Source organism: Streptomyces sp. NPDC047061, assembly GCF_040643955.1.
Lineage (GTDB): Bacteria > Actinomycetota > Actinomycetes > Streptomycetales > Streptomycetaceae > Streptomyces.
The window spans coordinates 1-55724 of record NZ_JBEYVI010000011.1 but is presented as its reverse complement, the minus strand read 5'-3'; the positions used below and the strand labels follow the sequence as shown (position 1 = coordinate 55724).

The 55724-nt window shown below is 70.4% G+C and carries 52 protein-coding genes, 2 tRNA genes, 2 pseudogenes and 1 riboswitch (1 of these 57 running past the window's edge); of the genes and pseudogenes, 24 read left to right on the top strand and 32 right to left on the bottom strand.

Going from position 1 to position 55724, the window contains the following annotated elements:
* Both ABZ887_RS18165 and ABZ887_RS18160 read left to right on the top strand, forming a co-directional pair.
* Positions 1-11 carry the final stretch of an N-acetylmuramoyl-L-alanine amidase gene (locus ABZ887_RS18165; protein WP_361290003.1) on the top strand. 580 nt of this gene lie to the left of the window's left edge, so 11 of the gene's 591 nt are visible here — the last part of the coding sequence; its start codon lies off the left edge, out of view; the stop codon is at positions 9-11.
* A 33-nt stretch (positions 12-44) separates the two neighbouring features.
* Complete coding sequence (locus ABZ887_RS18160; RefSeq protein ID WP_361290000.1) at positions 45-926, top strand: pyridoxal-phosphate dependent enzyme; 882 nt, start codon at positions 45-47, stop codon at positions 924-926.
* Here the strand turns inward: ABZ887_RS18160 and ABZ887_RS18155 are convergent, their stop codons facing one another.
* Entirely contained in the window at positions 927-1247 is a 321-nt protein-coding gene (locus ABZ887_RS18155; RefSeq protein ID WP_361289997.1) for a toll/interleukin-1 receptor domain-containing protein, read from the bottom strand.
* 63 nt (positions 1248-1310) lie between these two features.
* Entirely contained in the window at positions 1311-2906 is a 1596-nt protein-coding gene (locus ABZ887_RS18150) for a Na+/H+ antiporter (RefSeq protein ID WP_361289994.1), read from the bottom strand.
* Between the two features lie 61 nt (positions 2907-2967).
* Between ABZ887_RS18150 and ABZ887_RS18145 the strand changes: the two genes are divergently transcribed.
* The 3 genes from ABZ887_RS18145 to ABZ887_RS18135 all read left to right on the top strand — a co-directional run bounded on the left by ABZ887_RS18145 (position 2968) and on the right by ABZ887_RS18135 (position 5023).
* Positions 2968-3228: a UBP-type zinc finger domain-containing protein gene (locus ABZ887_RS18145; RefSeq protein WP_361290445.1), complete on the top strand. Its 261-nt coding sequence runs from the start codon at positions 2968-2970 to the stop codon at positions 3226-3228.
* 272 nt (positions 3229-3500) lie between these two features.
* On the top strand, positions 3501-3914 hold the full coding sequence (locus ABZ887_RS18140) for an anti-sigma regulatory factor (protein ID WP_004925829.1): 414 nt from the start codon (positions 3501-3503) through the stop codon (positions 3912-3914).
* Positions 3911-5023 (top strand): RNA polymerase sigma factor SigF, encoded by a 1113-nt coding sequence (locus tag ABZ887_RS18135; RefSeq protein WP_361289991.1) that lies wholly within the window; start codon positions 3911-3913, stop codon positions 5021-5023. Before ABZ887_RS18140 ends, ABZ887_RS18135 begins: the two co-directional genes overlap by 4 nt.
* 10 nt (positions 5024-5033) lie before the next feature.
* Here ABZ887_RS18135 and ABZ887_RS18130 read toward each other — a convergent pair whose 3' ends face one another.
* Positions 5034-5480, bottom strand: a complete 447-nt coding sequence (locus tag ABZ887_RS18130) for a hypothetical protein (RefSeq protein WP_361289988.1) — start codon at positions 5478-5480, stop codon at positions 5034-5036.
* Between the two features lie 137 nt (positions 5481-5617).
* Between ABZ887_RS18130 and ABZ887_RS18125 the strand changes: the two genes are divergently transcribed.
* Together ABZ887_RS18125 and ABZ887_RS18120 are read left to right on the top strand one after the other, a co-directional pair.
* The gene (locus ABZ887_RS18125) at positions 5618-6586 is read left to right on the top strand and encodes a diacylglycerol kinase family protein (RefSeq protein ID WP_361289985.1); all 969 of its coding nucleotides are present in this window, start codon (positions 5618-5620) and stop codon (positions 6584-6586) included.
* A 320-nt stretch (positions 6587-6906) separates the two neighbouring features.
* Positions 6907-7164: a WhiB family transcriptional regulator gene (locus tag ABZ887_RS18120; protein WP_010353616.1), complete on the top strand. Its 258-nt coding sequence runs from the start codon at positions 6907-6909 to the stop codon at positions 7162-7164.
* 202 nt (positions 7165-7366) lie between these two features.
* Here ABZ887_RS18120 and ABZ887_RS18115 read toward each other — a convergent pair whose 3' ends face one another.
* The gene (locus tag ABZ887_RS18115; protein ID WP_361289982.1) at positions 7367-8842 is read right to left on the bottom strand and encodes a PAS domain-containing sensor histidine kinase; all 1476 of its coding nucleotides are present in this window, start codon (positions 8840-8842) and stop codon (positions 7367-7369) included.
* 622 nt (positions 8843-9464) lie between these two features.
* Between ABZ887_RS18115 and nagB the strand changes: the two genes are divergently transcribed.
* The gene (gene nagB, locus ABZ887_RS18110) at positions 9465-10250 is read left to right on the top strand and encodes a glucosamine-6-phosphate deaminase (RefSeq protein WP_361289979.1); all 786 of its coding nucleotides are present in this window, start codon (positions 9465-9467) and stop codon (positions 10248-10250) included.
* Between the two features lie 109 nt (positions 10251-10359).
* Positions 10360-10896 (top strand): GNAT family N-acetyltransferase, encoded by a 537-nt coding sequence (locus tag ABZ887_RS18105; RefSeq protein WP_361289975.1) that lies wholly within the window; start codon positions 10360-10362, stop codon positions 10894-10896.
* 36 nt (positions 10897-10932) lie between these two features.
* On the opposite strand, the gene ABZ887_RS18100 is transcribed toward ABZ887_RS18105, so the two are convergent.
* The 4 genes from ABZ887_RS18100 to ABZ887_RS18085 all read right to left on the bottom strand — a co-directional run bounded on the left by ABZ887_RS18100 (position 10933) and on the right by ABZ887_RS18085 (position 15802).
* Positions 10933-12441 (bottom strand): glycoside hydrolase family 3 protein, encoded by a 1509-nt coding sequence (locus tag ABZ887_RS18100; protein WP_361289972.1) that lies wholly within the window; start codon positions 12439-12441, stop codon positions 10933-10935.
* A gap of 9 nt (positions 12442-12450) precedes the next feature.
* The gene (locus ABZ887_RS18095; RefSeq protein WP_361289969.1) at positions 12451-13293 is read right to left on the bottom strand and encodes a carbohydrate ABC transporter permease; all 843 of its coding nucleotides are present in this window, start codon (positions 13291-13293) and stop codon (positions 12451-12453) included.
* Entirely contained in the window at positions 13290-14264 is a 975-nt protein-coding gene (locus ABZ887_RS18090) for a sugar ABC transporter permease (protein ID WP_361289966.1), read from the bottom strand. Before ABZ887_RS18090 ends, ABZ887_RS18095 begins: the two co-directional genes overlap by 4 nt.
* Positions 14265-14515: 251 nt before the next feature.
* Positions 14516-15802: an extracellular solute-binding protein gene (locus tag ABZ887_RS18085; protein ID WP_361289963.1), complete on the bottom strand. Its 1287-nt coding sequence runs from the start codon at positions 15800-15802 to the stop codon at positions 14516-14518.
* Between the two features lie 359 nt (positions 15803-16161).
* Here ABZ887_RS18085 and ABZ887_RS18080 point away from each other — a divergent pair, with 359 nt between their 5' ends.
* The 3 genes from ABZ887_RS18080 (at position 16162) to mctP (ending at position 18983) form a co-directional block, all read left to right on the top strand.
* Positions 16162-16926, top strand: coding sequence for a GntR family transcriptional regulator (locus tag ABZ887_RS18080; protein ID WP_089098851.1), 765 nt, complete (start codon positions 16162-16164; stop codon positions 16924-16926).
* Positions 16927-17100: 174 nt separating this feature from the next.
* On the top strand, positions 17101-17376 hold the full coding sequence (locus ABZ887_RS18075; RefSeq protein ID WP_361289960.1) for a DUF3311 domain-containing protein: 276 nt from the start codon (positions 17101-17103) through the stop codon (positions 17374-17376).
* A complete protein-coding gene (mctP, locus tag ABZ887_RS18070; RefSeq protein ID WP_361289957.1) occupies positions 17373-18983 on the top strand; it encodes a monocarboxylate uptake permease MctP in 1611 nt (536 codons plus the stop codon). Before ABZ887_RS18075 ends, mctP begins: the two co-directional genes overlap by 4 nt.
* Before the next feature lie 30 nt (positions 18984-19013).
* Here mctP and ABZ887_RS18065 read toward each other — a convergent pair whose 3' ends face one another.
* On the bottom strand, positions 19014-22637 hold the full coding sequence (locus ABZ887_RS18065) for an ATP-binding protein (RefSeq protein WP_361289954.1): 3624 nt from the start codon (positions 22635-22637) through the stop codon (positions 19014-19016).
* A gap of 175 nt (positions 22638-22812) precedes the next feature.
* Between ABZ887_RS18065 and ABZ887_RS18060 the strand changes: the two genes are divergently transcribed.
* The 3 genes from ABZ887_RS18060 (at position 22813) to ABZ887_RS18050 (ending at position 27004) form a co-directional block, all read left to right on the top strand.
* Positions 22813-23319, top strand: a complete 507-nt coding sequence (locus tag ABZ887_RS18060; protein WP_361289951.1) for a GNAT family N-acetyltransferase — start codon at positions 22813-22815, stop codon at positions 23317-23319.
* 77 nt (positions 23320-23396) lie between these two features.
* Positions 23397-23475, top strand: a riboswitch (cobalamin riboswitch).
* A gap of 146 nt (positions 23476-23621) precedes the next feature.
* Positions 23622-25991 carry a ribonucleoside-diphosphate reductase subunit alpha gene (locus tag ABZ887_RS18055; protein WP_361289948.1) on the top strand — a complete coding sequence of 790 codons (2370 nt, stop codon included), beginning with the start codon at positions 23622-23624 and terminating at the stop codon, positions 25989-25991.
* Positions 25991-27004: a ribonucleotide-diphosphate reductase subunit beta gene (locus tag ABZ887_RS18050; protein WP_361289945.1), complete on the top strand. Its 1014-nt coding sequence runs from the start codon at positions 25991-25993 to the stop codon at positions 27002-27004. The genes ABZ887_RS18055 and ABZ887_RS18050 overlap by 1 nt, the downstream gene beginning before the upstream one ends.
* A gap of 154 nt (positions 27005-27158) precedes the next feature.
* Here the strand turns inward: ABZ887_RS18050 and ABZ887_RS18045 are convergent, their stop codons facing one another.
* On the bottom strand, positions 27159-27323 hold the full coding sequence (locus tag ABZ887_RS18045; RefSeq protein WP_361289942.1) for a hypothetical protein: 165 nt from the start codon (positions 27321-27323) through the stop codon (positions 27159-27161).
* Positions 27324-27357: 34 nt separating this feature from the next.
* Positions 27358-27552 (bottom strand): hypothetical protein, encoded by a 195-nt coding sequence (locus tag ABZ887_RS18040; protein ID WP_361289939.1) that lies wholly within the window; start codon positions 27550-27552, stop codon positions 27358-27360.
* 93 nt (positions 27553-27645) lie between these two features.
* Between ABZ887_RS18040 and ABZ887_RS18035 the strand changes: the two genes are divergently transcribed.
* The gene (locus ABZ887_RS18035) at positions 27646-28611 is read left to right on the top strand and encodes a helix-turn-helix domain-containing protein (RefSeq protein WP_361289936.1); all 966 of its coding nucleotides are present in this window, start codon (positions 27646-27648) and stop codon (positions 28609-28611) included.
* Between the two features lie 39 nt (positions 28612-28650).
* Here the strand turns inward: ABZ887_RS18035 and ABZ887_RS18030 are convergent, their stop codons facing one another.
* The 10 genes from ABZ887_RS18030 to ABZ887_RS17985 all read right to left on the bottom strand — a co-directional run bounded on the left by ABZ887_RS18030 (position 28651) and on the right by ABZ887_RS17985 (position 39013).
* Entirely contained in the window at positions 28651-30030 is a 1380-nt protein-coding gene (locus ABZ887_RS18030) for a cytochrome P450 (RefSeq protein ID WP_361289933.1), read from the bottom strand.
* Positions 30027-31112 (bottom strand): epi-isozizaene synthase, encoded by a 1086-nt coding sequence (gene cyc1 / locus ABZ887_RS18025; protein ID WP_361290442.1) that lies wholly within the window; start codon positions 31110-31112, stop codon positions 30027-30029. Before cyc1 ends, ABZ887_RS18030 begins: the two co-directional genes overlap by 4 nt.
* Positions 31113-31416: 304 nt before the next feature.
* The gene (def, locus tag ABZ887_RS18020; RefSeq protein WP_361289930.1) at positions 31417-32067 is read right to left on the bottom strand and encodes a peptide deformylase; all 651 of its coding nucleotides are present in this window, start codon (positions 32065-32067) and stop codon (positions 31417-31419) included.
* A 143-nt stretch (positions 32068-32210) separates the two neighbouring features.
* On the bottom strand, positions 32211-33191 hold the full coding sequence (locus tag ABZ887_RS18015; protein WP_361290439.1) for a hypothetical protein: 981 nt from the start codon (positions 33189-33191) through the stop codon (positions 32211-32213).
* A gap of 114 nt (positions 33192-33305) precedes the next feature.
* Positions 33306-34517 carry an HD domain-containing protein gene (locus ABZ887_RS18010; protein ID WP_361290436.1) on the bottom strand — a complete coding sequence of 404 codons (1212 nt, stop codon included), beginning with the start codon at positions 34515-34517 and terminating at the stop codon, positions 33306-33308.
* 164 nt (positions 34518-34681) lie between these two features.
* Complete coding sequence (locus tag ABZ887_RS18005) at positions 34682-36136, bottom strand: HD-GYP domain-containing protein (RefSeq protein WP_361289927.1); 1455 nt, start codon at positions 36134-36136, stop codon at positions 34682-34684.
* Positions 36137-36274: 138 nt separating this feature from the next.
* Complete coding sequence (gene rsrA / locus ABZ887_RS18000; RefSeq protein WP_361289924.1) at positions 36275-36619, bottom strand: mycothiol system anti-sigma-R factor; 345 nt, start codon at positions 36617-36619, stop codon at positions 36275-36277.
* Entirely contained in the window at positions 36616-37299 is a 684-nt protein-coding gene (gene sigR / locus ABZ887_RS17995) for an RNA polymerase sigma factor SigR (protein WP_189267612.1), read from the bottom strand. Before sigR ends, rsrA begins: the two co-directional genes overlap by 4 nt.
* A gap of 256 nt (positions 37300-37555) precedes the next feature.
* Entirely contained in the window at positions 37556-38188 is a 633-nt protein-coding gene (locus ABZ887_RS17990; protein ID WP_361289920.1) for an alpha/beta family hydrolase, read from the bottom strand.
* 9 nt (positions 38189-38197) lie between these two features.
* Positions 38198-39013, bottom strand: a complete 816-nt coding sequence (locus ABZ887_RS17985) for an SOS response-associated peptidase (RefSeq protein ID WP_361289917.1) — start codon at positions 39011-39013, stop codon at positions 38198-38200.
* Between the two features lie 51 nt (positions 39014-39064).
* Between ABZ887_RS17985 and ABZ887_RS17980 the strand changes: the two genes are divergently transcribed.
* From ABZ887_RS17980 to ABZ887_RS17965, 4 genes are all read left to right on the top strand, one after another.
* Positions 39065-39787, top strand: a complete 723-nt coding sequence (locus tag ABZ887_RS17980) for a M50 family metallopeptidase (protein WP_361289914.1) — start codon at positions 39065-39067, stop codon at positions 39785-39787.
* A 174-nt stretch (positions 39788-39961) separates the two neighbouring features.
* A complete protein-coding gene (aroA, locus tag ABZ887_RS17975; protein ID WP_361289911.1) occupies positions 39962-41290 on the top strand; it encodes a 3-phosphoshikimate 1-carboxyvinyltransferase in 1329 nt (442 codons plus the stop codon).
* 12 nt (positions 41291-41302) lie between these two features.
* Positions 41303-42313 carry a ribosome small subunit-dependent GTPase A gene (rsgA, locus tag ABZ887_RS17970; protein WP_361289908.1) on the top strand — a complete coding sequence of 337 codons (1011 nt, stop codon included), beginning with the start codon at positions 41303-41305 and terminating at the stop codon, positions 42311-42313.
* 76 nt (positions 42314-42389) lie between these two features.
* A complete protein-coding gene (locus tag ABZ887_RS17965; RefSeq protein ID WP_355715863.1) occupies positions 42390-42713 on the top strand; it encodes a multidrug efflux SMR transporter in 324 nt (107 codons plus the stop codon).
* A gap of 16 nt (positions 42714-42729) precedes the next feature.
* Here the strand turns inward: ABZ887_RS17965 and ABZ887_RS17960 are convergent.
* Positions 42730-42840, bottom strand: a pseudogene (locus tag ABZ887_RS17960) (ATP-binding cassette domain-containing protein); the annotation flags it as partial.
* Between the two features lie 84 nt (positions 42841-42924).
* Positions 42925-43545, bottom strand: coding sequence for a helix-turn-helix domain-containing protein (locus tag ABZ887_RS17955; RefSeq protein ID WP_361289904.1), 621 nt, complete (start codon positions 43543-43545; stop codon positions 42925-42927).
* Between the two features lie 239 nt (positions 43546-43784).
* On the opposite strand from ABZ887_RS17955, the gene hisN reads away from it, so the two are divergent.
* Together hisN and ABZ887_RS17945 are read left to right on the top strand one after the other, a co-directional pair.
* Positions 43785-44585 (top strand): histidinol-phosphatase, encoded by an 801-nt coding sequence (gene hisN / locus ABZ887_RS17950; RefSeq protein WP_361289901.1) that lies wholly within the window; start codon positions 43785-43787, stop codon positions 44583-44585.
* A 192-nt stretch (positions 44586-44777) separates the two neighbouring features.
* The gene (locus ABZ887_RS17945; RefSeq protein ID WP_361289898.1) at positions 44778-45170 is read left to right on the top strand and encodes a CBS domain-containing protein; all 393 of its coding nucleotides are present in this window, start codon (positions 44778-44780) and stop codon (positions 45168-45170) included.
* Positions 45171-45291: 121 nt separating this feature from the next.
* On the opposite strand, the gene ABZ887_RS17940 is transcribed toward ABZ887_RS17945, so the two are convergent.
* Entirely contained in the window at positions 45292-46764 is a 1473-nt protein-coding gene (locus ABZ887_RS17940; RefSeq protein WP_361289895.1) for a catalase, read from the bottom strand.
* Between the two features lie 126 nt (positions 46765-46890).
* On the opposite strand from ABZ887_RS17940, the gene ABZ887_RS17935 reads away from it, so the two are divergent.
* On the top strand, positions 46891-47310 hold the full coding sequence (locus ABZ887_RS17935) for a Fur family transcriptional regulator (RefSeq protein ID WP_361289892.1): 420 nt from the start codon (positions 46891-46893) through the stop codon (positions 47308-47310).
* A 133-nt stretch (positions 47311-47443) separates the two neighbouring features.
* On the opposite strand, the gene ABZ887_RS17930 is transcribed toward ABZ887_RS17935, so the two are convergent.
* The 4 genes from ABZ887_RS17930 to ABZ887_RS17915 all read right to left on the bottom strand — a co-directional run bounded on the left by ABZ887_RS17930 (position 47444) and on the right by ABZ887_RS17915 (position 52804).
* Positions 47444-47517 (bottom strand) — tRNA-Met (locus ABZ887_RS17930).
* An 85-nt stretch (positions 47518-47602) separates the two neighbouring features.
* Positions 47603-49444, bottom strand: coding sequence for a tetratricopeptide repeat protein (locus tag ABZ887_RS17925; RefSeq protein ID WP_361289889.1), 1842 nt, complete (start codon positions 49442-49444; stop codon positions 47603-47605).
* Positions 49445-49702: 258 nt separating this feature from the next.
* Positions 49703-49776: transfer RNA gene (locus ABZ887_RS17920), tRNA-Met, on the bottom strand.
* 55 nt (positions 49777-49831) lie between these two features.
* Positions 49832-52804, bottom strand: a complete 2973-nt coding sequence (locus ABZ887_RS17915; protein ID WP_361290433.1) for a UPF0182 family protein — start codon at positions 52802-52804, stop codon at positions 49832-49834.
* A 193-nt stretch (positions 52805-52997) separates the two neighbouring features.
* Between ABZ887_RS17915 and ABZ887_RS17910 the strand changes: the two genes are divergently transcribed.
* On the top strand, positions 52998-53540 hold the full coding sequence (locus ABZ887_RS17910) for a PPA1309 family protein (RefSeq protein WP_361289886.1): 543 nt from the start codon (positions 52998-53000) through the stop codon (positions 53538-53540).
* Positions 53541-53608: 68 nt separating this feature from the next.
* Here ABZ887_RS17910 and ABZ887_RS17905 read toward each other — a convergent pair whose 3' ends face one another.
* The 4 genes and pseudogenes from ABZ887_RS17905 to ABZ887_RS17890 form a co-directional block, all read right to left on the bottom strand.
* Positions 53609-54706 (bottom strand): PDZ domain-containing protein, encoded by a 1098-nt coding sequence (locus ABZ887_RS17905; RefSeq protein ID WP_361289883.1) that lies wholly within the window; start codon positions 54704-54706, stop codon positions 53609-53611.
* A gap of 60 nt (positions 54707-54766) precedes the next feature.
* Positions 54767-54931 (bottom strand): hypothetical protein, encoded by a 165-nt coding sequence (locus tag ABZ887_RS17900; RefSeq protein ID WP_181806927.1) that lies wholly within the window; start codon positions 54929-54931, stop codon positions 54767-54769.
* Positions 54932-55048: 117 nt separating this feature from the next.
* Positions 55049-55510 (bottom strand): molybdenum cofactor biosynthesis protein MoaE, encoded by a 462-nt coding sequence (locus tag ABZ887_RS17895; protein ID WP_361289879.1) that lies wholly within the window; start codon positions 55508-55510, stop codon positions 55049-55051.
* Positions 55511-55646: 136 nt separating this feature from the next.
* A pseudogene (locus ABZ887_RS17890) lies at positions 55647-55724 on the bottom strand (thiol reductase thioredoxin); the annotation flags it as partial.

Here is a 55724-nt window from a genome sequence, read left to right as displayed (position 1 = left end):
GGCTGAAGTGAGTCCGCGCGGCCGCCCCGGGCGACAATGACGACGTGACCAGCGCGGACATACTCACCCCCCGGCTCCCCTCCCCGCTGCAGGAGGCGACCGACGACCGTTTCGCCCGGCACGGCGTCCGTCTCCTGCTCAAGCGGGACGACCTGATCCACCCGGAGCTGATCGGCAACAAGTGGCGCAAGCTGGTCCCCAACATCGAGGCGGCGGCCGGCCGGCCGCTCGTCACGTTCGGCGGGGCGTACTCCAACCACCTGCGCGCCACGGCCGCCGCGGGCCGTCTGCTCGGCTTCCGGACGGTGGGCGTGGTGCGGGGCGAGGAGCTGGCCGGCCGGCCGCTGAATCCCTCGCTGGCGCGGTGTGCGGCCGACGGGATGCGGCTGCACTTCGTCGACAGGTCGACGTACCGACGCAAGGCCGAGCCGGACGTGCTGGCCGGTCTGCTGCGGGCGGCGGGGGCCGAGGACGCGTACGTGGTGCCGGAGGGCGGCAGCAACGCGGCCGCGGTACGAGGCTGCCGGGCCCTCGGCGCGGAGCTGCGGGGGCGGGCCGACGTGGTGGCGATCGCCTGCGGGACCGGGGGCACCCTGGCCGGACTGGCGGCCGGACTGGGGGCGGGACAGCGGGCGTTGGGCGTGCCGGTGCTGCGGGGCGGGTTCCTGGCGGCGGAGATACGGCGGTTGCAGGAGGAGGCGTTCGGGGGGCGGCGCGGGCAGTGGTCGCTCGACGAGCGGTTCCACTTCGGCGGGTACGGGCGTACGACACCGGAACTCGACGCCTTCGCGGCGGACTTCGAGGAGCGGCACGGGGTCCGCGTGGAGCGGCTCTATGTCGCCAAGTTGCTGTACGGACTGGTCGAGCTGGCGCGCGAGGGCGGCCTGGGACGGGACGTGGACGTGGTGGCGGTGCTGACGGCCTGATCAGGGGGCGGACTTCGGGGTGCGGAGTTTCTGGAGCAGGTCGGTCCGCATCTTCGACGCGAGCAGCGGGCCGGCGTCCGCGGCGGTCAGCGGCTCGGCGGCGAGCGGGATCATCCGGTCCCGCCGGGCCGGCGCGGCCGTCCGCTCGTCGTGCGACCGGCGGCCGTCCGCGAAGTAGGCCCGGGACAGCACCGCGACCACCGCGTCCGCCGAGGTCAGCGCCTCGACCATGCGCTGGACGAAGTCGTCGCCGGTGCGCCAGTCCCAGACGTCCGGGATCACGGTGTGCCCGGCCTGCTCCAGGTGCCACCCTGTCCCCACGTTCCGGCCGCGTCGGTCCAATGATCCCCCGCCGGACCGGCGGCAGGGGGTGAATACGCCGACTCACCCGGCCTCGCGGTACGCGGCAGCCTCCTCCAGGTCGAGCCGGCGCAGCAGGGTGCGCAGCATCTCGTCGTCGATGTAGCGGTGGTCGCGGAGGCGGACGAAGACCGTGCGTTCGGCGCTGATCATCTCGCGGGAGAGGCGGCGGTAGGTGTCGTCGACCGACTCGCCGGTGACGGGGTTGGTCTGGCCGAGGCGTTCCCAGACGGCGTTGCGGCGGCGCTCCAGGACCGTGCGGAGGCGGTCGGCGAGCGGGGGCGGGAGTTCGTTGCGGTCGTCGGAGAGGAGTTCGTCGAGCCGGGCCTCGGCCCTGCGGGAGGCCTGGGCCTGGGCGTTCGCCTCGGCGAGGGTCTCGGCCTGCGGGTCGCGGCCGGGGAAGTCCAGCCGGCGGATCAGCGGGGGCAGGGTCAGGCCCTGCACGACCAGCGTGCCGATGACGGTGGTGAAGGTCAGGAACAGGATCAGGTTGCGGTGCGGGAAGGCGCCGCCGCCGTGCACGGTGACCGGGATCGAGAAGGCGATGGCCAGGGAGACCACCCCGCGCATCCCCGCCCACGCCGTCACCATCGCGCCCTTCCAGGTGGGGTTCGCCTCCCGGTCGCGGATCCGCGAGGAGAGGATCCGGGGCAGGAAGGCCGCCGGGTAGACCCAGGCGAAGCGGGCCGCGACCACCACCAGGAAGACGGCCACCGCGTACCAGGCGGCCTGCGCGCCCGCGTACTGCCCGAGTCCCTTGAGGACGATCGGCAGCTGGAGGCCGATCAGGGCGAAGACGGCCGACTCCAGGATGAAGGCGACCATCTTCCACACCGCTTCCTCCTGGAGCCGGGTGGCGAAGTCGACCTCCCAGGCCCGGTGGCCGAGATAGAGGGCGACGACCACGACGGCGAGGACGCCGGAGGCGTGGAACTGCTCGGCGACGCCGTAGGCGACGAAGGGGATCAGCAGGGACAACGTGTTCTGGAGCAGCGGCTCCTTCAGGTGGGTGCGCAGCCAGTGCAGCGGCGCCATCAGGATCAGGCCGACGCCCACCCCGCCCACCGCCGCGAGCAGGAACTCCTCGATGCCGCCGACCCAGGTGGCGCCCTCGCCGACGGCCGCCGCGAGGGCGACCTTGTAGGCGGTGATCGCGGTGGCGTCGTTCAGCAGCGACTCGCCCTGAAGGATCGTCGTGATCCGGGACGGCAGACCCACCCGCCGCGCGACCGCCGTCGCCGCCACCGCGTCCGGCGGGGCCACCACCGCGCCCAGCACCAGGGCGGCCGGCAGCGGCATGCCCGGGACGAGCAGGTAGACCGCCCAGCCGACCACGAAGGTCGCGAAGAGCACGTATCCGACGGAGAGCAGCGCGACCGGCCGCAGCTGGGCACGCAGGTCGAGATAGGAACTGTCGGACGCCGAGGTGTAGAGGAGCGGGGGCAGCAGCAGCGGCAGGACGACCTCGGGGTCGAGGGTGTAGTCCGGGATGCCGGGGATGTACGACACCACCAGCCCGACGGCCACCAGGAGCAGGGGCGCAGGCACCGGAGTGCGCCGGGCCGCCGCCGCGATCGCAGCGCTCCCCGCCACCAGCAACAGCAGTGGCATCACATCCATGATCCTCGCCCGCCCTCGTTTTTCGCGCGGCCACCCGCACACCCGTCGTAATCTGGCAATCATGAAACAGTGCACGCACCGCGACGCGCTGCCGCACCCGGAGCCCGACCCGCTGAACGAGACGTGCCCGGAGTGTCTCGCCAAGGGGTGGCACCCGGTACAGCTGCGGCTCTGTCTGACCTGTGGCCACGTCGGCTGCTGCGACTCGTCGCCGGGAAGACATGCGACAGGCCACCACGAGACGTCGGGCCACCCCATAATGCGGACGTTCGAGCCCGGCGAGGACTGGCGCTGGTGCTTCGTCGACCACGTGCTCGTGTGACACTGCACTACGGCTGCTGAAGACCACAGCACCGAAGGTTCGACGGTTCGACACCGGGGTACGTCAACCCGGCGCGCGCTCTTCCCAATTGGGCAAGGCAGACCTCTAGACACGGAGCGTATCCACAGGTTTACTGTGAGTGACGCCAGGGGGTTGGGGTCCCGGGGACAGAAAAGTTCGGAGCGCGGTAGCGTCACCGCTGAACCACGTAGTGCGTTACCCCGGGGGGCGACCCTCGGCCCCGAAAAGCTTGTACCACCATGGAGGTGAGGGTGTCCCAGATCGCAGGCGAGCCCGCGACCCAGGACTTCGTGGAAGTCCGGCTGCCGGCTGCGGGTGCCTACCTGTCGGTGCTGCGCACGGCCACGGCCGGTCTCGCCGCCCGCTTGGACTTCACCCTGGACGAAATCGAGGATCTGCGCATCGCGGTCGACGAGGCCTGCGCGATCCTGCTCCAGCAGGCCGTTCCCGGCTCGGTGCTCAGCTGTGTCTTCCGCCTCGTCGACGACTCGCTGGAGGTCACGGTCTCCGCCCCGACCACGGACGGCCACGCCCCCTCGCGCGACACTTTCGCCTGGACCGTGCTCTCGGCCCTGGCGGGCAAGGTCTCGTCGGCCGTCGACGAGGACAAGACCGTGTCGATCAGCCTCTACAAACAGCGCGGCGCGGGACCCGGGCCGGCGTGAGGAACGGGGACGGGCCGGTGCGGGACGAAGAGCGCGGCACACGGGAGCTGCCGGCCGGGGGCGAAGGCCCCGAGGCCGGCTCCCGCCGCATGGCTGACGGCATCGACGGCATCCCGGAGCAGGCCAGGCCGCACCCGGAGGACCCCTCCGCGCAGGTCGGTCTGGAGGGTGCCGTGCAGAGCGCGCCCCCGGAAGGTCGGAACGGGGTCGCGGCCCCGCACCGAGCCGGGGCGAAGGCTCGTGGAAGGGCGACGGGCGGGACGATGAGCGAGCACGAGCGATACGCCGAGGACCAGGCGCTGGCCGCAGAGGTGGTGCAGGCGACCCAGCACGAACCTCAGGTCCGCAGCGAACCTCAGGACCGCAGCGGCGCGCGCGCCCTGTTCGTCGAGCTGCGCGGCCTGAAGGAGGGCAGCGCCGAGTACGCGGAGCTGCGCAACCGGCTGGTCCGCATGCATCTGCCGCTCGTGGAGCACCTCGCGCGCCGGTTCCGCAACCGCGGCGAGCCGCTGGACGACCTGACCCAGGTCGCCACCATCGGCCTGATCAAGTCGGTGGACCGGTTCGACCCGGACCGGGGCGTGGAGTTCTCGACGTACGCCACTCCCACCGTGGTCGGCGAGATCAAGCGCCACTTCCGCGACAAGGGCTGGGCGGTCCGCGTCCCGCGCCGTCTCCAGGAGCTGCGCCTCGCGCTCACCACCGCCACGGCGGAGCTGTCCCAGCAGCACGGCCGCTCCCCCACGGTCCACGAGCTGGCCGAGAAGCTCGCGATCTCGGAGGAGGAGGTCCTGGAGGGCCTGGAGTCGGCCAACGCCTACTCCACGCTGTCCCTGGACGTCCCCGACACCGACGACGAGTCCCCGGCGGTCGCCGACACCCTCGGCGCGGAGGACGAGGCCCTGGAGGGCGTCGAGTACCGCGAGTCCCTCAAGCCCCTGCTGGAGGACCTCCCGCCCCGAGAGAAGCGAATCCTTCTCCTCCGCTTCTTCGGCAACATGACCCAGTCCCAGATCGCCCAGGAGGTCGGCATCAGCCAGATGCACGTCTCCAGGCTGCTGGCGAGGACCCTGGCCCAGCTCCGGGAGAAGCTGCTGGTGGAGGAGTAGGTCCCGCAGATCAGCTACTGCGCCCGGGCCCCTTGATCCCAAGGGCCTGGGTGGTAGCCGAGTTCACCAGCAGCACCAGCGAAGCCACCGCCACCACCGCCAGCACGATCCCCACCGGAATCGCCACGCTGTCGGCCTGCAGCAGGTTGTACGCCACCGGCAGCGCCATGATCTGCGTGATCACCGCCGGCCCCCGGCTCCAGCCCTTCCGCAGCAGCAGCCCCCGCGCAGCGATCAGCGGCAGCAGCGCCAGCACGATGAGGGTGACACCCCCGGTGATCGCCTGCCCCCGGTCGTCCGGATCCCCGGTGGCCCCGAGCACGGCCAGCCACACCCCGCCCGCGACCAGCGCGAGCCCTTCCAGCCCGGCCAGCGCGGCGGCGTACGTCAGCCGTCGCGGACGGGGTCCGTCGATTCCGTCGGCCTTCTCGGCCGTAGGCACATGCTCACTGCTCACGCCCGAAAGCGTAGCCCTCGGCCCCGCGGCGGAACCCGCGCCCCTCGCACCCGAGTGTTGAGACTCACGCCCCTATCTCTTACCGGATCCCTAACTCGGTCTGGGCCCGGTACTTCCCAGTAGGTACGCTGCAATCCATGCGTGCACTTCTCGTGGTCAATCCGGCGGCAACCACCACAAGCGCACGTAGGCGCGACGTCCTCATCCACGCGCTCGCGAGCGAGGTGAAGCTGGAGGCGGTCACCACCGAGTACCGCGGCCACGCCCGCGACCTGGCCCGGCTCGCGGCGGAGAGCGACGACATCGACCTCGTCGTGGCGCTCGGCGGCGACGGCACGGTCAACGAGGTGGTCAACGGCCTCCTCCACAACGGCCCCGACCCGGACCGGCTGCCCGGCCTCGCGGTGGTCCCCGGCGGCTCGACCAACGTCTTCGCCCGCGCCCTCGGCCTGCCCAACGACCCGGTCGAGGCCACCGGCGCCCTGCTGGACGCGCTGCGCGAGAAGCGCGAGCGCCTGGTCGGCCTGGGTCTGACCGCCGGCACGCCCGGCACCGAGGACGAGGCGGTCCCGGCCCGCTGGTTCACCTTCAACGCGGGACTCGGCTTCGACGCGGGCGTGGTCGGCAGGGTCGAGCAGCAGCGCGAGCTCGGTAAGAAGTCGACGCACGCGCTGTACGTCCGTCAGGTGGTCCGGCAGTTCCTCGGCGAGCAGCACCGCCGGCACGGAACGATCACACTGGAGCGGGCCGGCGCCGACCCGATCACGGATCTTGTCGTGGCGATAGTCTGCAACACCTCGCCCTGGACGTATCTCGGCAATCGCCCGATGTACACATCGCCTAAGGCCTCGTTCGATAAAGGCATCGACGTACTCGGTCTCAGCCGCCTGTCGACCGCCGCGGCTGCCCGTTATGGCACGCAGTTGCTCACTTCGTCCCCCGAGCGCGGACCCCACGGCAAGCATGCGGTGTCGCTGCACGACCTGGACCAGTTCACCTTGCATTCGAAGGTCCCCCTCCCCCTTCAGATGGACGGCGACCACCTAGGACTGCGTACGAGCGTGACGTTCACAGGCGTACGCAGTGCACTGCGTGTGATTGTGTGAGCGGAACGGGCTAAAGTCCTTTCACTCGAACGTTTAGGCCAGGATCCACCCCATGGAAGTACGGCTGTGACCCAGTCGACACCGAGGAATCAAAAAAAACTTTCCGGAAGGGGTTGTATCCGTCGCTGAGGTTTGCGAGGCTCTAGGAGGCGATCGGGACGGCCCGCAAGACCGGCCTCCACTGATCACCGGAATCCCCCTTCAACTCACAGGACCCCTGCCAGGGAACCTGGCGGTCGGCCCTTCACTTGTTGAGGGATTCGTGAAAGCGTTCACATTCACAAGCAACGTGCATGTAATACCAAGGAGAGGTAGCAGCCATGGACTGGCGTCACAACGCCGTTTGCCGCGAGGAAGACCCCGAGCTCTTCTTCCCCATCGGCAACACCGGTCCTGCGCTGCTGCAGATCGAGGAAGCCAAGGCCGTCTGCCGTCGCTGCCCCGTTATGGATCAGTGTCTGCAGTGGGCGCTCGAGTCCGGCCAGGACTCCGGCGTCTGGGGTGGTCTCAGCGAGGACGAGCGTCGCGCGATGAAGCGCCGTGCCGCCCGCAACCGGGCCCGTCAGGCCACCGCCTGACAGTCCCACCCCTGGTGACAGCCTGAGCTTGGCGGCGCGTACAGCGAGTACGCATCTCCCGCCCCCGAGCCGCAGCGCGCAGTACCCCCGATGCGCTTAGCAGTAAGAGCAGCAACGAGCGAGCAGCCCCGGACCCACCAGGTCCGGGGCTCTTTGCTGTGCACAACCCCCTTCGCCGGGCACAACTCCCTCCCGGGACGCGCTACTTCTGCGGCCGCACCGGCAGGTCGAGGATCACCCGGGTCCCCCGCTCCGGCGCCGGCACCATGTCGAACGTGCCGCCCAACTCGCCCTCCACCAGCGTCCGTACGATCTGCAGGCCGAGGTTGCCGGAGCGGTGCGGGTCGAAGCCCTCGGGCAGGCCGACGCCGTCGTCCTGGACGGTGACGAGGAGCCGGGCCTCCTTGGTGGTGCCGCCGCGGACCGCCGTGACCTCGACCGTGCCGGTGTCGCCCTCGCGGAAGCCGTGTTCGAGTGCGTTCTGCAGGATCTCGGTGAGAACCATCGACAGCGGGGTGGCGACCTCGGCGTCCAGTATCCCGAAGCGGCCGGTGCGCCGGCCGGTGACCTTCCCCGGCGAGATCTCGGCGACCATCGCGAGCACCCGGTCCGCGATCTCGTCGAACTCCACCCGCTCGTCCAGGTTCTGAGACAGCGTCTCATGCACGATGGCGATGGAGCCGACCCGCCGTACGGCCTCCTCCAGGGCCTCCCGGCCGCGGTCCGACTCGATGCGCCGGGCCTGGAGGCGCAGCAGCGCGGCGACCGTCTGGAGGTTGTTCTTCACCCGGTGGTGGATCTCCCGGATGGTCGCGTCCTTGGTGATCAACTCCCGCTCGCGGCGGCGCAGTTCGGTGACGTCCCGGAGCAGTACCAGGGAACCGATGCGGGTGCCCTTGGGCTTGAGCGGGATCGCCCGGAACTGGATGACGCCGTCCTCGGACTCGATCTCGAACTCGCGCGGCGCCCAGCCGCTGGCGAGCTTGGCGAGCGCCTCGTCCACCGGTCCCTTGGTCGGGGCGAGTTCGGCGGTGGTCTGCCCCAGGTGGTGGCCGAGCAGGTCGGTGGCGAGGCCGAGGCGGTGGTACGCGGAGAGGGCGTTCGGGGAGGCGTACTGGACGATGCCGTCGCCGTCCACCCGGATCAGGCCGTCGCCGACGCGCGGCGAGGCGTCCATGTCGACCTGCTGGTTCGGGAAGGGAAACGATCCGGCAGCGATCATCTGCGCCAGGTCGGAAGCGCTCTGGAGGTAGGTGAGCTCAAGGCGGCTCGGGGTGCGCACGGTCAGCAGGTTGGTGTTGCGGGCGATGACGCCGAGGACCCGGCCCTCGCGCCGCACGGGGATGGACTCGACCCGTACGGGGACCTCCTCGCGCCACTCCGGGTCACCCTCGCGGACGATCCGGCCCTCGTCCAGGGCGATGTCCAGCATGGGCCGGCGGCCGCGCGGGACCAGGTGGCCGACCATGTCGTCCTGGTAGGAGGTGGGGCCGGTGTTGGGGCGCATCTGCGCCACCGAGACGTACCGGGTGCCGTCCCGGGTGGGGACCCACAGGACCAGGTCGGCGAAGGAGAGGTCGGAGAGCAGCTGCCACTCCGAGACCAGCAGATGGAGCCACTCGAGGTCGGAGTCGTCGAGGGCGGTGTGCTGGCGGACCAGTTCGTTCATGGAGGGCACGTCTGTGAGCGTACCTGGCGGTATGTGGATGGCCGAAAAACAGCGGCTCAGGGGAGGACGGAGGGCCCGGAAACACCCGCGGGCCGCGGCGCCTGGGAGGGACCCTCAACCCTCCCGGCACCGCAGCCCGGAGCAGCAACGGCCACGGGGTGTGCGGTCCCGATCGGCCGAAGGTGAGGATCCGGGGCAGTCAGGGCAGAGAGCTCCGGTTCCTCGGTCCGCCTTCCTGTGCGGGGAAGACGGAAGAGTGCGACTGTGCCGTACGGCTGATGCCGTACTCGTTCAGCCCTCGTACGCAATTGTGGACTAGACCACGGTGTGTGTCCATGCGTTGGAGACTGTTCACAGTTGATGCGATCGCAGCCTAGCCCGCCGGGATGGGCCGTGGGGGCGGATGGCCAGGGCAATTTTCCCCGGCCCAGGGGGCAGGCCGCGGCGGGCCGCGGAAATTTTCCTTAATTCACCCCATCTGACGTATTCACGTAACCTCACACTTGTCCCCTTTCCCTGCGCCCGGCCCGCAGGGGCAGGGTCCGGTTCTGTTAGATTGGTCCCATCGGATTGGTCTAAACCACATAGACGTTCCTGACCCTCCAGCCCTCTTCAGAACGGCAGGCCCAGCGTGGAAGTTGTGATCGTTCCGGACGCCGCCGCGGGTGGCGAGCTGATCGCCGAGGCCATGGCCCAGCTGCTCCGGCACAAGCCGGACGCGCTGCTCGGGGTGGCCACGGGCTCGACCCCGCTGCCCATCTACCAGGCGCTCACCGCCAAGGTACGGGCCGGTGCCGTGGACACCTCGCGGGCGCGCATAGCCCAGCTCGACGAGTACGTGGGGCTGCCGGCCGAGCATCCGGAGTCGTACCGGTCGGTGCTGCGGCGCGAGGTGCTGGAGCCGCTCGGGATCGGGATGGGCGCGTTCCTCGGCCCCGACGGCGCGGCCGAGGACGTACAGGCCGCCTGCAAGGCCTACGACGCGGAGCTGACGCGGGCGGGCGGCGTGGACCTGCAGCTGCTCGGGATCGGGACGGACGGGCACATCGGATTCAACGAGCCGTGCTCCTCGCTGGCCTCGCGGACCCGGATCAAGACGCTGACCGAGCAGACCCGCGTCGACAACGCGCGGTTCTTCGACGGGGACATCGCGCAGGTGCCGCACCACGTCATCACCCAGGGGATCGGGACGATCCTGGAGGCGCGGCACCTGGTGCTGCTGGCCACGGGTGAGGGGAAGGCCGACGCGGTCGCGGCGACGGTGGAGGGGCCGGTCGCCGCGGTGTGCCCGGCGTCGGCGCTGCAGCTGCATCCGCATGCCACGGTGGTCGTCGACGAGGCCGCCGCGTCCAAGCTGAAGTTCGCGGACTACTTCCGGTACACGTTCTCCAACAAGCCGGAGTGGCAGGGGATCTAGCGGATTCGTCTGCCGGGTTCGGTTCTGTTCGGACTGAACCTGTGTGGTGGGTTGCTCGCGCAGTTCCCCGCGCCCCTTCGGGGCGCGGGCATGCGCTAGGTTGCCCGCCATGACTGAGTTGAGTACCGACGTCTGGCCGGCTGCCCCGATCAGGACCGAGCGGCTCGTGCTCCGTGAGTCCGAGGCTCGGGACCGGGCGACGGTCATCGAGCTGGACGCCTCGCCGGAGGTGGGCACCTACCTCGGTGGCCCCCGGCCGCGTGCCGATCTGGAACGCCTGGTGCCGGAGGTGCCCGGGCGGCGCCCCGGCTTCTTCGTGGTCGAGCTCGACGGAGCGGCGATCGGCACCGTCCAGCTCGACCCGCACAACCCCGAGATCGCGCCCGACCGCCGCGCGGCCGGGGAGACCGAGCTCGGCTACCTGTTCCTGCCGGAGGCGTGGGGACACGGGTACGCCTTCGAGGCGTGCGCGGCCGCCCTCGACTGGTTCTCCGGAGTGCTTCCCGGTGAGCCGGTGGTGCTCTACACCCAGACCGCCAACGTCCGCTCGATGCGCCTCGCGGCGAAGCTCGGCTTCACCGAGCAGGAACGATTCGAGGCGTACGGCGCCGAGCAGTGGTTCGGCGTGCGGTCCCCGGCCCGCTGACAACGCCGGACCGAGGACCACTCCCTGCGTGCTCGCCTACGCGGTCACGCCCGCGATGACCTCGGCCGCCGCCGTACCGCACACCCTCGCCGCGCCGTGCGTGGCGATGTACAGGGCGCCCCGGGGCGCGGCCTGGGGCAGGCCCATCTCCACCACGATCGTGTCGGGGCGGGCCTTGAGCAGGATGTCCAGGGCGCCGGTCATCCAGGGGTACCGGTGTTCGTCCCGTACCACCGCGACGATTCGGCGCTCCCCCGCCGCCACGATCGCCGCGTGTCCCGCGTCCTCGCCCGCGAAGCTGCCGGTCTCGGTGCCGGGCACGAGGCGGGTCAGTTCGGCGGAGACACCCCACGGGGTCTCCGTGCCCACCGCGATGTTGGTCTCGGGGGTGAGGGAGGCGACGAACAGGGGGTCGGCCGGGGGTGTGTAGGGGTCGACGCGCGTCACATGAAGCGCGCGGCGGGCGGCGACGAGGCCGATGTCCGTGAGGGCGGGGTCCGGCTGGGCCACTTCCGCCGTGGCCGTCCAGGTCGCCATCGCCCGCACCCGTTGCGCCGCGTCCGCCAGTCGCTCCTCGGGGAGTTCGCCGGAGCGGACCGCCGCGACCAGGGCGTCGCGCAGCCGTCGTACCGTCTCGTCGTCCGAGAGGCCGCCGCCCACGCAGATCGCGTCGGCTCCGGCGGCTATCGCCAGGACGGTGCCGTGTTCGATGCCGTAGGTCCCGGCGATGGCCTGCATCTCGATGCCGTCGGTGACGATCAGGCCGTCATAGCCGAGTTCGCCGCGGAGCAGTTCGGTGAGGACGCGGTGGGACAGGGTCCCGGGCCGGGTCGGGTCCAGGACGGGGACCAGGATGTGGGCGCTCATCACGGCGCGGGTACCGGCGGCGATGGCGGCGCGGAAGGGGACCAGCTCGCGAGCGCGCAGGATGTCGGCGGTCGCGTCGATGCGGGGCACGGCGAGGTGGGAGTCGACGGCGGTGTCGCCGTGGCCCGGGAAGTGCTTGGTGCAGGCCGCCACCCCGGCCGCCTGGAGGCCGCTGACGTAGGCCGCCGTGTGACGGGCGACCAGGTCCTGGTCGGCGCCGAAGGAGCGGACGCCGATGACCGGGTTGGCGGAGTTGGAGTTGACGTCAGCGACCGGGGCCCAGCTGAAGTTCACCCCGCAGGCGGCGAGGCGGCGGCCCAGTTCGAGGGCGACCTGCCGGGTCAGCTCGGGGTCGTCGACGGCGCCGAGGGCGTGGTTGCCGGGGAAGGAGGAGCCGGTGCGCACCTCGAGACGGGTGACGTCACCGCCCTCCTCGTCGATCGCCACCAGGACGTCGTCCCGCTCGGCGCGCAACTGCGCGGTGAGCGCGGAGAGCTGCTCGGCCGAGATGATGTTGCGGCCGAACACGCCCACGGAGGCGAGGCCCTCGCCGAGCCGGCGCAGTACCCAGTCGGGGGCGGTGGTGCCGGTGAAGCCCGGCTGGAGGACGGTCAGCGCGTCGCGCGTGATTCTGTCCTGTGAATTGAACGCAGCCGTACCGCTGGCGAATGTCGTCATCGGATGGGGTTATCCCTTCACGGCGCCCGCGGTGAGGCCCGCGGCCATCTTGCGCTGGACGAGGAGGAACAGGACGACGATCGGCACGGCGAGCATGGTGGCGCCGGCCATCATCGGGGCGTATTCGGTGCCGTGCTGCGTGGTGAAGTTGGCCAGCCAGACGGTCGCCGTCTGGTGGTCCTGGCTGAGCAGCATCAGGGCGTAGAGGTACTCGTTCCAGGCCTGGATGAAGCCGTAGACCGAGGTGGCGACGAGGCCGGGGGCGAGCAGCGGGAAGACCACCCGGACGAAGGCGCCGGTGCGGGAGCAGCCGTCGACCATGGCGGCCTCCTCCAGCTCCTTCGGGATGTTGACGATGAAGCCGCGCAGGGTCCACACCGTGAACGGCAGGATGAAGGTCAGGTAGGTGATGATCAGGCCGCTGAGCTTGTCGTACTGGTCCAGGTCGTTGAGGAGCAGGAAGACCGGGATGATCATGGCGACCAGCGGGATCATCTGGACCGCGAGGATGCCGACGATCACGATCTTCCGGCCGCGGAAGGCGAACCGGGAGATGGCGAGGGCGGCCAGCAGGCCGACGACCATGCCGATCACCACGACGGAGAGGGACACGATCAGGCTGCGGCCGACCGGGCCCCAGAAGTCGGCGATGTCCAGCGCGCGGCTGAAGTTGGACAGGGTGATGCCGGTGGGCAGCAGGCTCGGGTCCGGGTCGATGGCGTCCTTCGCCGGCTTGAACGCCGTGTTCAGCATCCAGTAGACGGGGAAGCCCGAGACGAGGAAGACGAGGAGGCCGAGGAGGTTCCAGCCGGCCTTGGCCTTCCTGCGGCCGGGGGTGGCGACGGTGCTCATTCGACCTCTCCGATCTTCAGCATCTGGCGCATGTACACGGCGACGACGCCGAGCAGGAGGACCACGGTGAGCAGCGCGATCGCGGAGCCCTGCCCGTAGTCGTTGACCACGAAGGCGCGGTCGTAGGACCAGGTGGTCAGCAGCTGGAACTCGGCCTCGGGGTGGCCGCCGCGCATCACGAAGACCTGCGGGAAGACGCCCATGTCCCAGATGACCGAGAGCGTCGTGAGCATCACGATGACCGGCTTGAGGATGGGCAGCGTGACGTAGCGGAAGACGCCCCAGGGGCCGGCGCCGTCGAGGCGGGCGGCCTCCTCCAGTTCCTGGGGGACCTGGGTGAGTCCGGCGCTGAGCGTGATGACCACGAAGGGGACCGCTCCCCAGACCACCAGGAGCATGATCACCGCGAGTCCCTCGGGTCCGCTGGCGAACCAGTTGTGGCCGATCATCTCGACCCCGGGGAGCTTGCTGAGCAGGGCGTTGAGGATGCCGTAGTCGGAGTCGAAGAGCCACTTGAAGACCGTGGTGGCGACGATGACCGGCATGCCCCAGCTGGCCACCAGCGCGATGTTGACCAGGGTCTTCACCCAGCCGGAGACGCGCTGCAGCAGCAGGGCGACGAGCATGCCGACGACCATGGTGAAGATGACGCAGCCGGCCGCGAAGAAGATCGTGCGCAGCACGACCTGCCAGAACTCGCTGTCGCCCAGCACCTTGGAGAAGTTCCCGAACCCGACCCACTCGGCCGGCTTGAACCCCCACAGCTGGGTCTGCCCGAACTGCTGGAAGGAGAGGGTGACCAGCCGGTAGAGCGGATAGCCGAGGACGAGCGCCAGGACCAGCAGGCAGGGGGCGAGCAGCAGCCAGGGGACGGCGGGACCGCCCGAACGCCGGTTCGCACGTGGTCTTTGCGGGGAGTCCGGTGGAGGTGCCGGCACCTTGGCGGGTGTGGTCGTATCAACGGCACTCATCGTGCGCTCCTCAAACAGATCGAGAGAGGCCGGCAGCAGCGCGCCCCTTCGAGGGACGCGCCTCGCATCCCGACAGGGGACGCGTCTCGCATCCCGACAGGGGACGCGTCTCGCGCCCCGTCAGGGGCGCGGGGAACTGCGCGACCAGCCACAACGAACCGGCACCAACCCACCAACCCGTTGCGGCACCTTCTGACATCAACCCGTCGGCCGGACCTGACCCCCCGTCGGTCAGGCCCGGCCGCAGACCGTTACGGGGTGTTGATGACCTTGTCGATCGCCGCGTCGGCCTCCTTGGCCGCCGCCTCGACGCTCTCCTTGCCGGTGCCGATGTTCTGCAGCATCGTCTGCAGCACCTGGGCCTTCTCGACCTGGCCCCAGCCCGGCGCCATCGGCACGAACCAGTTGGACTCGGCCGCCTCGGCCGGCACCGCGGTCGCCGGGTCGCTCTTCAGCGTGGCGAGGTCGGTCTTGTTGTTCGGCAGGTTGCCCTTGGCCATCAGGCCCTTCTGGCCGGACGGGCCGGTGAACGCGTTGATCCACTCGGCGGCGACGGCCTGCGCCTTGGACTTCACCGGGATGGCGAGGTCGGAGCCGCCCAGGAAGACCGGCATGTTCTTGCCGGACGGGCCGGGCATCACGAAGTTGACCAGGTTGTCCTTCAGCTTGCCGCCGGTCTTGTCGTTCTTCGGGTCGGCCGCGGTCGCGCCCTCCCAGGCGGCACCGAAGATCATGGCCGACTTGCCCTGGCCGTAGACGATGTAGCGGTCGGACTCGTCCTTGGTCTTGTCACCGTGCATGTACTTGTCGATGACGCTCTTGAACTCGGTGAGGCCCTTGATGGACTCGGCCGACTCGAGATTGCCCTGCCACTTGCCGCCGTTCTCGACCGCGATGGAGCCGCCGGCGTCGTAGACGAAGGACATGGCCGCGTACCAGTCGCGGGTGGGCTGGTACCAGGCGCTGAACTTGCTGCCTTCCTTCTTCTGGATCTTGTCCAGGTCGGCGGTCAGCTCGGTGTAGGTCTTCGGCGTGGTCTTGATGCCGGCCGAGGCGGCGATGTCCTTGCGCCAGTTGGCGACGCGGCCACCGGCGTAGTACGGCACGCCGTAGGTCTTGCCGCTGTAGGTCACCGAGGCCTTGAGGCCGTCGAGCCACTGGTCGGAGCTGCTGAACTGGGAGGCGTCGACGGGAGCGAAGGCGCCCTTCACCATGTAGCCGAGCATCTCGGTGTTGCCCATCTCGACCACGTCGGGGGCCTTGTCCGTGGCGAGGACGGCGTCCAGCTTGGTGTTCTTGTCCGGCCAGCCGTAGTACTCGTGCTTGATCTTGATGCCGGGGTGTTTCTTCTCCACGGCGGCGTCGGCGGCCTTCACCAGGTCGGGCCAGTTGTTCTGCGCGTCCACCGTGAGCCAGACGGTCAGCGCCTTGGCGTCCGAGCCCTGGGACTTGTTGTCGTCCTTGTTGTCACTGCCACACGCCGCGACCGAGAAGACCATGCCCGCGATACCAATCGCGGCTATCAGCTTGCGCTTCACGCCACCCTCCTCAGGGATGCCACAAACCCCCCTGCCTCCCCGCACGAGCGTTGGGCCGGGACCTGGACCAATGGTGTAGACCAGTGCGGGAAGCTTGGCCCAGACCAGCAGGCCTGTCAAGGGTGGCCGAATAGGCTCCGACCAGCCGTTATGCGACCTACATATGCAGGAACCTTTAAGTAAGAACCCCTCGAAAACCTGAGGCGCGGACGAGACAATTCCGGTAGACCACTCCAGCGATGGACTAGACCAGAAGGGCCCGCGACGGTATACAGAAGGGATCACGCAGCGTGCAGGGCAAATCCCGGTACGCTGCCGTGCCACATGGCGAGCAGGACCAGTAGCCGGGAAGGCGGAGCATGAGCACCGACGTCAGCAGTGCGGAGAACGAGAGCGGGACAGCCGTCCGTACCGCGCGCGTGCCCAAGTACTACCGCCTGAAGAAGCACCTGCTCGAAATGACCGAGACACAGGCCCCCGGCACCCCGGTCCCGCCCGAGCGCACCCTGGCCGCCGAGTTCGACACCTCCCGCACCACCGTCCGCCAGGCCCTCCAGGAGCTGGTCGTCGAGGGCCGCCTGGAACGCATCCAGGGCAAGGGCACCTTCGTCGCCAAGCCCAAGGTCTCCCAGGCGCTGCAGCTCACCTCGTACACGGAGGACATGCGCGCCCAGGGCCTGGAGCCGACCTCCCAGCTGCTGGACATCGGCTACATCACCGCCGACGACCGGCTGGCCGGCCTGCTCGACATAACGGCAGGCGGGCGGGTGCTGCGCATCGAGCGGCTGCGCATGGCCAACGGCGAGCCGATGGCGATCGAGACCACGCACCTGAGCGCGAAGCGCTTCCCGGCCCTGCGCCGCTCCCTCGTCAAGTACACGTCCCTGTACACCGCCCTCGCCGAGGTGTACGACGTCCATCTCGCCGAGGCCGAGGAGACCATCGAGACCTCCCTCGCGACCCCACGCGAGGCCGGCCTGCTCGGCACCGACGTGGGCCTGCCGATGCTGATGCTCTCCCGCCACTCCCTGGACCGCGAGGGCCAGCCGGTGGAATGGGTCCGCTCGGTGTACCGCGGCGACCGCTACAAGTTCGTCGCGAGGCTCAAGCGGCCCCAGGACTGAGGCCGTTCACACCCTGCCCCTCCTGACGGCTCATCACCCTTCTCCACCAAATCGACATACCGACATGCGGATGAGGTCTTCCACTGACCTCACGCGTTCGCCATGATTGCCTGCGCATTACACAGGTGAACAACGGTGATCGCCGTGCGGTCAGTGAGGGGACGGAGCCGCGAGATGTCAGATGCGTCCGAAGTGACCAAAGCGGCGGTGGTGACGCCTGTGCGCGTCGCCATCGCCCTCTGCCTGATAGCGCCCTTCGTGGCGATGCTGTGGGTGGGCTCGTACGCCAAGACGGACCCGGTGTTCATCGGGATCCCGTTCTTCTACTGGTACCAGATGCTGTGGGTGCTGCTCTCGACCGCGCTCACCATGACCGCGTACCAGCTGTGGGAGCGTGACCGGCGTGCCCGCAGGGCCGCCACGAGCGCGGACGGGGGTGCGTCGGAGTGAAGGACGGCGTGAACGGCGTCGCGCTCGGCGTCTTCATCTTCTTCTTCCTGGCCGTCACGGTCATCGGCTTCCTGGCCGCCCGCTGGCGCAAGGCCGAGAACGAGCACTCGCTCGACGAATGGGGCCTCGGCGGCCGGTCGTTCGGAACCTGGGTCACCTGGTTCCTGCTCGGCGGCGACCTGTACACGGCGTACACCTTCGTCGCCGTACCGGCGGCGGTCTACGCGGCGGGAGCGGCCGGCTTCTTCGCCGTGCCGTACACGATCCTGGTCTACCCGCTGATCTTCGCGTTCCTGCCCCGCCTGTGGTCGGTCTCCCACAAGCACGGCTACGTGACGACCTCGGACTTCGTGCGCGGCCGCTTCGGCTCGCGGGGCCTGTCCCTCGCCGTCGCGCTGACCGGCATCCTGGCAACGATGCCATACATCGCGCTGCAGCTCGTGGGCATCCAGGCGGTGCTCGACGTGATGGGCATCGGCGGCAGCGACGGCACCAACTGGTTCCTGAAGGACCTCCCGCTCCTCATCGCCTTCGGCGTGCTCGCGGCCTACACGTACTCCTCCGGCCTGCGCGCCCCCGCCCTGATCGCGTTCGTGAAGGACGCACTGATCTACCTCGTCATCGCGGTGGCGATCATCTACATCCCGATCAAGCTGGGCGGCTTCGACGACATCTTCGCCAAGGCCGGCGACAAGTACACGGCGGCGGGAGCGGGCGGCCTCGTCCCGGCCCCGGCCGGCCAGTGGACGTACGCCACGCTCGCGCTGGGCTCCGCGCTGGCCCTGTTCATGTACCCGCACTCGATCACCGCGACGCTCTCCTCGAAGAGCCGTGACGTGATCCGCCGCAACACCACGATCCTGCCGCTGTACTCCCTGATGCTGGGTCTGCTCGCCCTGCTGGGCTTCATGGCCATCGCGGCCGGCGTCAAGGTCACCAACGGCCAGCTGGCGATCCCCCAGCTGTTCGAGAACATGTTCCCGGACTGGTTCGCCGGGGTCGCCTTCGCCGCGATCGGCATCGGCGCCCTGGTCCCCGCGGCCATCATGTCCATCGCGGCCGCGAACCTCTTCACCCGCAACATCTACCGGGACTTCATCAAGCCCGACGCCACGCCGAAGCAGGAGGCCCAGGTCTCCAAGCTGGTCTCCCTGCTGGTGAAGGTCGGCGCGCTGGTCTTCGTCCTCACCATGGACAAGACGGTCGCCATCAACTTCCAGCTCCTCGGCGGCATCTGGATCCTGCAGACCTTCCCCTCCCTGGTCGGCGGCCTGTTCACCCGCTGGTTCCACCGCTGGGCGCTGCTGGCGGGCTGGGCGGTCGGCATGGTCTACGGCACGGCCGCCGCGTACGGCGTGGCCTCCCCCACCCAGAAGCACTTCGGCGGCTCCTCGAAGGAGATCCCCGGCATCGGCGAGATCGGCTACATCGGCCTGACCGCGTTCGTCCTGAACGTGGCGGTCACGGTGGTCCTCACCTTCGCCCTCAAGGCCCTCAAGGCCCCCGAGGGCATCGACCAGACCAGCCCCGAGGACTACACGGCGGACGCGGGCGACCCGGGCGTGGAGGTGGAACTGCCTCCGGCCGTCGCGGGATCCGCGCACTGACGAGACCCGGCCGGGCGCACACGCGGCTCCCTAGTCGCGCGTGCGCCCCGACATCGCGTCCCAGAAGCGGTCCAGTTCGCGGACGCGCATGCTCACCCAGGGCGGCGTCTTTCGGTGCACGAGCCGGGGAAAGCACCGCCGTACGGGTCCCGGCAGCAGCACCTGCTGCTGCCGGCAGAAGGGCTCACGGACCTCGCCCCGGGGCACTGTGCCCCGGGGCGGGTACGGGCACAGCTGGAACTTGCAGTCGGCCAGACAGGTGGTGCCCGGTGCGGGCGGCGCGGCGGTGCCCGGCCGCAGACCGGGCCGGAGCGGCTCACGGCTCACGCGGATGCACGGCGGGAGCGGCGTCCCCGAGCGCTCGGCGCGGGCCATGCGCTCCTCGACCTCGTCCGGGTACCCGTCCCGCTCCACCAGGTTCAGCATGAGCAGCACGTCGGCGACGAGGCGCTGGGCGCGTCCGTCGAGGGTGCTCCACCCGGCCGACGGCGGTATCCACAGGTTGTGCCTGCGGTAGCCTCCGTTCCGTTCGATGCGCGAGCCCACGTTGTCGGTGACGGTCTTCTCGTCGATCCACAGGAAGCGCTCGGGCTGCCCGGTCTCCAGCGCCATGGCCACCAGGTCGGCGGCCTCGGCGACGAACGGATGGAGTGTCCGCCGAGGCGCGTCGCCGTTGGTGCCGGGCGGGCCCGGCGGGCCGTTCACCGTGCCCGCCATGGAGAGCCACCGCTGCACCGTCTGCACCGCGCTGGTGCCGGCGATCGCGCGGGACGGCCCCTGCCGTCCGCCGGAGCCGTTCTCCCGCCAGGCCGCGCCGTCCGCCTCCCGTTCGTGGTGGCCGGCACTGTCCGGAAGCTCCCACAGGCACAGCGCCTGAAGCAGCGTCAGCTGCGTGTACCAGCACCGGGACCGCTGCAGCACCGTCTCCGCCTGCCGGATCAGGTCGACCCGGCTGCCCGGATACGAATACGGGTGGCGTTTGCGCCGATTGGCCGCGAACTTGAAACCCTGGGCCAGCGCGGCCTCCAGGGCGAGCGGCAGGTCGGGGGCGCCATGGGTGTACTCCGGATCGAGATGACGCATCCACTTGGTGAGACGTTCGCGGGCCTCGTCACGGTGGGCGTCGTCGACGGAGCCCACGTACATGGGAATCGTCCAGGCCCGCATCACGAACTCTCTGGACAGCTCGATGCGGTCCTTCCGGTACCGCTGCCTGGTCTCCTTCCGGCGCTGCTGCAGGCGGTCGACCTCCGCGGCCGACCTGTCCCACGAGGACGTGCGGGCCGTCATCGCGTCCCGCATCCACCCGTTCCAGTCGCGGTCCTGCTCCCTCTTGCGGTCCCTCAGGCCGCTGACCGTCTCGTCGTACTCCCTGATGGGGTCGACGCTCTGGCCGTACTTCTCCCTGATGACCGCGAACGCCGGGTTTCCGCCGCTGCCCAACTCCTGGCTGACGGCCAGGCGCACGGCATACGAGGGATCCGCCTTGCCGATCTGGAAGAGGTAGTAGTAGAGGAGCATGGTGTCGGTCTTCGCGGAGGCCGCGCGCAGTGCGGTGCCGAGCTGCCTGGCCAGCCTGCGCTTGGCGTCCTCGACGGTGCGCCGGTCACCCTTGATGTCGGGCCAGCGGTCGTACACCTTCTTGACGATGTCGCTCAGCAGGCGCGGCCTGGCTTCGGCGCCGTCGACCTCCAGGGCCGCCGCGTACAGGTCGAGGGCCTTGGGATCGTCCGTGCGGCGGTTCGCCGCCGTGAAGAGCCGGTCGGCCATGGGACGCCCGTACACCGGAGCCTGCCGCCACAGCTCGTCCCGGTACTTGCGCAGCTCGGCCCCGACACTGCCGCCCTTGGCCGACTGCTCCGCCGCCCGGCGACGGGCGAGCAGCACCAGGGCGATGAGCAGCTCACGGCTGGGGCCCGGCGGCCGCAGCGCCAGCTCGATCAACTCGCCGGCCTCGCGCTCGCCGAGGTGACTCAGCATGCGGAAGCCGAAGTAGGCCTGGAGGGTGCTGTGCGGGAAGCGGATCCTCTTCTCGAAGCTCTCCGCCAGGCGGAGCTTGTTCGCGTTGGCCGCGAAGCGGGCGAACGCGATCTGGCACTGGCCCATGTCGCCCTCGCGCAGACGTTTGCTCTCCCTGGGGCTCAGACGGTCGCAGAGCGCGTTCCAGATCCGTTCCCGGTGCCACTCCGAGAAGGTGTTCCCACGCTTGCCGTACCGGTCGAAACTGCGCGCCGTGGCCCACAGATGGTCCGCCCGGGCCGTTGTCCGCCGCGTCGGACCCGGGTGGACGTCATCGCCCAGCAGTTCGGCGAAGCCGACCTCCAGCCTGTCCTGGAGCAGTCCGATGCACGCGAGCGCCGAGACCACCTCGACGGTGTCGTCGCGTTCCTGGGGGCTCAGCTCGACGTCCTCGCGCAGCCGGCCCTCGCGCACGGCACGGTCCCACGTCTCCAGCAGCCACAGCCGCAGCGTGCTGCGGTCCCAGCTGCGGGTGTCCAGCCGATGGGCGCCGTTGCGCAGACGGCTGCGTTCCAGGCCGCCGTGGCGGTGCAGCTCGCGGGCGATCTGGAGGTAGATGGGTGATTCGGTGACCTCCGCGGTCTCCACGATCCAGTCGACGCGGCGCTCGTCGGTCTCCGGGTCCCGCGCCTCGACGAAGCGCAACGCCTCCTCCTCGCTCAGCGGTTCGAGCTCCACGATCGCGGCGGGGGTGCTCTCGAGCGGGCTGTGCGGCCGGGACGCGATGACGAGCGGCAGCTTCTCCTCGTGGGCGCGCTCGATGGCCTTGCGGATGATGTTGTCCCGGTCCTCCTGGAACCTCTCGTCGAGCACCGCCTCCTCCAGGCCGTCGGCGATGACCACCACCTTGTCGTCGGCGAGGAGTTGCTGCCAGACCCGGTCGTTCTTGCCGCGCGCCAGGATGCCCCGGGGCGCCTCCTCGGCGAACCGTTCCCTGGCCATGCGCTCGAAGTTCAGGTCGCCGCCGACGGCGTCCCGCAGCCGTATCGGCACGGGAACGGCGTGCTGATCGGCCAGGAGTTCGGTGAGCCGCACCAGAACGGCGGTCTTGCCCGTGCCGATACCGCCGACGAGCAGATAGGGCCTGCGGGTCTCGCGCTGCCGCAGTCGCTGGGCGATGACCCGGGCGATCTCCTCACGGCCCACGATCTCGGAGATGTCCGGCCCCGCGGTGCGTACCAGTCGGTGCGGCTCCTTGCGTGCCTTGGCGAGGTAGCGCCTCTTGGTCCAGTGGTACCAGAAGAACAGGAACGCCGCCGCGGCGACCGAGGCGGCGAGGAGCGGACCGAGGAACCGCAGGACGGCGTCGAATCCGTCCTCGGACCGGTGCCGCCACTGCTCGAAAGGGGTCGTGCGGTGGGTGACCAGGATCCAGATGCCCTCACCGACCCAGGCGAGGAACAGGATCAGGAGGGTCAGCCAGACCACCCGGTTCAGATTGGTGTACGACCACCACCTGCGCCAGTTCTTGGGGCGGGTGGTGTTGCGGCGGGCCTCCAGCCAGATGGTCAGACTGTGCCAGCGGCCCAGAAAGAACCGCCGGAGCCGGCGCCACGCCCGCCTCGCGTCCAGCGTCGCCATCGGCGCACTGCGTGGCCGGACCTTGCCCGGCGGGTGACGGACGATTCTCGACATGGTGCCTCTCCTTCCGAGACCGGATCTCGGCACGGAGGACCCGCGGGCACCTAACTCCATGGAAAGCACTCCCGTCACACTCCGCAACTCGACTGCCCGCAGGGCGGAAAGGGACGGGACATCCCCCGGAGAATCCGGGCGCACGTGGTCGGAGTCCTCCGGCAGACTCGGCACCATGGACATCACGATCCGGCCCGCGGAGCCGACCGAGTACGCACCCCTCGGCGAGATCACCGCCCAGGCCTACCTCCGGGACGGCCTCCTCGACTACGGCGAGGGCGACGCGTATCTGCCCGTGCTGAAGGACGTGGCGAGCCGGGCGGCCGCCGCCGACGTGCTCGTGGCCGTGGACGGCGAAAGACTCCTCGGCGGCGTCACCTTCGTCGCCGGCCCCGGCCCGGTCGCCGACATCGCCCGCCCCGGCGAGGCCGAGATCAGGGCGCTCGCGGTCGCGCACGAGGCCCGCGGCCGAGGCGCCGGCGAGGCGCTCGTACGGGCCTGCGTCGACCGCGCACGGGCCACCGAGGGCTGCACGGCCGTCGTCCTGTCGAGCCAGCGGAGCATGCACACGGCCCACCGCATCTACGAACGCCTGGGCTTCGTCCGCACACCGGAGCGGGACTGGAATCCCGTGCCGCACCTGGACGACCTCACTCTCCTCACCTATCAGCTGACGCTCTGACACCACCGCGACACAACATCTGGGGGTGACACGACAACCCGGCACTAGATGTATGCTCATGCTCGCTGTCGCCGCAGGGGAATCCGGTGCGAATCCGGAACTGTCCCGCAACGGTGTACTTGTGCATGTTCGTGCACAGGAGTCAGTCCGAGGACCTGTCGACAGCACGCCCGGCCATCCGGCGAGGGCGTTCTGACGTCCGGGCCTCGTGGAGTGGGCCGGGGACGCGACACGCGTGCATGCGCCCGTGTGCTGCCTCCTGCCCTCCGCCAGGCCCCGAGCCCAGCGAGGGAGAGCCCCACGTGACCATCGCGCCAGCCGACCCGGCCTCAGCGACCAGCTCTGTGGAATCCGTGACGGACGACGGTCCCGGTACCGCGTTGCTGCGGACCCTGACCGAGCTGACCGCCGACCTCCCCGACGCCGACCCCGGCCGGGTCGCCGCCGCCGCGTTGCGTGGCCGGTCGGCGCGGGCCGACGAGGCGGAGTTGCGCGAACTGGCCACCGAGGCCGCCGCCGGTCTCATCTCCGAGGACCCCGCCTACTCCAGGCTCGCCGCCCGGCTGCTGACGATCTCCGTCCGTGCCGAGGCCGCCTCGCAGGGCGTGACGTCCTTCATCGGGTCCGTCGCCGTGGGGCACCGGGAGGGGCTCATCGCCGACCGGACCGCCGAGTTCGTACGGCTGCACGCGGCCCGCCTCGACGCCCTCGTCGACCCGAACGCCGACGACCGCTTCGGCTACTTCGGGCTCCGCACGCTCCACAGCCGTTACCTGCTGCGGCACCCGATCACCCGCCGCGTGATCGAGACGCCCCAGCACTTCATGCTCCGGGTCGCCGCCGGTCTCGCCGAGGACGACACGGTGCGGTCGGTCGACGAAGTCGCCGCGCTCTACGGCCTGATGAGCCGCCTCGACTACCTCCCGTCCTCCCCCACCCTCTTCAACTCCGGCACCCGGCACCCCCAGATGTCGTCCTGCTACCTCCTGGACTCCCCGAAGGACGAGCTGGACTCCATCTACGACCGCTACCACCAGGTGGCCCGGCTCTCGAAGCACGCCGGCGGCATCGGTCTTTCGTACTCCCGGATCCGCAGCCGCGGCTCGCTGATCCGCGGCACGAACGGGCACTCCAACGGCATCGTGCCGTTCCTGAAGACCCTCGACGCCTCGGTCGCCGCCGTGAACCAGGGCGGCCGGCGCAAGGGCGCGGCCGCGGTCTACCTGGAGACCTGGCACTCCGACATCGAGGAGTTCCTGGAGCTGCGCGACAACACCGGCGAGGACGCCCGCCGTACCCACAACCTCAACCTCGCGCACTGGATCCCGGACGAGTTCATGCGCCGGGTCAACGCCGACGAGCCGTGGTCGCTGTTCTCGCCCGCCGACGTGCCGGAGCTGGTGGACCTGTGGGGCGCCGAGTTCGACGCGGCCTACCGCAAGGCCGAGGCCGACGGGCTCGCGCGCAGGACCATCCCGGCCCGTGACCTGTACGGCCGGATGATGCGCACCCTCGCGCAGACCGGCAACGGCTGGATGACCTTCAAGGACGCGGCCAACCGCACCGCCAACCAGACGGCCCTGCCCGGTCACGTCGTCCACTCCTCGAACCTCTGCACGGAGATCCTGGAGGTCACGGACGACGGCGAGACGGCGGTCTGCAACCTCGGTTCGGTCAACCTCGGCGCCTTCGTGGACACCGCGAGCGGCGACATCGACTGGGAGCGGCTGGACGAGACCGTCCGTACCGCCGTCACCTTCCTCGACCGGGTCGTCGACATCAACTTCTACCCGACCGAGCAGGCGGGCCGGTCGAACGCCAGGTGGCGGCCGGTCGGACTGGGCGCCATGGGCCTCCAGGACGTCTTCTTCAGACTGCGGCTGCCCTTCGACTCCCCGGAGGCCAAGGCCCTCTCCACCCGGATCGCCGAGCGCATCATGCTCGCCGCGTACGAGGCCTCCGCCGACCTCGCCGAGCGCAACGGCCCGCTGCCGGCCTGGGAGAAGACCCGTACCGCGCGGGGTGTGCTGCACCCCGACCACTACGGCGTCGAGTTCACCTGGCCGGAGCGCTGGGCGGCGCTGCGCGCCCGGATCGCGTCGACCGGTCTGCGCAACAGCCTCCTCCTCGCGATCGCCCCCACCGCCACCATCGCGTCGATCGCCGGTGTCTACGAGTGCATCGAGCCGCAGGTCTCGAACCTCTTCAAGCGCGAGACGCTGTCCGGCGAGTTCCTCCAGGTCAACTCCTACCTGGTGCAGGACCTCAAGGACCTCGGCGTCTGGGACGCCCGCACCCGCGAGGCGCTGCGCGACGCGAACGGCTCGGTGCAGGACTTCGCCTGGATCCCCGAGGAGGTACGGCGGCTCTACCGCACGGCGTGGGAGATCCCGCAGCGCGGCCTGATCGACATGGCCGCCGCCCGCACCCCCTACCTCGACCAGGCCCAGTCCCTGAACCTGTTCCTGGAGACGCCGACCATCGGCAAGCTCTCCTCGATGTACGCGTACGCCTGGAAGTCGGGCCTGAAGACGACGTACTACCTGCGCTCGCGCCCGGCGACCCGGATCGCCCGCGCGGCCCGAGCCACCGTCCCCGTGCAGCAGACGGCTCCCGAGGACGCCGTCGCCTGCTCCCTGGAAAACCCCGAGTCCTGCGAGGCCTGCCAGTAATGACCAGCGACAACAAGAACCTTCTCGACCCGGGCTTCGAGCTGACCCTGCGCCCCATGCGCTACCCGGACTTCTACGAGCGCTACCGGGACGCCATCAAGAACACCTGGACCGTGGAGGAGGTCGACCTCCACTCGGACGTGGCCGACCTCGCGAAGCTCACGGCCGCCGAGCAGCACATGATCGGCCGTCTGGTCGCCTTCTTCGCGACGGGCGACTCGATCGTGGCGAACAACCTGGTGCTCACGCTGTACAAGCACATCAACTCCCCGGAGGCGCGCCTGTACCTGTCGCGCCAGCTCTTCGAGGAGGCCGTGCACGTCCAGTTCTACCTGACCCTGCTGGACACCTATCTCCCCGACCCGGACGACCGCGCCGCCGCGTTCGCCGCCGTGGAGAACATCCCCTCCATCCGTGAGAAGGCCGAGTTCTGCTTCCGGTGGATGGACTCGGTGGACAACATGGACCGCCTGGAGTCGAAGGCCGACCGCCGCCGCTTCCTGCTCAACCTCATCTGCTTCGCCGCCTGCATCGAGGGCCTGTTCTTCTACGGCGCCTTCGCCTACGTCTACTGGTTCCGCAGCCGCGGTCTGCTGCACGGCCTGGCCACCGGCACCAACTGGGTGTTCCGTGACGAGACGATGCACATGAGCTTCGCGTTCGACGTCGTGGACACCGTCCGCAAGGAGGAGCCGGAGCTCTTCGACGACGAACTGCGGCAGGAGGTCACCGACATGCTGCGGGAGGCCGTCGAGGCGGAGCTGCAGTTCGCCCGGGACCTGTGCGGTGACGGCCTGCCCGGCATGAACACCGACTCCATGCGCCAGTACCTGGAGTGCGTCGCCGACCAGCGGCTCGGCCGCCTGGGCTTCGCCCCGGTGTACGGCTCGGAGAACCCGTTCTCCTTCATGGAGTTGCAGGGCGTCCAGGAGCTGACGAACTTCTTCGAGCGGCGCCCGTCCGCGTACCAGGTGGCGGTGGAGGGCACCGTCGACCTGGACGAGGACTTCTGAGCCGCCGTACGCCGGCTACTTCAGGTCGAGCACGTCCCCGGCCGACACCTTCCGCGAGGTGGTCGTCGTGCCGGGGAAGTACCAGCGCCAGCTGCCGGAACTGGAGCTTGACCTGCTGCCCCGTGGCCCGGCACACGGACGTGGTCGCGCTCATCTACCGGATCGTCTTGGACGTCCCCACGATGACGTTGCCGCCGCCGTTGACGACGGTCTTCACCACCCGGATGTCGCCCCGCCCCTCCGCGTGGACTCCGGTCGCCGTCGTCAGCACCAGGGCCGCCGCCCCGCCGGCCGCGGCCCAGGCCGTTCTGCCTCTCATGATCCTCCCCTTGTCGTGCGCGAGCCAGGAGAGGCTATGCGATCAGGGACCTTCCCCGGTGGGCGGTGTCCCGGGCGCGCCCGGCTTCCGCGGTCCGCCGCGCCTCCCTGATCTGCCGGTCGATGCGCCGGTCGCGCAGGACGCCGAGCGCGGACGGGAGGGACATGAGGACCAGGATCCCGAGGACCAGGACCATTCCGATGAGACCTTCGATCTGGTTTCCGTTCATGGACACTACTGTGGCGCCGAATACTCCTTACCGTGAGTGGCAGCACTGCCACACACCCTCGAATTACTGCCAGCCGCGAGGCACACTGGCAGCATGCTGAAGAACGTGGCCACAGTGCTCCTCGACGGTGTGCACCCCTTCGAGCTCGGAGTCGTCTGCGAGGTCTTCGGCCTCGACCGCTCCGACGAGGGGCTGCCGGTGTACGACTTCGCGGTGGTCTCGGCGGAGGGACCGGCGCTCGGCACCCATGTGCCCGGCCTCACCGTCTCCACGCCGTACGGCCTGGACCGGCTTGAGGAGGCCGACCTGATCGCGGTGCCGGCCTCGGACGCCAACATCGCCCGGGACTACCCGCCCGAGCTGCTCGCCGCACTGCGCCGGGCGGTGGACCGGGGGGCCAGGGTGCTCAGCGTCTGCTCGGGCGTCTTCGTGCTCGGCGCGGCCGGGCTGCTGGACGGGCGCCGCTGTGCCGTGCACTGGCGCCACGCGGACCTGCTGGCCCGCCGCTTCCCGCGAACCCGGGTGGAACCCGACGTGCTGTACGTCGACGAGGACCCGGTGATCACGTCGGCGGGCACCTCGGCCGGTATCGACGCCTGTCTGCACATCGTGCGCAAGGAGCAGGGCCCGGAGGTGGCGACGAAGATCGCCCGGCGGATGGTGGTGCCCCCGCACCGGGACGGCGGCCAGGCCCAGTTCATCGAGCGGCCGCTGCCGGAGGGGCCCTGCGACACGGTCGGCGGGGTGCTGGCCTGGATGACGGAGCACCTCGACGAGGAGGTCACCGTCGAGCAGCTGGCCGCCCGCGCCCTGATGGCCCCGCGCACCTTCGCCCGCCGCTTCCAGCAGGAGACCGGCACCACGCCGTACCGCTGGATCCTGCGGCAACGGGTGCTGCTGGCACAGGAGTTGCTGGAGGGGACGGACGAGACGATGGACGCCATCGCGGGCCGGACCGGCTTCGGCACGGCGGCCGCGCTGCGGCACCAGTTCGTACGGTCGCTGGGCACGACGCCGAACGCCTACCGGCGCGCGTTCCGGGGCCCTGAGGCCGCCTGAGCGCGCGCCGGTATCAGGCGTGATCCGCCGGTCGGCAGGTCACCAGGGCACGGGTGCGAGCAGCAGCCGGTGCGGGCGCAGGGTGATGCCCACCCGGGTGGTGTCGTTCGACCCGGCGACCTGTTCGAAGCGGTACCTGGCGCACAGGGCCGCGGTGATCAGGCTGAGCTGGGTCATGGAGAAGTGGTCGCTGGGGCACTTGCGGTTGCCGACGCTGAAGGGGCTCATGGCGTACTTGGGCACGTCCTTGGCCCGCTCAGGAAGCCAGCGGTCCGGGTCGAAGTCGAGGTGCCCGGCGTACGAGTGCGGGTCGCGCTGGATGGCGTAGGGGCTGTAGACGATGTCCGCCCCGGCCGGAATGCGATAGCCACCGAGCTCGGTGTCGGCCTTGGCGCGCCGCGTCAATATCCATACGGCGGGCCGCAAACGCATCGCCTCGACGACGACATTGTTGGTGTGCGTGAGCCGCCGAACGTGCTCAAAACCAACCGGCTGACCGCCCGTCACCGATTCGACCTCGGTCCGTACCTTCTCGGCGTGTTCCGGGTGTTCGGCGAGCACCTGGAGCAGCCACATGATCGTGGAAGCGACTGTTTCGCTTCCGGGGGTGAGTATCGCGACCACCTGGTCGTGGATCTCCTGTTCCCCGATCGGGTCGCCATTCTCGTCCTTCGCCGCGAGCAATGCCGTCAGCAAATCGTCCGGCTTTTGACCAGATGCCCGCCGCTCGGCGACGATCTCGTCGACGAGGAGATGCAAATCGGCCAGGGCACGGTTGAATTCGCGGTTGGCCGGCAACGGCAGCCTGTACAGCGGGCCGAGTGGTACGACCATCCGCCGGTACATACCGCGGAAGACGCTCGCGAGATCGACGCTGAGCCGCTCCGCGCGCTCGTCCATGTACTCGCCGCGCAGCAGGCAGCGGGCGGCGATGCGGACGGCGACCCGGAAGGACTCCGAGGTGCAGTCGACGGTGGCGCCGGGCTGCCAGCGCTCGGTCAGCGCGTGCGCCTCCTCCTCCATGACGGGCCCGTAGTCCGGGATCGCGGAGAGGTTGAACGCGGGCTGGATGGTGCGGCGCTGACGCCGGTGGCGCGGGCCGTTGGCGGTGGCCACGCCCTCCTTGCCGAGCAGCCCCTCCAGGGACTCCCACAGCGGGCCGGCGATGACGAAGTCGGGGTTCAGGGCGAGGGCCCCGGTGAGCTCCGGGGTGGTGACGGCGTACACCTCCTTGGGGCCGAGCCGGAGGCGCACCATGTCGCCGTGGGCGCGCAGCCGGGACATGAAGGCGAGCGGGTCGCGGACCAGCCGCCAGCCGTGCCCGAGTATCGGCACACCGCCGCCGGCGAGGGGCGGTTCGCGCAGTTCGGCGTGGTCGGAAGTCTCCGCGGTCGCGGGGTTCACGGACTCGACGGTCATTTCTCACCTGCCGCTTCGTTGTTGACGTACGGGGGCGTGGACCGGTCGTCCCAGCTGTCGACCATGTAACGGCCGGATTCGTGGTGGAACCAGTAGACGGAGCTGAACCAGTTCCGCATATTGCCGACGCAGGCCGTGACGGCGGCGCCGAGTTCCTTTCCGCGCACGGTGCCGTCGTCGAGCTGATCGGCGAACCGCAGCGCGATCCGTTCGGCGTCCAGGAATTCGCTGATGCATTCCTCGACGCGTCGCCTGACTTCCTCGACCGCCTGTTCCAGGCTCATTCCCTCATGGGTGACGAGACTGATTCCGAGATTGTGCACCTCGTCGCCCGCTATTTCCTTGGGAAGTGAGCAGAGGTCGTTGTACCAGGCGGCGAATTCCTGGCTGAGCAACGCCGGCCGGCGGTACGCCGGGTTTTTCCTCACCGCGTCCGGGAGTTCGGTCCCGGCGCTCGGCTCCAGCAGGTCCGTCCATATCCAGTGGGCGAAGGTGAGGCGCCGCAGGGCCAGGTACTCCTCGACCCCGGGAACCTGTCCCGCCCTGCGGTTGCGGAACTCGCGGTCGTAGGCCTCGATCACCGCGTGGAAGTGCCGGGCGAACCGTTGGTTCCAGGTCACCGGCAGGAACGAGTACAGCCGCGCGACGCTGTCCGCGAACCCCGCGACCAGGGTGTCCGGGTGGTGCAGGTGGTGCAGGGGCGCGTCGAGGGCCGTGTGCAGCCGGAACCGCAGCCGCCGCCAGTCGGCCGGCCTGCGGTGCACGGCGTCACGGTCGTGCCGGTCGTCCCAGACGAAGAACCAGGCGCTGTAGTCGCATATCGCCTGGATGACCTCGTCGGACGCACCCAGGTAGTACCCCGCCATGAGGTCCGTGTAGCAAAGGCCGTCGGCATATTCCTGAACCTTGTCGGCCGGCATCAGTCGCTTTTCCAGCAGCCAGAGGCGGGTCTTCTCCTGCAGCTGGGGCCAATACGGATGCAGTTGCCGGGGAAACTCGGCCTCGACCACCGGGAGGGCGAGTTGTGGTGGAACCGCGACCGCCGTCGGCGTCGATGTGGTGCTGTGTGGGAAAGCATGCACGAACAAACCCCTCTCAGCCGAGCCAGGTGCGCACACCCCTCCCGCTGTGCCGGGCGTGCGCCGTTGCGTATCCCCGCAGTTCCCATTCAGCACCACAACTGACCAGTCTGGGAACGGATTTGCTTCACTCACTACCCCACAGTGCCGAGAATCTCCCCTTGTGTGACTGATTAAGGATCGCTAGGGGTGCACAAAGGATCGAATGTACGACGCACAGACGAGCGAGTCTGACCGAACATGACGAACGCCTGGTCGGATGGTTCCCGACCAGGCGTCACAGCTGTCCTGCAGCGTTCCCTGCGTATCAGTCGTTGGCGACCACGGGGTAGCGTGGCTCGTTCTCGGCCATCTGCCGCAGCGCGTCCTTGCGCTCGCGCTTGGAGAGCCGGTCGATGTACAGGTAGCCGTACAGGTGGTCGGTCTCGTGCTGCAAACACCGAGCGAAGTAGCCGGTGCCGCGCACCTTGATCGGGTTGCCCTTCTCGTCCTGCCCGGTGACCTCGGCGTAGTCGGGCCGGGCGAGCGGGGCGTAGGCGGTGGGCACCGACAGGCACCCCTCGTTGCTGTCGTCCAGCCGCCGCTTGTCGGCGGGCAGCTCGACGAGCTTCGGGTTGCACACCACGCCGACGTGCCGGGCGCCCGCGTCGTCCTGGCAGTCGTAGACGAAGACCTTCAGGTCGACGCCGATCTGGTTGGCGGCGAGGCCGACGCCCTCGGCGGTCCGCTGACTCGCGAACATGTCGGCGACGAGCTGGTCCAGCTCCGCCCCGAACTCGGTGACGTCCTTGCACTCCTTGTGCAGCACCGGGTTCCCGACGACGGTGATGGGCCGCGAGGTCCCCCGCGCACGCCAGGCGTTCTCGCGCTCCTCGGCCCCCTCGGTGTCGACGACGAACCCCTCGTCGTCCACGGGGAGCACGCCCGCGTGCTGCTGATCGGTGTCCTGCTGGGCCATGACGGACGTAAGCCTTCCTAGGTAAAACGGGGGTGATGTTGCGAATACAGGGTACGTGGCAGCGTCCGTTCAGGGACGCGCCCCGAAGGGGCGCGGGGAACTGCGCGACAAGCCCCCACCGGCCCGCACCCGACGAGCGGCGCTCAGCAGACCTCTTCCAAATCCCGCCAATCCCGGGAGTCGGGGCTGTCCGCAACCCACCCGTCCAACAACCCCCTCACCAGCGAGGCCGGCGCAGCCACCCCGCACTCCCGCTCCGGTACCCACAGCTGCCCGTCCGTCCGATGCCCGAGCGGCCCCGGATGCCCCGGCTCACTGTGGTCGTGGGGATCCAGGTGCACCCCGTCGCCCTCGTCGGACGGCATCCGCGACTCCGAGCACATCCGGCACAGCAACCGCACCGAGGAGGACCAGTCCTCCGCCGCGAACCCGGCATCCCCCGCCAGCTGCTCCAGCGCGTCCCGGTCCGCCTCGGTCGCCGCCTCCAGCAGCACCACCCAGGTCGGCACCGGCGACGGCGCCCACAGCTCGATCTCGTCGAAGACGGGGTACGCGTGCCCGGTCGCCGTGGTCCGCTCGCCGTGCGGCACCCCGTCGTGGAGGACGACCTCGCCCCAGCGCCGCCCGGACGAGGGAAGCGGAATGGACTGCACCTCGATGCGGGCGGGGTCCAGCCGCCGCCCCCACACCACCTCGGCCTCCCCCTCCGGGGACAGCCGTACGGCGGCACTGCCCAGGTCCATGCCGTCCGGCTCACCGGACGCGGTGGCGCCGCCCGGCACCCGCAGCCCGTACGCCTGCCAGGCCCGCCGCGCCAGCGGCCAGTCCTGCAGCGCGGTCGCGGCGATGCCCACGTTCCACCAGTCGGGCGCCCCGGTCTCCCGGTCGAGCAGGGCCACCGCCCGCAGCCCGGCCGCGCGGGCCTGCTCCCAGTCGTGCCGGAACTTGTGCAGCAGGGCGAGGTTGAACCAGGACTCCGACAGCCAGGGTTCCAGGTCGGCGGCACGTGTCAGCAGCTCGCCCGCGTCCTCGTACCGGCCGTCACCGATCAGCGTGAACGCGCGGTCGGTGGCCTGCCGCCAGGAGGCGGAGGGCCGGTGCCGTCCCTTGCCGAAGATCCTCACGATTCCCGCCTGCCAGTTCCATTTCCGCACAGTGGGCTGGCTTGTGCCCCCGGACATCACCCTCTCCCTCGCATCCAACCACGTACGACGGGAGGGCCGCTCATTACCCATGGGTTACCCAGCCGCGCGCAAGGTCAGACAGTCTCTGGAGAGCACGCGGGCCAGCGACTCCACGACCTCGGGAGCGTAGTCCCCGGCAGTGGCGAGGCGTAACTCCTCCAGCGCCGTCAACGGCCCGCCGGGCCCGGAATCCCGTGCCTTCTCCTCGTACGCGTTGACGGCCCGCACGATCCGGGCGGCGACCGGCTGCTCCCGGTACGGGTCGGCCTGCCGCTCCACGACCACGGCGACCGTCGCGTCCACCCCGGTCTGCCGTACGACGGCTCCGCCGAGCAGGGCGATCCGCCGCTGCTCGGCCGCCGGCAGCCCGGCGGTGGCCCCGGCGGGCACCGGGTCGACGAGGCTGAGCTGGCCGATGTCGTGCATCAGCGCCGCGTACTCCAGCACGGTGAGCTCCGCTTGGGACAGCCCCAGGTCCCGCCCGACGGCCTGGCTCAGCGTGGCCACCCGGCGGGCGTGCCCGGCCGGGGTGTACCCCGCTATCTCGGTGGCGCGGGCGAGCGAGGCGATGGTCTGCCGGTAGGTGGCCCGGACGGCCGCGTACCGGCGCAGGGACAGCTGGGTGAGGAGCAGGGGGAGACAGAAGACGGGCAGCGCCCACAGCCCCACGACGGCGACGGCCAGCGCCATCACCGCGCCGGTGGCGCAGACGGCGGACCCGATGCCGAGCAGCCCGCGCAGCTCGTCCCGCAGCAGTGGCCCGAACGGCCACCCCGTGCGGGAGTGGGCCTGCCCGGCGGCGAGCACGGCGTCGCAGAGCGCGGTGAGCACGAGCAGCGCGACCAGCAGCAGCGCGTACGCCGGTCCACCCCACTGCTCCAACACGCCCCTGCTGTAGAGGGGTTGGAAGCAGACGGCGGCGAAGCCGACGGTGAGGACGCGGCGGGTGAGGTGGTCGAGGGTGGGCCGCCGCCCGTGGGCTATGTGCGGGACGTTCCCCAGCAGCGAGGCCGCGCAGACGACGGTGACGACCTGGAAGGCCCCGTCGTGCGTGGCCACCCCGGCATCGGCGCCGAGCAGGGCGTAGGCGAGTCCGCCGGCGGCCCCGAGCGGGGCGGCCTCCCGCACCTCGGCGCCGGTCCACCGCGCCCACTCCCCGATGCCGACGAGCACGCCGAAGGCGAGGGCGATGCCGCGGTCGTCGAGGCCCTCCCAGAGGGTGCCGGCGAGACAGCCGAGAGCGAGGAGCAGGGCGGCGAGACGGATGCACCCGAGCGCGCCGGGACGGCCGAGGCCGAGTCCCGGGACCGGACCGGCGGAGCCACCGCCGACGGAGTCACTGCCGACAGTGCCACTGCCGACGGGACCGCGGCCTGCCTGTGCGGAGCCGCCGCCGGCCCGTCCTGGGGCGTACGCCTGCTCACCGGGCGTCACAGGGCACCTCGCCCGACACTTTCGCGGTCACCGCCCGGCGGACCGGAGACGACCTGGTCGGACGAGCCGGACGAGCCGGACGGGCCGGACGGGCCGGAGTGGTCGTTCCGATCGGCCTGGTCGACCTGATCGGCCTGGTCAGCCTGGTCGTCGGCCTGGTCGGTCCGATCGACGTCGGCGGTGACCGCGGGGTGCCAGCCGTGTCTGGCCAGTGCTCGCGTCAGGGCGTCGACGACCCCCGCGTCGAAGTGCCGCCCGGCGCACCGCCGTAACTCCGCCACCGCGGCGGCCACCGGCCGGGCCCGGCTGTAGGAGCGGGTCGACGTCATCGCGTCGAAGGCGTCGGCGACGGCGACCACGCGGGCGGATTCCGGGATCTGGGTGCCCACCAGTCCGTAGGGATAGCCGCTGCCGTCGATGCGCTCGTGGTGGTGGAGGATCGCCGCGCGGGCCTCGCCGAGGAAGGAGATCCCGCGCACCATCTCGTGGCCGTACTCGGGGTGCAGTTCGATGACCCGCCGTTCCTCGGGGGTGAGCGGCCCGTTCTTGCGGAGCAGCCGGGTGGGCACGCCCAGCTTTCCCACGTCGTGGAGGATGCCGGCGAAGCGGAGCACCTCCACCCGGTCGTCGTCCATGCCCAGCTCGCGGGCGATCATCACGGAGGCCTGTCCGACCCGCTCGCTGTGCCCGCGGGTGTACCCGTCCTTGATGTCGACGGCCTGGACGAGCGCGCGGATGGTGGCCTGATGGGCGGCGCGCTCCCGGTGGTACTGGGCGAACACCCACCAGGACACGCACATCGGCAGCAGGACGAGCAGCGCGGCGACGGGACCGTAGGGGCTGCGCCAGAGCACCGCCATCATCAGCCCGGCCAGCCCGTGCACCCCGACCGGGGCGAGCGAGCGGGAGAGCAGGCCGCGCCAGGCCCGGCGTACCGGCACTCTCCCCCACTGCCCCGAAGGCGTGGGAGGTGCCCCCATGGCGACCGCGAGGATCCCGCCGTCGAGGAGGGCGAGGACCGCGCAGAAGGCCAGCACGGCCGCGCCGCAGGGCAGCAGCGCGTACGGGAAGTCGGAGTCCACCACCGCGTCCCGCCCGCCCAGCGCCCAGTGCACACACCCGGCGCCCCACACCGCGAGCGCCAGTTCGGCGGCCCGCCAGGTCCGGCGCAGTGCCTGCGGCCGTTGCTCGGCGCGCGAGAGCAATGCCCCCGGCAGCGGTACGAGCGCCGCGGCCGGGGGCGGCAGCAGGAAGGCGCCGGCGAGCAGCACCGGGTAGAAGGTGCCGCCCAGACGGCGCCGTACGACGTGCTCGCAGGCCGCGTACAGCGCGGCGAGGAGCGCGACGGCCCACCAGGGCGTGCGTACGCCCGGCAGCTGCAGTACGCAGAGCAGGGCGGCGAGGGCGACACAGGTCACGTACGCCCGTACGCGTGCCGGAACCGCCTCCATCTCGCCCCTCCTCCGACCATGCCTGTCCAGGCTCCGGAGCCTAGGGCGGAAGCCGGAGGGTCCGGGGGCTTATGACCGGAGGATTAGCACGTTCGGGTGACGGGACGGCGGGGCGGGAACGGCCCGGCACCGTCGCGGTCAGCTCTCCGGCGCGACCGGAGTGACCTGTGCGGTCGGCGCGACCGGAGCGGCCTGGGCAGCCGTGACGTCGTGTTCCGGGACGGTCTGGCCGGAGCGGATCAGGTCCAGCCGCCCGAGCACCTTGGCCCGCAGGTCGCTGGGCACGTCGTCATGCCCGCAGCACCGCTTGACCAGCTTCTTCACGGCCTGCTCCAGCCCGTACTTCTCCAGGCAGGGGGAGCACTCGTCGAAGTGCTGCTTGAACTTGACGCGATCGACGTCCGGCATCTCACTGTCGAGGAACTCGTACAGATGATCGAGTACCTCACTGCAGTCCGTCTCGTGCGGCTCTCCGCAGCTCATGAGCCCGAGCCTTTCGCTTCGTTCGACTCCCCGGCGCCGGCCGGTACGAGCCCGCGCTCACGCGCGTAGTCCTCCAGCATGCCGCGCAGTTGACGGCGGCCCCGGTGCAGCCGGGACATCACCGTACCGATGGGTGTCCCCATGATGTCCGCGATCTCCTTGTACGCAAAGCCCTCTACGTCGGCCAGATAGACGGCGATGCGGAATTCCTCGGGGATCGCCTGCAGCGCTTCCTTCACGTCCGAGTCGGGCAGGTGGTCGAGCGCCTGCGACTCCGCGGAGCGCAGACCGGTCGACATGTGCGACTCGGCGCGGGCGAGCTGCCAGTCCTCGATCTCCTCGGCCGCGGAGCGCTGGGGTTCGCGCTGCTTCTTGCGGTACGAGTTGATGAAGGTGTTCGTGAGAATGCGGTACAGCCACGCCTTGAGGTTGGTGCCCTCGCGGAACTGGTGGAAGGACGCGTACGCCTTGGCGTAGGTCTCCTGCACGAGGTCCTCGGCGTCGGCCGGGTTCCGTGTCATGCGCAGCGCGGCCGAGTACATCTGGTCGAGGAATTCGAGCGCGTCCCGCTCGAAGCGCGCGGTGCGCTCCGACGTCGACTCCGCGCTGACGCCCTGGCCCTCGGGCAGCTCCGCCTGGCCGTTGTCGGTCCCTGCGTCGGTACCGGTGACCGGACCCACCTCCTCAAGATCCCGGGCAGGACCAAAACCGATCCCACTCGTCTCGGAGGATAGAACACGACCCGTGCCTGCCGCCGCTCGAATAGGAGCGGTCTTGGCCGCGTGCAGCGCCGACCAGTCCAGGTCAACGCGGCTGTCGCGGCTCGGGCAGATGGTCGAACCCATGCGGCGGACTTCCTCTCCTTCGGCGTCGGCGCTGGTGCCCCAGCACTTCTGTCCGCCTCAACAGTGGTCCGCCGCGCAACATTCCCGGGCGTCACCCGAGCGACGCGGTCCATGCGACGACCGCGTCCGTGATGATGGTCACTGCCCTTTCCTGCCCGATCTCCGCACGTTTGGGCACCGCGAACCCGTGATCGGCGCCCGGCACCTCGACGAGTTCGTACTCCCCGTCCGGGAACTCGGCCGGCTTCCCGAACGGGTCGTTCCCGCCCTGCACGACCAGCGTGGCCACCCCGGCGCCCAGCAACTCCTCGGCCCGCGACTTCTCCGGCTTCCCCGGCGGGTGCAGCGGGAAGCTGAGCGCGAGGACGGCGGCGGCGCCCAGCTCCGTCGCCGTACGGCAGGCGACCCGGGCCCCCGCGCTGCGCCCGCCCGCCACCACCGGCAGCCCCGGCGCCGCCAGCGCGGGCCACAGCCCCCGCCAGCCCACGTCGAGCGTCCTCGGCGCGGGGGCGACCTTCTTCCCGGCGACCCGCCAGGGCTGCTCGACGAGCGCGACGGTCACGCCGTGCTCCGGCAGGACCGCCGCGATCGCCTGCAGGTCCCGCGCCTCGATGCCCCCGCCCGCCCCGTGGCCGACGGCGAGCACCAGCCGCGCCTTCTCCGCCTCGTGCCAGGTGATGCGGGCGTCCCCCGCGTCCGTACCGACGATCTTCGCTGTGGTCACGTGAGAAGGCTAGAAGAGCGTGCCCTCCTCCGGCCCCTCCAGCTCCTTCAGCAGCTCCGGGCTGTTGTTGCGGACGTTGCTGACCGCCGTGGAGACCGGGTAGGCCCGCATCAGGCCCTCCGGCGGCGGGGCGAGCAGCGAGCGCAGGTCCTCGACGTCCGTCCGGGCCGGGTCGAGCCAGGCGTCCCAGCGGTCGGGCGTCAGCATCAGCGGCATCCGGGGGTGGATGTCGTGCAGCGACCGCGGCCCTTCGGCGGGCGCCACGCCCAGCGGCCCGGTCTCGGCCTCCGTGGTGATCACCGAGCAGGTCGCCCACCAGGCCAGCGGGTGCTCGTCGGGCAGCGTACGGTCGCGCCAGAACTCGTACAGCCCGGCCATCGCGAACACCGAGCCGTCGGCGGGGAGCACGAAGTACGGCTGCTTGCGCGGCCGCTTCTTCTTCCCCTCGACCTCCAGGTCCCGCTCCTCCTTCTCCGTGACCCACTCGTAGTAGCCGTCGGCGGGCAGGATGCAGCGGCGGGTGGCGAAGGCGCGGCGGTACGACGGCTTCTCGTGGACGGTCTCGGCCCGCGCGTTGATCATCCGGGCGCCGCCCTCGGGCGACTTGGCCCAGGAGGGCACCAGCCCCCACTTGAGCCTGCGCAGCTGGCGAACCGGACGGCGGTCGTCGGCGTCTTTCAACGGACGGTCGAGAACGGCGTAGACCTCCTTGGTCGGAGCCACGTTGTAGTCGGGCTCCAGGGTCTCCTCGGGTTCCCACTTCTCTATTTCAAAGACTCCTGCGAGATCCTCGGGCCCACGACTGGATGCATACCGTCCGCACATACGTGCAACACTGCCAGACTCCGCCTGACCAGAGGGAGCAACCGCCGCACCATGGACAGCTTCGCCGCCCTCGCGCTGCCCGACCTCTGGGACCGTCTGACGGGTACCCAGTCCGACCCCGATCTGTGGGTGGTGCTCGCGACCCTGGCCGCCGCGCTCGCGGTGGTCGTCCCGCACAACCTGTGGCGGATATCCCGCAACGCCATCACGATCGCCCACGAGGGCGGGCACGGCCTGACCGCCCTGCTCACCGGCCGCCAGCTCACCGGCATCCGGCTGCACTCCGACACCAGCGGCCTCACGCTCAGCCGGGGCAAGCCGCACGGCATCGGCATGATCCTCACGGCGGCGGCCGGCTACACGGCTCCCCCGCTGCTGGGCCTCGGCGGCGCGGCCCTCCTCGGCGCCGGCCGCATCACCCTGCTGCTCTGGCTCGCCACCGCCCTGCTCGTCGTGATGCTGGTGATGATCCGCAACGCGTACGGCGTCCTCACGGTGTTCCTGACGGGCGGCACCTTCCTGCTGGTGTCCTGGCTGGCCGGCCCCCAGGTACAGGCCGCGTTCGCCTACGCCGTGGTGTGGTTCCTCCTCCTCGGCGGAGTCCGCCCGGCCTTCGAACTCCAGGCGAAGCGCTCCCGCGGCGGCGCCGGCGACTCGGACGCCGACCAGCTGTCGAGGCTGACCCATCTCCCGGCGGGCGTATGGCTGTTCCTGTTCCACACGGTGTCGCTGTGCTCACTGATCGGCGGCGGCCGCTGGCTCCTGGGAATGTGACCGGCACATCACAGCCGACAGCACCACAGCCGCCCCAAAGGGGCGCGGGGAACTGCGCGACCAGCCCCCACGGCGCCGCACCCGACCACCGGCCGATCCGCGAAGCGGCACCGCACCCACCCACCAGCCGCCCGCCCACCGGCCGTCCCCGCTCCCTGCCACTAAAGTGACCCCATGGCCGCAAACCCCACCGCACCAACCGCCCTCTGGCCCGCCCCCCACGCGCGCGGAGCCGTCGACGCGACGGTTCACGTGCCGGGGTCCAAGTCGGTCACCAACCGCGCCCTCGTCCTCGCCGCCCTCGCCTCCGAACCCGGCTGGCTGCGCCGCCCCCTCCGCTCGCGCGACACCCTGCTGATGGCCGGCGCCCTGCGCGCGATGGGCGTCGGTATCGACGAGGGCGTGGGCCCCGACGGCTCCGGCGAGGCCTGGCGCGTGCTCCCCGCAGGGTTCCGCGGCCCCGCCACCGTCGACGTAGGCAACGCCGGCACGGTCATGCGCTTCCTCCCGCCCGTCGCCACCCTCGCCGCAGGCGACATCCGCTTCGACGGCGACCCCCGCTCCTACGAGCGCCCCCTGCACGGCGTGATCGACGCCCTGCGCGTCCTCGGCGCCCGGATCGACGACGGCGGCCGGGGCGCGCTCCCGCTGACCGTGCACGGCAGCGGCGCGCTGGACGGCGGCCCGGTGTCCATCGACGCCTCGTCCTCCTCCCAGTTCGTGTCGGCCCTCCTGCTCTCCGGCCCGCGCTTCAACCAGGGCGTCGAGGTCCGGCACACCGGCCGGAGCCTCCCCTCCCTCCCGCACATCCGGATGACCGTCGACATGCTGCGCGCGGTCGGCGCCCAGGTGGACACCCCCGAGTCGGGCGGCGAGCCGAACGTCTGGCGGGTCACCCCGGGCGCCCTGCTCGGCCGGGACCTCACCGTCGAGCCGGACCTCTCGAACGCCCAGCCGTTCCTCGCCGCGGCCCTGGTCACGGGCGGCAGGGTGCTGATCCCGGACTGGCCGTCCCGGACGACGCAGCCGGGCGACCGGTTGCGCGAGATCTTCACCGAGATGGGCGGTTCCTGCGAACTGACCGAGTACGGCCTGGAGTTCACCGGCTCGGGCCGGATCCACGGCATCGACGTCGACCTGGGTGACGTCGGCGAGCTGACCCCCGGCATCGCGGCGGTCGCCGCCCTCGCGGACACCCCCTCCACGCTGCGCGGGGTCTCCCACCTCCGGCTGCACGAGACGGACCGGCTGGCCGCGCTCACCAAGGAGATCAACGAGCTCGGCGGCGACGTCACCGAGACCGCCGACGGGCTGCGCATCCGCCCGCGCACGCTGCACGGCGGCGTCTTCCACACCTACGAGGACCACCGCATGGCGACGGCCGGTGCGATCATCGGCCTGGCCGTGCCCGACGTGCAGATCGAGAACGTGGCGACGACGGCGAAGACCCTTCCGGACTTCCCCGACCTGTGGACCGGGATGCTCGGGAGCGACGGGGCCTAGGGGCGTACGACGATGCGCCGCTACGGCAAGCACACCGACGAGGACGACATCCGCGCCCGCCCCAACCGCAAGGGCAACCGGCCGCGGACGCACATCCGCCCGAAGCACGAGGACGCGGCCGAGGGGATGGTCCTCACCGTCGACCGGGGCCGGCTGACCTGTCTGGTCGAGGACCGGACGATCCTGGCGATGAAGGCCCGTGAGCTGGGCCGCAAGGCGGCGGTGGTCGGCGACCGGGTGGCCCTGGTGGGCGATCTGTCCGGCCAGAAGGACACCCTCGCCCGCATCGTGCGCATCGAGGAACGCACGTCCCTGCTCCGCCGTACCGCGGACGACGACGACCCGTTCGAGCGGGTGGTGGTCGCCAACGCCGACCAGCTGGCGATCGTCACGGCCCTGGCCGACCCCGAGCCCCGCCCCCGCCTGATCGACCGCTGCCTGGTCGCGGCCTACGACGGCGGCCTCACCCCCCTCCTGGTCATGACCAAGTCGGACCTGGCCCCGCCGGACAAGCTCCTGGAGCTGTACGGCGACCTGGAGATCCCGTACGTGGTGACGAGCCGCGAGGAACTGGCGGCGGGTGACGCGGCCCACCGGGTCCGGGAGCATCTCGACGGCAGGGTCACGGCGTTCGTCGGCCATTCGGGCGTCGGCAAGACCACGCTGGTGAACGCCCTGGTCCCGGAGGACCGCCGCCGTACGACCGGACACGTGAACGCGGTGACGGGCCGGGGCCGGCACACCACGACCTCCGCTCTCGCCCTCCCGCTGTCCGACGACGGGGGCTGGGTCATCGACACCCCCGGCGTCCGCTCCTTCGGTCTGGCCCACATCGACCCGTCCCGGGTGATCCACGCGTTCCCCGACCTGGAGCCCGGCACCGAGAACTGCCCGCGCGCGTGCAGCCACGACGAGCCGGACTGCGCGCTGGACGAGTGGGTCGCCGAGGGCCACGCGGACCCGGCCCGGCTGTACTCGCTGCGCCGGCTGCTGGCGACGCGGGAGCGCACGGAAGGCGACTGACCACCGGGGTGTTTGTCATGACCCGAGTTCGGTAAGTGCATAATCGCACCGAGCTGGACATACGGGAGGACAGCACATGGCGTGGCTGCTGGTGATCGTGGCCGGGATCCTGGAGACCGGCTTCGCCGTGTGCCTCAAGCTCTCCCACGGCTTCACCCGACTATGGCCGACGATAGCCTTCGCCTCCTTCGCGCTGGGCAGCTTCGGTCTGCTGACCCTCTCCCTGAAGAAGCTGGACGTGGGCCCGGCGTACGCGGTCTGGACCGGCATCGGCGCGGCGGGCACCGCGATCTACGGCATGATCTTCCTGGGCGACCTGGTCTCGACCCTGAAGATCGTCTCGATCAGCCTGGTGATCGTGGGAGTGATCGGCCTGCAGCTCTCGGGCTCGTCCCACTGAGAGGCGCCGGACCGGGCGGCCGGGCCGGTTCCAGCAGCTCGAAGGGGGTCGTCGACTTCCCGGACCCCGACTCGCCGACCAGCACGAGCGTCTCGCCCCGCCGCACCTCCAGGCCGACGCCGTCCACGTCAGGTGCCGGCGGTCCGCTCCGACCTGGCGGACCTCGGCGCGAACGGACTGGCCGGCGAGGACTGCACGAAGGCGGGCCGGCTCAAACAGCCCGGTCGTGCACGGGCTGCCGGTGGAGGGCGCCGCGGACCAGGTCCGCCACCGCTCCGTCCACCGGGGGCGCGGCCACGCAGGACAGGGCGAGCCGGACGGCCAGCTCGCAGGAGCGGGCCAGCTCGCTGTCCGTCCTCGCCGCGCCGGTCCCGGAGAGCACGGCCACCGCCCGGTCCCGCACGATCTGCACGAAGTCTCCGGGCGAGGGCAGCGGCCCGTCCGCCCGGCGCTGCGCGGGCACCGCGGAGGAGGACGGCACCGCGGAGAGCGTCGGCGTGGGCAGCCGCTCGCTCCAGCAGCCGGTGAGCATGGCCCGTACCAGCGCGTTCTCGCGGGCCGTGGCGGCCATCCACTCGGCGGTCGCGGTCAGCCGCTCGCGCGCCTCGGCATGGCTTCCCAACGCCCGTTCGACCCCCGCGAGATAGCCGTCGGCCTCCCTGCGCACCAGCGCCCTCGCCAGGCCTTCCTTGCTGCCGAACTCGTTGTACAGCGTCTGCCGGGACACCCCGGCCGCCGCCGCCACGTCGACCATCCGCACGGCAGCCCACGGCCGGCGCGCGAGCGCCGCGTACGCGGCGTCCAGAAGGGATTCCCGGGCTGCAGGCATCATCGCCTCCCTGGGGCGAGCGGCTCTGCGCCCAGATTTGACGCGCACGAATCCACTGTCAAGGGTTCGCGAAGGCATCGGGGGGCGCCCTTCGGCCAACACGCGCGGGCCTGCCACGCGCCTGCCACGCGCCCGCCACGGGCGTGCCCGAGACATTCCGAGGTCACCGCCCGATCACTTACCGGCATCGGCCGGCCTCCCCCGGTAGCCCCGCGCCCATCACGGCAGATAGCGTTCGTCGCATGCCGGACTACCTTGACGACCTGCGTCTCGCCCACGTGCTCGCGGACGCGGCCGACGCCGCGACCATGGACCGCTTCAAGGCCCTCGACCTCAAGGTCGAGACCAAGCCCGACATGACCCCGGTGAGCGAGGCGGACAAGGCCGCCGAGGAGCTGATCCGGGGCCAGCTGCAGCGCGCCCGCCCGCGGGACGCGGTCCTCGGCGAGGAGTACGGCATCGAGGGCACCGGTCCGCGCCGCTGGGTGATCGACCCGATCGACGGCACCAAGAACTACGTGCGCGGTGTCCCGGTCTGGGCGACCCTGATCTCCCTGACGGAGGCGGCCGAGGGCGGCTACCAGCCGGTCGTGGGCCTGGTCTCCGCGCCCGCGCTGGGCCGCCGCTGGTGGGCCGCGAAGGGGCACGGCGCCTTCACCGGCCGCAGCCTGTCCTCGGCGAGCCGCCTGCGCGTCTCCAGGGTCTCGAAGCTGTCCGACGCGTCCTTCGCGTACTCCTCGCTGGGCGGCTGGGAGGAGCGGGGCCAGCTGAACGGGTTCCTGGACCTCACCCGCGACGTGTGGCGCACGCGCGCGTACGGCGACTTCTGGCCCTACATGATGGTCGCCGAGGGCTCCGTGGACATCTGCGCCGAGCCGGAGCTCTCCCTGTGGGACATGGCGGCCAACGCGATCGTGGTGACGGAGGCCGGCGGCACCTTCACCGGCCTCGACGGCCGTCCGGGCCCGCACAGCGGCAACGCGGCCGCGTCCAACGGGCTGCTCCACGACGAGCTGCTGTCGTACCTCTCCCAGCGTTACTGAAACGGTCTGCTGAGGCGCGACGGGCCTGAACGGGGTCACCGAGCACGGCACATATGAGCGCGTGCGCCCTCAATTGGATGCGCGCACCCCCTTGTTGACCCTCGCTTTACCTGCCACCCTGAGAGAACCCTCACTTGTGCATTTGTGAATCGCCGCACTATCCCGGCGGTTCCCTAGGAGGTGGCACCTTTCATGCTCGTCCGTGACGCCATGAGCACGGTGGTCCTCACCGTCGGCCCCGCCCACACCCTCCGCCAGGCAGCCGCCCTGATGTCCGCGCGCCGCGTGGGCGCGGCGATCGTCCACGACCCGGACGCCGGCGGCATCGGCATCCTCACCGAACGCGACATCCTCAACTCCGTGGGCCTCGGCCAGAACCCCGACACGGAGCCCATCCATGCCCACACCACCAACGACGTCGTGTTCGCCACGCCGACCTGGACGCTGGAAGAGGCGGCCCGGGCGATGGCCCACGGCGGCTTCCGTCACCTGATCGTCCTGGACGGCGGCGAACCGGCCGGCATCGTCTCGGTCCGCGACATCATCCGCTGCTGGGCCCCGGCCCGCACACCGCAGCCCGTGTAGGGCCCCTGGGGCATGCCGAACGGGCCGGATCCCGGCCTCCCGGGGATCCGGCCCGCCCGCCCTCGACAAGCGGTCCGGTGCCGGTCCGGTGCTGGTTCCGCACCGGACCGGTACCGGAATGTCAGCCGCGCAGGGCCTGGACCGCGGCCTCCAGCCGCTTGCCGAAGTCTTCGTCGGCCTGGCGGAAGTTGCCGATCGCGCGCTCGGCGATGTCGTCGCGCGACACCTTCGCGAGGAAGCCGGCCAGGTTCTCGATCAGCCGCTCCTGCTCGTCCGCGGACATCAGGCGGTAGAGGTTGCCCGCCTGCACGAAGTCGTCGTCCTCGGCGTGCACGGGCGCGGGGTGGTTGCCGGTGCCGCCGGCGAGACCGTCGTACGGCTGCCACAGCGGACGGCCGGTCTGCGCCGGGCCGCCGAAGCTGTTCGGCTCGTAGTTCTTCGCGCCGCCGTGCCGGCCGTCGTACAGGAAGCCGTCGCGGGAGTAGGTGCGCGCCTCGACGGCGTGCGGGCGGTTGACCGGCAGGTGGTCGGCGTTGATGCCGACGCGGTAGCGGTGCGCGTCGCCGTAGGCGAAGAGGCGGCCCTGGAGCATCTTGTCGGGGGACGGCCCGATGCCGGGCACGAAGTGCGCGGGGCTGAAGATGCTCTGCTCGACCTCGGCGAAGACGTTGTGCGGGTTGCGGTTCAGCTCCAGCCTGCCGATCTCGACCGGCGGGTAGTCCGCGTGCGGCCACACCTTGGTGAGGTCGAACGGGTTGAAGCGGTAGGCCGCCGCGTCCGCCGCCGGCATGATCTGCACCTGCACGGTCCAGGTCGGGAACTCCCCGCGCTCGATGGCCTCGCGCAGGTCGCGCTGGTGCGAGTCCGGGTCCGCACCCGCGAGCCGGTTCGCCTCCGCCTGCGTGAGGTTCCTGATCCCCTGGTCGGTCTTGAAGTGGTACTTGACCCAGAAGACCTCGCCGGCCGCGTTGTTCCACTGGTAGGTGTGCGAGCCGTAGCCGTTCATGTGGCGGTACGACGCCGGGATGCCGCGGTCGCCGAACAGCCAGGTCACCTGGTGCGTGGCCTCGGGGCTGAGCCCCCAGAAGTCCCAGACGTTGTCCGCCTCCTGGCTGCCCGTGTACGGGTCGCGCTTCTGGGTGTGGATGAAGTCGGGGAACTTGATGGCGTCCTTGATGAAGAACACCGGGGTGTTGTTGCCGACGAGGTCGTAGTTGCCCTCCTCGGTGTAGAACTTCAGCGCCCAGCCGCGCGGGTCGCGCACGGCGTCGGCGGACCCGAGGTTGCCGGCCACGGTCGAGAAGCGCAGGAAGGTCTCGGTCTGCCTGCCGACCTCGGAGAGGAAGGCGGCGCGCGTGTACGGGGCGACGTCGGCGGTCACCGTGAAGGTGCCGTAGGCGCCCGCACCGCGCGCGTGCACCACCCGCTCCGGGATGCGCTCGCGGTTGAAGTGGGCGAGCTTCTCCAGCAGGAGCTGGTCCTGGACCAGGACCGGACCGCCGGTGCCCGCGGTCTCGCTGTTCTGGTTGTCGGCCACCGGCGCCCCCGCCTCCGTGGTCAACGGCCCCTGCGTCACACCTGCGTCCTGTGCCATTTCACACCATTCCTGTCACTTTGCTGGCCCCGAACTCGATCCTACATTGGACTTAGTCCAAGTCAAGCAGAGCTCCAAAGTCACACCTGTTCGGAAAAAGGGGCCCCTGCTGTTAGGCTGAATGCCATGAGTGACCTTCTGGAACGGCTGCGTGGACGCGGATGGCGGATGACCGCGCAGCGACGCGTCGTGGCCGAGGTACTCGACGGCGAGCACGTCCACATGACGGCCGACGAGGTCCACGCCAGGGCCGCCGTGAAGCTGCCCGAGATCTCCCGGGCGACCGTCTACAACACGCTGGGCGAGCTGGTCTCCCTCGGTGAGGTCATCGAGGTCTCGACGGACAAGCGCGCCAAGCGGTACGACCCCAACGCGCACCGGCCGCACCATCACCTGGTCTGCGCCCGCTGCGGCTCGATCCGCGACGTCCACCCGACGGGCAACCCGATGGCCGACCTCCCCACCTCGGAGCGCTTCGGCTTCACGGTCTCCGACGTCGAGGTGACGTACCGCGGCCTGTGCCCGGACTGCGCGGCGGCCGTCTGACGAACGTTCCCGAAGGCCCCGGCGCTCGCGATGAGCGCCGGGGCCTTCGTCGTGCTTCGCGTCGCGCCTCGTGCGGGGGCGTAAAACACCGAGGGCCGGATTCCGTTTCCGGACTCCGGCCTTCGGCCTTCAGTAGCGGGGACAGGATTTGAACCTGCGACCTCTGGGTTATGAGCCCAGCGAGCTACCGAGCTGCTCCACCCCGCGTCGATGAACTGAACATTACGTGAGGGATGCGGACGGAAGCAAATCAATACCGATGACCCCTCCTGACCTGCGGAAACGCACCGGCCTACGCCGACAGCTCCTCCCGCAGCGCGTCCCGGAGCCGACCCGCCCGCTCGGTCACCTCCGCGGGGCCCAGCGCCACCGCCCGGTCGGCCCACAGCTGCCCCTCGGCCAGCTCGCCACGACGCGCGTAGACCAGGGCTAGCCGCAACGCCGCCCGCCCGTGCCCCGCGTCGGCGGCCCGCTCCCACCACACGGCCGCCTCCGGCTCACTGCCCTCACGGGCCAGCAGCAGTCCGAGGTTGAACGCGCCGTTGCGCGAGCCGGCCTCGGCCGCGGCCCGGTACCAGCGCGCGGCCTCCACCACGTCCCCGCGGGCCGCGGCCAGCATGCCGACCCGCACCTGGGCCCGCCGGTGCCCCTGCGTGGCGGCCCGCTCGTACCACTCCTCGCACTCGGTCTTCACGTTCAGGGACGACTCCCCGAGCTCGTGCTCGGAGACCGCCGGCCGACGCGCGTCCAGGACGGCGGCGAGCCGGTAGGCGGCCTCGGCGCTGCCCCCGCCCGCCGCGCACCGCAGATGGCGCTCGGCGGTCGCCTCGTCGCCCTCGCGCAGCCGGGCGATGCCGACCTGCAGCGCCGCCTCCGTGTGCCCGGCAGCGGCGGCCTGCTCGTAGCAGCGCAGCGCGACCCGGTCCTCGCCCCGCCCCGCGTACAGGATCCCCAGGTTGAACGCGGCGTCCACGCTCCCCGCCTCCGCGGCCTTGGAGAACCACGGCTCGGCGCCGCTCGTGTCACCGACCTGGAGCAGCAGGATGGCGAGCGCGTTCGCGGCCTCGCGGTGCCCCGCGTACGCGGCCCGCCGGTACCACTGCTCGGCCTGCGCGGTCCGCCCCTGCTCGGCGCAGAGCAGCCCGAGGTTGTACGCCCCGTTGTCGTCGCCCGCGTCCATCGCGGCCCGGTACCAGCGCTCGGCGGTCTGCGTCTCGCCGCGCTCGGCGTGCAGCGCGCCGAGCGCGTTCGCCGCATTGCCGTCGCCGTCCTGAGCGGCCCGCAGCCACCACACGGCGGCGCTCTCGGTGTCCCCGGCGTCGCGCAGCAGGAAGCCGAGCGCACAGGCGGCCCGGGCCTCACCGTCCTTGGCGGAGGTCAGGTACCAGCGGCCGGCCTCCTTGAGCTCGCCACGCCGCTCCAGGATCGCGCCGAGATGCAGCGCGGCCCTGCGGTGCCCGCGCGCGGCGGCCTGCCGGTACCACTGCTCGGCCTCGTCGGCGTCCGGAGCCCCGGCCGGGGTCTCCGTGTCGACACCGTTGTCGGACCCGGTCTCGCCCTCGCTCACGGCCGCCCTGCGGTCGAGCGCGCGCGCCAGCCGGTACGCCGCCTCCCGGTGTCCCCGCTCGGCGGCGGCCCGCATCCACTGCCCGGCGTCCGTGTCCCCCCGGTGCTCCAGCAGGTCGGCCAGCGCGTAGGCGCCGAGCGCGTGGCCCTGCTCTGCGGACTGGCGCAGCCAGTACTCGGCGGCGGGTTCGTCGCCGCGTTCACGGTGGTGGCGGCCCAGCGCGTGGGCGGCGGCCGCGGATCCGGCGACGGCGGCGATCCGCCACCAGCCGGCCGCCTCCTCCGGGTAGCCGCGCTGGTGCAGCAGGACACCCAGGTTGTTCGCCGCGGCCCGGTCACCGGCGGCGGTGGCCGCGCGCAGCTGCGGTTCGGCTCCGTCGAGGTCGCCACGGCGCAGCAGCATGGCGCCGAGCACACTCATCGACTCGACGTCACCTGCCTCGGCCTGGAGCCGGCGGCGCGCCTCCTCGGCGGCCTCGGCGGCCTCGTCGTGGGTCGGCTCCTCGCCCGAAGGCTGCACAAATCGCCCTGTCTCGAACAGAGTTGCCTTGTCCCCCATAACGTTCATCGTCGCACCACCTGCAACCTGGGTACACCACGTATACCGCAGACCGTGAGGTCACTTCAGCGTTTTGTCGACATGCCCACAGAACGACAAGTCAAACACATCTCCGCCAACTCCCCACAGCGGCGCGGCGACCCCGGCCATCGGTACATGCGTTCGCCGCCCGTCCGGACACCGGGAGCCGTCCGGAGGGGCGGCGCCGGGCCCGCTCCCGAACACACGAAGGCCCGGATCCAAAAGGATCCGGGCCTTCGATTCCAGTAGCGGGGACAGGATTTGAACCTGCGACCTCTGGGTTATGAGCCCAGCGAGCTACCGAGCTGCTCCACCCCGCGCCGTTGTGTCTCAACCCTACCACGGCGCGGAGCCAGTTCGATCATCCGCTCCTGATCAGCCGCTCGGACTGGGACTGCCGCTCGCTGTCGCACTCGGACTTGCGCTCGCTCTTGCAGTGGCGCCGGCACTGGGGCTGGGACTGCTGCTCGCCGTCGCGCCCCCACCGGTCTTGCCGGCCTTGGACTGTGCCTCCTCGGCCCGCTTGAGCGCGTCCTGCAGCTCGTCCTGCGCCTTGCCGTACGCCGTCCAGTCGCCCTTCTTCAGGGCCTCCTGGCCCGCGTCGAAGGCCTTCTGGGCATCGTTCAGAGCCTCTTGGACCGTGGGGTTGCCGGACGTCGGCGGTGTGGTCGTCCCGGTGTCCGAGGAGCCCGTGTCCGAACTGTCCGTTCCGAACACCTTGTTGAGCGCCTCGTCGAGGGTGTTCTCGAAGGCGGTTCTGCCCTCGTAGGTCACCAGGACCTTGCGCAGCAGCGGGTACTTGACGCCCGCGCCGCGTACGTAGACGGGCTCCGCGTACAGCAGGCCCCCGTCCAGCGGCACGGTCAGCAGATTGCCGTACTCCACCTCGGAGTCGCCGCCCTTGAGGAGCTTGATGGCGGCGGCGATGTCCTGTTCGGAGTTGAACTTGCTCTGGACCTGTTTGGGTCCGTCGACGGTCGTACTGGTCGGCAGTTTCAGGATTCTGATCTTGCCGTAGTCCTTGGAACCGGCCTCGGAGTCGACCGACATGAACGCGCTGAGGTTGTCCCGGCCGTTGGGCGTGAACGTCGTCGACAGCGAGAAAGCCTGCGCGCTCTGGTCGGGCATCTTCATGCTCAGGTAGTACGGCGGCACCGCGTCGCCCGAGTTGTTGGTCGGGTCGTCCGGCACCTGCCACACCTCGCTGCCGGTCAGGAACGTCTGGGCGTCCGTCACGTGGTAGCGGGTGAGCAGCTCGCGCTGCACCTTGAACAGGTCCTGCGGGTACCGGAGATGCTCCATCAGGTCCTGCGAGATGGCGCTCTTCGGCTGCACCGTGCCGGGGAAGGCCTTCATCCAGGTCTTCAGCACCGGGTCCTCGGTGTCCCACTGGTAGAGCTTGACCTCGCCGGTGTACGCGTCGACGGTCGCCTTCACCGAGTTGCGGATGTAGTTGACCTGGTTCTGCTGGGCGACCACCGCGCGCGAGTTGTTGGTCGCGGTCAGCGAGTCGGCCGTCGTGTCACCGAGGGTCGTACGGGACGCGTACGGGTAGCCGTTCGACGTCGTGTAGGCGTCGACGATCCACTGGATACGGCCCTTCACCACGGCCGGGTAGGCGTCGCCGTCGATGGTCAGCCAGGGGGCGACCGCCTCCACGCGCTCCTTGGGCGTGCGGTTGTACAGGATCCGCGAACCCTTGCCGATCGCGCCGGAGTACAGGATCTGCGGCTCGTTGAACGCCACCGCGTACGCGGCCCGGTTGATCGGGCTGGAGAGGCTGACCCCGCTCTTGCCCTCGTAGCTGGTGGTCTTCTCGCCGTTGTCGTCGGAGTAGTCGATCTCCTTCTGGGGACCGCCGACGATCGAGTACGTGGTCGTCTTCTCGCCGTAGTAGACACGCTGCTGGTACGTGCCCAGGGAGCCCGTGGACGGCAGGTCGGACTCGGTGAAGACCGGCTGGCCCTGGTCGTCGGCCTCGGTGCCCTTGGCGGCGACGACGCCGTAGCCGTGGGTGTAGCGGAAGTGGTCGTTGATCCAGTTGTTCTTCGGGATGCCGGCCAGGTTCAGCTCGCGCAGCCCGATGACGGTGTCCTGGATCTTGCCGTCCTTGGTGTAGCGGTCCACGTCCAGGTTGGTCGGGAACGCGTAGTAGTTCCGCATCTGCTGGAGCTGCTGGAACGTGGGCGACACGATGTTCGGGTCCATGATCCGGATGCTCGCCGTGGTGTCGACGTCGTCCCGGAGCTTGGTCTTGTCCGTGGTGTTGCTCTTGCCCGTGTACTCGGTGACCTGGGTGTCGTCGATGCCGTACGCCTCGCGGGTCGCCTTGAGGTTCTTCTGGACGTACGGGGCTTCCTTGGCCTGCTCGTTGGGCTGGACCTGGAACTTCTGGACGATCGCCGGGTAGAGGCCGCCGATGAGGATCGCGGACAGGACCATCAGGCCGAAGCCGATGACGGGCAGCTGCCAGGTGCGCCGCCACAGGGTGGCGAAGAACAGCAGTGCGCAGATGACGGCGATGCAGAACAGGATCGTCTTGGCCGGCAGGTACGCGTTCGCGTCGACGTATCTGAGGCCGGTCCAGTTGTCGGTGGCCTTGAAGTCGCTGGACTTCACCGCCAGTCCGTAGCGGTCGAGCCAGTAGGCGACCGCCTTGAGGGCGACGAAGATACCGAGCAGCACCGAGAGGTGGCCGGTCGCGGCGCCGGTGGCGCGCGCGCCGGGGCTGGTGACGCGCAGCCCGCCGTACAGGTAGTGGGTGAGCGCGGCGGCGATCAGGGAGAGGATCGCGGTGGCGAAGCCGAAGCCGAGCAGGAAGCGGTACCAGGGCAGGTCGAAGGCGTAGAAGGAGACGTCGAGGTGGAACTGCGGGTCCTTCTGGTGGAAGGGCACGCCGTTGACCCACATCAGCCAGGTGCGCCACTGGCCGGCCGCGGAGGCGCCGGCGATCAGTCCGACCAGCGCGGTGACCGCGAGCAGCAGCCACTTCTTGTACGGCGCGATGCCCATCCGGTAGCGGTCGAGGCTCTGCTGCTCCATGGACATGGCGCTCAGCGGGGGCCGCAGCCGGTGCGCCAGCCAGATGTTGAAGCCCACGGCGGCCGCCATCAGCAGACCGAAGACCGAGAACAGCCCGATCTTGGTCCACAGGGTGGTGGTGAACACCGAGGAGTAGTGCACCGACCGGTACCAGAGCCAGTCCGTCCAGAAGCCCGCGAACATGGTGAACGCCATGCCGAGCACGGCAAGCACGCCCAGTGTCAGGAGCAGGGTCCGGACCCGCCGGGACGGGCGTCCGGTCGCTCTGATCCGTGGCCCCGTCGGGCCTCCGCCGCGGTCCGGCATCTGGAAAGCCAAGGTGCGCACCTCGAAGTCGCTGTTGATCCGCTGTTGATCTCTTGATCCGCTTTTGTTCCGTCAGGCCACCGTGCCCGGGGACCTCTCGTGGCCCCCAGTGATCGCGGGGCCACACCTATGCAACTTACTCACGGCTTACTCGGTTCCCGATTCCGGCCATGAACGAGGCAGGATTGTGACCATGTCCAACACTCCCATGGCAGCGAACCCGCTCACCCGGGCCGTGCTCGAGATCGACGAGTACGCCTCCGGCCTCGGCTGGGACCAGCCCGCTCGCCTCTTCGCCCTCGTCGACACAGCGCGGCTGCGCACCCAGGAACCGGCTCTCGCCGCCCAGCTCGGTCTGGAGGACGAGTCCGCGACCACCGGTCTCACCCCGATCGAGCAGGACGAAGTGCCAACGGACAAGGCGCTGGACGAGTTCCTCGGCACCATCGCCTGGCCGGACGCGGTGGTCGGCTGCGCGCTCACGGTGGAGCGGCTGATGCTGCCGCCGTCCGCCGAGTCCCAGGTCCCGGAGGGGATGAGCGAGGCGAAGCTGGCCAAGTGGGTGGCGAGCCACCCCGAGCGCCAGGAGGTCCGGATGACGGTCGCCGTACTGCGCGACGGCAGCCGCGACTCGGCGGTGCGCCTGCGCGAGAAGGACTCGCCGACGGAGGTCCTCACCGGCCCCGAGCTGGTCCCGGGCCTGGCGGACGCGCTGAAGGCGACGTTCGAGGACTGAGACCGTCGTCGATGGCACCAGGGGCGCCCCTCGTCAGGAAGGGCGCCCCCGGTCGCGTATGCGCCGTCTCAGCCCTTGGTGGTGCACTTCGGCAGGGCCGCGGTGTCTCCGCTGCGGATGTCCTTGAGGGCGCCGAGGGCGTCGTCGATGGTCTTGACCTTGACCAGGGTGAGTCCGCCGGGGGTGTCCTTGGCGGCCTCGGCGCAGTTGTCGGCCGGGGTCAGGAAGTACTGGGCGCCCTTGCTGCGCGCGCCGATGGTCTTCATCGAGATGCCGCCGATCGGGCCGACCGTGCCGTCGTCGTCGATCGTGCCGGTACCGGCGACGAACTTGCCGCCGGTGAGGCTGCCCGGGGTGAGCTTGTCGTAGATCCCGAGCGAGAACATCAGCCCCGCGCTCGGCCCGCCGACATCGGCGAGCTTGATGTCGATGGAGAACGGGAACGTGTGATCGGTCCCGGCGGAGATCCCGACGATGGCGCGCTTCTCACCGCTGTCGTCGCTGGTGGCGGTGGTGATGGTGACGTCCTGCGTCTTGGTGGCCGTCTTGTTCGCCTTCTCGGCGGCGGCCTGCTCCTTGACCGGGACGACGGTGAAGACGACCTTCTCGCCGGGCTTGTGCTTGGTCACCAGGGTCGCGACATCGGCCGGCTGCTTGACCGTCGTGCCGTCGACGGCCTTGATCACGTCACCGGCGTGCAGCCGGCCCTCGGAGGGCGAGCCCTTGAGAACCGTCGACACGATCACCCAGGACTTGACCGGGACACCCAGCTCCTTCAGGGCGGCGACCTTCGCGCTCTCCTGCGACTCGCTGAACTCCTCGGCGTTCTCCTGGGTGGACTGCTGCTCCGTCTTGCCGTCCGGGTAGAGCGTGTCGTGCGGCACGACCTTGTTGTCGTGCGAGAGCCACCCGTAGACCGCCTCGACGAGGTTCATCTTGTAGTCGGCGCTGGTGACCCTCACCGTGGTCATGTTCAGGTGCCCGGAGGTCGCGTAGGTCTTGTGACCGGAGATCTGCAGCACCGGCTCGCCGTCGTGGTCCCCGAGTGTGTTCACGGTCGGGCCGGGAGACATCTCCGAGTACGGCACGTTGATGAGCACTCCGGCGCACAGGAGCGCGATCAGCATCAGGGTGGAGGCGAGCATCGTCGCGGTGCGGCGTGGCATGCGAAGACAGTACGGGACGGGTCTGTCAGCGCACCGTCAGGGCCACCCGTCACACGCGCCTCAGCCGCCGGAGCGGGACTTCTCCATGGCCTCGCGGAAGCGCGCGTACCCGTCGAGTTCCGGCCCGTCGCTGCGCGCTCTCCTCGTCCGGTTGGCCCAGCTGCCCCACAGACCGGCACCGACCGCCGCCACAAGCGGAATCAGCAACCAGACGAGCGCCGCCATGCCGACCTCCCAACCCCATGACCGTCCGCGACTGACTGATCAGCAGATTAATCACCCGCACTGACAACGCTCACGCGAGGGGTACGGTTACGCAAGCGGAGGCCGGACAGGGGTCCTTCAGCAGGCCCCGACCCACTCCTCCGTCCCATCCGAGAACTTCTGGTGCTTCCAGATGGGCACCTCGTGCTTGAGGTCGTCGATCAGCTTTCGACAAGCTTCAAAGGCGTCCCCCCGATGCGGACACGACACGCCGACGACCACGGCGAGATCACCCACCCGCAGGTCCCCCACCCGGTGCACGGCGGCCAGCGCCCGTACCGGGTACTCGGCGACGACCTTCTCGGCGATCCGCCGCATCTCGCTCTCGGCACTGGGATGACACGAATACCCGAGCGCGTCCACGTCAGCGCCCCCGTCGTGGTTCCGCACGGTCCCCACGAACAGCGCGACCCCACCGGCCGCGTCGTCCGCCACGGCCGCGAAGACCTCGTCCACGGAGAGCGCACTCTCCCGGATCCCGATCAACTTCACGGGATCGGCAGCGCCCCGCTCCCCAGGATGATCACTCACAGCAGCCATACCCCCATCGTGCCGCAATCCCGGGACCACCCGGAATACCGCTATCACCAGGCACACGCGCGTACGCCTTTGGAGACTCCTACAGCGTGGCGCCCTTCCAGCCCGCCCGGCACCACGATCCAGCCCGTCCGGCGTTTGAGTCCGGATTGGTGTCCACGTCCAGCTGCACCACCTTCAGCCGCTCGCCCTCCTCCGCCGCGAGGGCCGTGAGCAC

Coding starts and splice junctions, on each gene's coding strand:
- ABZ887_RS17905 (WP_361289883.1), bottom strand. CDS start 54,706: ATGCCACGCCGCACCGCGACGATGCTCGCCTCCACCCTGATGCTGATC.
- ABZ887_RS18040 (WP_361289939.1), bottom strand. CDS start 27,552: ATGAACGGAAACCAGATCGAAGGTCTCATCGGAATGGTCCTGGTCCTC.
- ABZ887_RS18005 (WP_361289927.1), bottom strand. CDS start 36,136: ATGGAGGCGGTTCCGGCACGCGTACGGGCGTACGTGACCTGTGTCGCC.
- hisN (WP_361289901.1), top strand. CDS start 43,785: ATGCCGGACTACCTTGACGACCTGCGTCTCGCCCACGTGCTCGCGGAC.
- ABZ887_RS17940 (WP_361289895.1), bottom strand. CDS start 46,764: ATGGCACAGGACGCAGGTGTGACGCAGGGGCCGTTGACCACGGAGGCG.
- ABZ887_RS17945 (WP_361289898.1), top strand. CDS start 44,778: ATGCTCGTCCGTGACGCCATGAGCACGGTGGTCCTCACCGTCGGCCCC.
- ABZ887_RS18145 (WP_361290445.1), top strand. CDS start 2,968: ATGAAACAGTGCACGCACCGCGACGCGCTGCCGCACCCGGAGCCCGAC.
- ABZ887_RS18075 (WP_361289960.1), top strand. CDS start 17,101: ATGTCAGATGCGTCCGAAGTGACCAAAGCGGCGGTGGTGACGCCTGTG.
- ABZ887_RS18105 (WP_361289975.1), top strand. CDS start 10,360: ATGACTGAGTTGAGTACCGACGTCTGGCCGGCTGCCCCGATCAGGACC.
- ABZ887_RS18030 (WP_361289933.1), bottom strand. CDS start 30,030: ATGACCGTCGAGTCCGTGAACCCCGCGACCGCGGAGACTTCCGACCAC.
- ABZ887_RS17910 (WP_361289886.1), top strand. CDS start 52,998: ATGTCCAACACTCCCATGGCAGCGAACCCGCTCACCCGGGCCGTGCTC.
- ABZ887_RS18125 (WP_361289985.1), top strand. CDS start 5,618: ATGCGTGCACTTCTCGTGGTCAATCCGGCGGCAACCACCACAAGCGCA.
- ABZ887_RS17895 (WP_361289879.1), bottom strand. CDS start 55,510: ATGGCTGCTGTGAGTGATCATCCTGGGGAGCGGGGCGCTGCCGATCCC.
- ABZ887_RS17900 (WP_181806927.1), bottom strand. CDS start 54,931: ATGGCGGCGCTCGTCTGGTTGCTGATTCCGCTTGTGGCGGCGGTCGGT.
- rsrA (WP_361289924.1), bottom strand. CDS start 36,619: ATGAGCTGCGGAGAGCCGCACGAGACGGACTGCAGTGAGGTACTCGAT.
- ABZ887_RS17935 (WP_361289892.1), top strand. CDS start 46,891: ATGAGTGACCTTCTGGAACGGCTGCGTGGACGCGGATGGCGGATGACC.
- ABZ887_RS18080 (WP_089098851.1), top strand. CDS start 16,162: ATGAGCACCGACGTCAGCAGTGCGGAGAACGAGAGCGGGACAGCCGTC.
- ABZ887_RS18050 (WP_361289945.1), top strand. CDS start 25,991: ATGACCAGCGACAACAAGAACCTTCTCGACCCGGGCTTCGAGCTGACC.
- ABZ887_RS17955 (WP_361289904.1), bottom strand. CDS start 43,545: ATGATGCCTGCAGCCCGGGAATCCCTTCTGGACGCCGCGTACGCGGCG.
- ABZ887_RS17925 (WP_361289889.1), bottom strand. CDS start 49,444: ATGAACGTTATGGGGGACAAGGCAACTCTGTTCGAGACAGGGCGATTT.
- rsgA (WP_361289908.1), top strand. CDS start 41,303: ATGCGCCGCTACGGCAAGCACACCGACGAGGACGACATCCGCGCCCGC.
- ABZ887_RS18120 (WP_010353616.1), top strand. CDS start 6,907: ATGGACTGGCGTCACAACGCCGTTTGCCGCGAGGAAGACCCCGAGCTC.
- ABZ887_RS18045 (WP_361289942.1), bottom strand. CDS start 27,323: ATGAGAGGCAGAACGGCCTGGGCCGCGGCCGGCGGGGCGGCGGCCCTG.
- ABZ887_RS18060 (WP_361289951.1), top strand. CDS start 22,813: ATGGACATCACGATCCGGCCCGCGGAGCCGACCGAGTACGCACCCCTC.
- ABZ887_RS17985 (WP_361289917.1), bottom strand. CDS start 39,013: ATGTGCGGACGGTATGCATCCAGTCGTGGGCCCGAGGATCTCGCAGGA.
- ABZ887_RS18100 (WP_361289972.1), bottom strand. CDS start 12,441: ATGACGACATTCGCCAGCGGTACGGCTGCGTTCAATTCACAGGACAGA.
- ABZ887_RS17915 (WP_361290433.1), bottom strand. CDS start 52,804: ATGCCGGACCGCGGCGGAGGCCCGACGGGGCCACGGATCAGAGCGACC.
- ABZ887_RS18065 (WP_361289954.1), bottom strand. CDS start 22,637: ATGTCGAGAATCGTCCGTCACCCGCCGGGCAAGGTCCGGCCACGCAGT.
- def (WP_361289930.1), bottom strand. CDS start 32,067: ATGGCCCAGCAGGACACCGATCAGCAGCACGCGGGCGTGCTCCCCGTG.
- ABZ887_RS18090 (WP_361289966.1), bottom strand. CDS start 14,264: ATGAGTGCCGTTGATACGACCACACCCGCCAAGGTGCCGGCACCTCCA.
- ABZ887_RS18095 (WP_361289969.1), bottom strand. CDS start 13,293: ATGAGCACCGTCGCCACCCCCGGCCGCAGGAAGGCCAAGGCCGGCTGG.
- ABZ887_RS18150 (WP_361289994.1), bottom strand. CDS start 2,906: ATGGATGTGATGCCACTGCTGTTGCTGGTGGCGGGGAGCGCTGCGATC.
- ABZ887_RS17980 (WP_361289914.1), top strand. CDS start 39,065: ATGGACAGCTTCGCCGCCCTCGCGCTGCCCGACCTCTGGGACCGTCTG.
- ABZ887_RS18035 (WP_361289936.1), top strand. CDS start 27,646: ATGCTGAAGAACGTGGCCACAGTGCTCCTCGACGGTGTGCACCCCTTC.
- ABZ887_RS17965 (WP_355715863.1), top strand. CDS start 42,390: ATGGCGTGGCTGCTGGTGATCGTGGCCGGGATCCTGGAGACCGGCTTC.
- aroA (WP_361289911.1), top strand. CDS start 39,962: ATGGCCGCAAACCCCACCGCACCAACCGCCCTCTGGCCCGCCCCCCAC.